Genomic DNA, 55,404 nt, shown 5'->3' with positions numbered 1-55,404 from the left:
TCCTGGCCCTCCTGGAGCTCTACCGGGAGAAGGCCGTCGCCCTCGACCAGGAGACCGCCCTCGGGGACCTCACCGTGTCCTGGACGGGCGGCGAGACGGGCACGGCGGCCGCCGCCGTCACCGACGAATTCGATCAGGAGGACGCCCCGTGAGCGATCTCAAGCCCGCCCTCGAAGCCGTCCTCATGGTCGTCGACGAGCCCGTCACCGAGGAGCGGCTCGCCAAGGCCCTCGACCGCACACCGCGCGAGGTCGCGCTCGCGCTGCGCGAGCTCGCCGACGAGTACGCCGTCCAGGGCCGCGGCTTCGAGCTGCGCGTGGTCGCCGGCGGCTGGCGCTACTACACCCGCGCCGAGCACGCCGCCGCCGTCGAGGCCTTCGTCCTGGACGGGCAGCAGGCCCGGCTCACCCAGGCGGCCCTGGAGACCCTGGCGGTCGTCGCGTACCGCCAGCCGGTCAGCCGTTCCCGGGTCTCGGCGGTGCGCGGGGTGAACTGCGACGGGGTCATGCGCACCCTGCTCCAGCGCGGTCTGGTGGAGGAGGCGGGCGCGGAACCCGAAACAGGTGCGATCCTGTACAGGACGACGAACTACTTCCTGGAGCGGATGGGCCTGCGCGGCCTGGACGAGCTCCCGGAGCTCGCGCCCTTCCTCCCCGAGGCGGAAGCGGTCGAGGCGGACTCCCTGGAAGGCGTCCCGTCGTTCGACCCCGACGCAGACGACGGCGCCGGGCACGCAGACGAGACAACGGAAGTTTGATGCGAAGCAGCAGCGGCAGGAACAGCGGAAACAACGGCGGGAGCCGTGGTGCCAAGAGCGGCGGCCGCGGCAACTACCGGGGCGCGGGCAACAACCGCGACGAGCGCGGCGGCCAGGGCCGTCCGAGCGGCCAGGGCGGCGGTCAGGGCCGTCCGAGCGGCCAGGGCGGCGGCCAGGGCGGCGGTCAGGGCGCCGGCCGTCCGCGCCGGCCCCGCCCCGAGGACCGCCAGTACGACGTGGACATGCCCTCGTCCGGCGGCGGCGCCCCGAAGCGCGGGCGCGGCGACGCGGCCCGCGGCGGCGCCAAGGGCGGCCCCAAGCAGTCCCCGAAGCGCGGCGGCGGCCGCACGGCGCCGGCCCGCTCGCGCGAGTACGAGGCCCGCGCGGAGGAGCGCAACCGCGAGCGGTACGCGAACAAGCCCCAGATCAAGACCCCGAAGACCTTCCCGGGCGCCGAGCAGGAGGGCGAGCGGCTGCAGAAGGTCCTCGCCCGCGCCGGCTACGGCTCGCGGCGCGCCTGCGAGGAGCTGATCGAGCAGGCCCGCGTCGAGGTCAACGGCGAGATCGTCCTGGAGCAGGGCCTCCGGGTGAAGGACTCCGACGAGATCCGGGTCGACGGCCTGACGGTGGCGACGCAGTCGTACCAGTTCTTCGCGCTGAACAAGCCGGAGGGCGTCGTCTCCACGATGGAGGACCCCGACGGCCGCCAGTGCCTCGGCGACTACGTCACCAACCGCGAGACCCGGCTCTTCCACGTCGGCCGGCTCGACACGGAGACGGAGGGCATCATCCTGCTCACCAACCACGGTGAGCTGGCCCACCGTCTCACCCACCCCAAGTACGGCGTGAAGAAGACCTACCTGGCCGCCATCACCGGCCCGCTGCCCCGCGAGGTCGGCAAGCGGCTCAAGGACGGCATCGAGCTGGAGGACGGCTACGCGCGCGCCGACCACTTCCGGGTGGTCGAGCAGACCGGCAAGAACTACCTGGTCGAGGTCGTGCTGCACGAGGGCCGCAAGCACATCGTGCGCCGGATGCTCGCCGAGGCGGGCTTCCCGGTCGAGAAGCTGGTGCGCACCGCCTTCGGCCCGATCACCCTGGGCGACCAGAAGTCGGGCTGGCTGCGCCGGCTCAGCAACACCGAGGTCGGCATGCTGATGAAGGAAGTCGGCCTGTAGCCGTACCCGTCCCGTAGGACACGAGAGGCCCGTGACCGCCCGCAAGGCGGTCACGGGCCCTTTGCCGTTCGCCTGCGCCCCCCGTTTTCGCACTTGTGGTCGAGCCCCGCCGCCATTTATAGTCAGGATGACTCTTAAATCTTGGGGGAGGCGGGTATGAGTCTCGCGAACGTCCTGGAACCGTTGCAGCAGCCGCTGTTCACGCTGCTCGACACCCCGGTCAGCTGGACCGAGGTCCTCGGCTTCGGCAGCGGCGCGCTCTGCGTCTGGCTCGTCGCCCGCCAGCACCTCGCGAACTGGCCGATCGGCATCGCCAACAACCTCTTCTTCGTCCTGCTCTTCACCCAGAGCGGGCTCTACGCCGATGCCGGCCTCCAGTTCGTCTTCATCGCCCTCGCCGCGTACGGCTGGTGGACCTGGACCCACGGGGGTGGCCCGGGCTCCGACACCCTGCCGGTACGGCGCACCAGCCGCACCGAATGGATCTGGCTGCTCGCGGCGGGGGCGGTGGGGACCCTCGCCCTCACCCTGCTCCTCGACCGGGCCACGGACTCGACCGTCCCCTTCTGGGACGCGCTCACCACCGCCCTGTCCCTGACGGCCACCTACGGGCAGTGCCGAAAGCGTCTGGAGTCCTGGTGGCTCTGGATCGCCGCGGATGTGGTGTACGTGCCGCTGTACGCGTACAAGGGGCTCTACCTGACCTCGCTGCTGTACGTCGGCTTCATGGCCCTGTGCGTCATCGGCCTGCGCGGCTGGACCCGCGACCTGGCGGGCACCGCCTCCGGCTCCCGGCGCGTGGTGGGGGTGGAAGCATGAAGCGCTACGGCCACGGGCTCGTCCTCGGCAAGTTCTATCCGCCGCACGCCGGCCACCACCACCTCGTGCGCACCGCGCGCGAGCGCTGCGAGCGCCTCACCGTCCTCGTCTGCGCCTCCTCCGTCGAGTCCGTGCCGCTCGCCGACCGGGTCGCCTGGATGCGCGAGGTCCACCCCGACGCGCTCGTCGTCGGCGCCGTCGACGACGTCCCCGTCGACCTGCACGACCCCGACGTGTGGGACGCCCACATGAAGATCTTCCGGGCCGCCGTGCCCGAGCCCGTCGACGCGGTCTTCACCTCCGAGCCGTACGGGGAGGAGCTCGGCCGCCGCTTCGGCGCCGCGTCCGTCCTCGTCGACCCCGAGCGGCGCACCCACCCGGTCTCCGGCACCGCCGTCCGCGCCGACCCGGCCGGCTGCTGGGACCACCTCGCCGCGCCCGTACGGGCCGCCCTCACCCGGCGGGTCGTCGTCCTCGGCGCAGAGTCCACCGGCACCACCACCATGGCCCGCGCCCTCGCCGACCACTACCGGCGGCGCGGCGGGGTCTGGGCCCGCACCCGCTGGGTGCCCGAGTACGGGCGCGCGTACAGCGAGCTCAAGCTCGCCGAACTGCGCGCCGAACGCCCCGGCGCCGACTGGTCCGACGTCGCCTTCCACTCCGCCGACTTCCCCGTCATCGCGCTCCGCCAGGCCGAACTGGAGGAGGAGGCCGCCCGCGACGGCTCACCCGTCCTCTTCTGCGACACCGACGCCTTCGCCACCACCATCTGGCACGAGCGCTACATGGGCACGAGCAGCCCCGGCACCGGCGAGATCGCCGCCCGCGGCCGCCAGCACCTGTGGCTGCTCACCGACCACCGCGGCGTCGCCTTCGAGGACGACGGCCTGCGCGACGGCGAGCATCTGCGGCCCTGGATGACCGCGCGCTTCCTCGCCCAGCTCGCCCACACCGGCCGCCGCACCGTCGTCCTCACCGGCCCGCACGAGGAACGCCTCGCGACCGCCGTCGCCGCCGTCGACGCGCTGCTCGCCGAGGGCTGGCACCTCACCGACCCCCTGCCGGAGCGCCGATGACCACCGCACACCAGGGCGACCTGGCGGGCTACGACAAGCACGCCTTCGAGCCCTTCGCCCTCACCGCCGACCTCGCCGTCCTCACCGTGCGCGAGGGCCGGCTGCACGTCCTCCTCGTCGAACGCGGCCAGGAGCCGTACGCCGGCGCCTGGGCGCTGCCCGGCGGCTTCGTGCTGCCCGACGAGTCGGCCGAGCAGGCCGCGCGCCGCGAACTCGCCGAGGAGACCGGCCTGTCCGGTGCCACCGCCGCCCGGCTCCACCTCGAACAGCTCCGCACCTACAGCGACCCGGACCGCGACCCCCGGATGCGGGTGGTCTCCGTCGCGTACACCGCGCTCGTGCCCGACCTGCCCGAACCGCGCGGCGGCGGCGACGCCGCCCAGGCCCGCTGGCAGCCGTACGACACCGTCCGCGACCTGGCCTTCGACCACGACCGGATCCTCGCCGACGCCCGCGAACGGGTCGGCGCCAAACTCGAGTACACCTGTCTCGCCACCGCCTTCTGCCCGCCCGAGTTCACCCTCGGCGAGCTGCGGCAGGTCTACGAGACCGTCTGGGGCGTCGCACTCGACCGCCCCAACTTCCGGCGCAAGGTCCTCGCCACCCCCGGCTTCGTCCGGCCGGTGGAGGGCCCCCCGCGCCTCACGGGAGGCCGCGGCAAACCGGCCGCCCTCTATCGGGCGGGCGAGGCGACCGCCTTGCACCCGCCGCTGCTGCGACCCGAAGGACGATCCGCATGACGAAGAAGGCCGCGACCGGGGCGATGGTGGGGCTGGCGCTGGGGGACGCGCTGGGATTTCCGACGGAGTTCAACGACGTCCCGCAGATCCTCGGGAAGTTCGGCCCCTGGCGCGCCATGGAACTTCCGGTGCGGCGGGGTACGGCGTACATCACCGACGACACTCAGATGACGCTCGCCTTCGCGCGGGGCATCCGGACCGCCATGGAGCGCGGGCCGCTCACGCCGCGGCGGCTGGTCCGGCCGCTGCGCGAGGAGTACGTGGACTGGTACCACTCGCCGGAGAACAACCGCGCGCCCGGGCGCACCTGCATGGTCGCCTGTCGCCTCCTCGACAGCGACCGCGCCTGGCAGGACGCCAGCCAGATCGACTCCAAGGGCTGCGGCGCCAACATGCGGGTCGTGCCCATCGGGCTCGTGCCCGGACTCACCGACGAGCAGCGGTCCGGCGCCGCCCAGCTCCAGGCCGCGCTCACCCACGGCCACCCCACCGGCCTCGCCGCCTCCGACCTCACCGCGCGGGCCGTGTGGCTGCTCGCCCAGGGGGCCGACCCGACCGGGCTCGTCGGACAGCTCCGCTCGTACGCGTACGAGAACCGCTCCCGCTACCACGAGAGCTGGCTCGGCGACCTGTGGACCCGCTCCCAGGACCCGGACGCCACGCACTTCATCCGGCGCGGCTGGGACGAGTGTCTGGCCGTCCTGGAACGCCTGGACGCCGTCCAGCGGACCGCCGACCCCGAGATCGACCCCTGCGAGTACACCGGCGACGGCTGGATCGCCGAGGAGGCCCTCGCCACCGGCCTGCTCTGCTTCCTGCTCTTCCCCGACGAACCGCTGACCGCCCTCCGCCGCGCCGCCTGCACCCGCGGCGACTCCGACTCCATCGCCGCCCTCGCCGGCGCCTTCGCCGGCGCCCACCTGGGCGCGGACGCCTGGCCGGCGGAGTGGGTGGCGGCGGTGGAGCACCGGGACGAGCTGCTGGCGTTCGGCGCGCTCTGGGACGCGTGACCATGACGACGACCTCAGCACCCGATGTCGACCTGACCGCCGTCGTCGCCGAGCAGCCCGACCCTCTGCTGTTCGCCACCGTCTCCGGCGCGCACCTCTACGGCTTCCCGTCCCGCGACTCCGACGTGGACCTGCGCGGAGTGCACCTGCTGCCCGTCCACGCCCTGCTCGGGCTGCGAGAGCCCGAGGAGACCCGGACCCGCATGTGGGACCGCGACGGGACCGAGATGGACCTCGTGACGCACGACCTGCGGAAGTTCGTGCGCCTCATGCTGCGGCGCAACGGCTACGTCCTCGAACAGCTCACCTCGCCGCTGGTCGTCCACACCACGGACGCGCACGCCGAGCTCCGCTCCCTCGTCCCGGACGTGCTCACCTCACACCACGCGCACCACTACCGGGGATTCGCGGGCACTCAGTGGCGCCTCTACGAGAAGAGCGGCGAACTGAAGCCGCTGCTCTACACCTATCGGGCCCTGCTGACCGGCATCCACCTCATGCGCTCGGGCGAGATCCAGGCCCATCTGCCCACGCTCGCCGCCGCCGTCCCCGAGGCACCCGCCCGCCTCGCTGGGCTCATCGCCGCCAAGGCCGCAGCCGAGCACGGCGCTGCCGAGGCGCCCGGCGAGGAGGTACGGGTGGAGGTGGAGCGGCTGCACGGGATTCTCGACGCGGCACAGGCCGCCTCAGCGCTGCCCGGCGAGCCCACCGGCTTCGCGGCCCTCGACGACCTCGTCGTCCGCGCACGAAGGGAGCTCGCGCAGGACTGACGCGCGGCGCGCGCGGGTGAGGAAGTCCTCGATGCGGGGGCGGTCCGGGGCGGCCGGGAGGGGGCTGGTGGTGTGGGCGGTGTCGGCTTCGGTCTGGAGGCGGTTCATCCAGGTCTCGACGTCCGCCCAGGACACCTCGCCGCGCTTGACCGCGAGCAGGCGGTCCCGCTCCTCGCTCACGTCGATCCGCAGCTCGCCGCTGCGCAGCAGGTCCCGGCAGCTGGTGAGCAGGCGCAGCAGGTGCATCGCGTGCTTCCAGCGGGGTGCGCCGTACTGCCGTACGTCCGCCTCCAGCTTGCGGCGCTGACCGCCCGCGTACCGGACGAAGGTCTCGTGCGCGCGCCGCGACAGGAACGCGCCGCGCAGTTCGAGCAGTTCGCGGCCGGTGGCGTCGGCGTACTCGACGAGCGGGGAGTGGAGGCACTCCAGGACGTTCGGGTTGTTGCGGAGCGCCAGCTCGCAGAAGCGCTCCAGCTCCCAGCTGAACTGCTCCTCCGCCGGCCCCTCCACATGCGCCGGCGGCTTGTCGAAGCGCCAGAACAGCGGCGTCGGCGCGAGGTACACCCCGCGTCGGTCGGTGTCGCTGTCCTCGGTCGCCAGACCGAACGCGCGCGACCCCATGACACAGGAGTAGATCGTGTGGTCGCGCACCAGTTCCTCAGGACTCATGCGCGCCAGGTTAGGTGAGCGTGATCGTCCCCGCCGACACATTAATCTCCTCGGCCGGGAGCGCCCGCGGCGCCGGACCCGCGGCCACCGAACCGTCCGCGATCCGGTACTTCGAGCCGTGGCACGGGCAGTCGATCGTGCCGTTCTCGACCTTGGCGACCGTGCACCCCTGGTGCGTGCAGATCGCCGAGAAGGCCTTGAACTCCCCGGCCACCGGCTGCGTGACCACCACCTTCTCGTCCTTGAAGACGGTGCCGCCGCCGACCGGGATGTCCGCGGTCCGCGCCAGCGCGCTCGGTGCCGCGGCGGGAGTCGAAGCGGCCGCAGGAGTCGAAGCGGCCGCAGGAGTCGAAGGGGGCGCACTCTCCGTCGTACCGCCCGGGTCGTCGTCCGAGCCGCAGCCGGAGACAAGGACCGTCGCGGCGGCGGAGCCCGCGCCGGCGCGCAGGACGGTACGGCGGGGCATCGCGATCGCGTCAGAAGTCATGCCGCCCAGCTTGGGCGCGGAGCGTGCCGAGCGGCCCGCAACACGCCTACGCCCGGGGCGCCAGCTCCCTCGCCCGGCCGTCCGCGTCCCGCCGCACCTCCAGGACCGCCGTGACCGCGGACCGCTCGATCGGCCCGTACACATGCGGGAAGAGCACGTCCCCCGCGCCCTCCCAACGGACCTCCCCGCCGAGCCGCGACTCGTCGATCACCAGGACGAGCAGCGTCCCCGGCACGTCCCGGTAGTGGCCGTCCGCGATGGTCAGGGCGGCCCGCTCGTCGGGTGAGCAGTGGACGAAGCCCTCCGCGGCGAGGGACGGCGGGGCGTAGGGGAGACCGGGGTCGGCGGACCAGTCGTCCACCGGTACGACGTGCAGCAGCATCCGACAGTTGTACCGCGCCCCGCCGCCCACGCTGGGTGGCGGGGTGGAGCGGTTCGGGTGACATTGGCCGTGTTCGGTACCTCTCAGGAAGAGAAGAAAGGCACGGTCATGGCAGGAAACGATCTCGGCGGTCTGCTCGGCGGCCTCCTCGGCGGAGGCCAGCAGGGCGGCGCCGCCGGCGGTGGCGGCGCGAACATCCTCGGCGCCCTGCTCGGCGCGCTCATGAGCAAGGGCGGCGGGGGCGGCAACCCGCTGGGCGGGCTGCTCGACGGCCTCACCAAGGCGGGCCTCGCCGACCAGGCCCAGTCCTGGGTGGGCACCGGCGCCAACCAGCCCGTCAGCGGGGCGCAGATCGCCCAGGCCCTCCCCGACGACACCCTGCAGAAGGTCGCCGCCGAGGCCGGCGTCACCCCCGACCAGGCCGCCGACGAGATCGCCGAGCAGCTGCCGCAGGTCGTCGACAAGCTGACCCCGCAGGGACAGGTGCCCAGCGGCTCCCTGGAGGACCTCATCCGCCGGCAGAATCTCTGAACCTCTGACGCCGTCTCGGAGAGCGGGCGCCGCCACGGCCGCTCCGGCCCGCTGACTAGGCTGGCCGGAGCACCGACGCAGGCGACGAAGGAGTGACGAGGGTGGCAGTACGAGCGGTCCGCGGCGCGGTCCAGCTGGAGCGGGACGACGCCGGGCACATGCACGAGCAGGTCGAGGAGCTGCTCACCGCCGTGCTCGAACGCAACGGACTGACCGCCGACGACCTCATCAGCATCTGGTTCACGGCCACGCCCGATCTGCACAGCGACTTCCCGGCCGCGGCCGCCCGCCGCATCGGGATCGTGGACGTTCCGCTGATCTGCGCCCAGGAGCTCGACATCGAGGGTGCGATGCCGAGGGTCGTACGGCTCCTCGCGCACGTCGAGTCGGAACTGCCCAAGTCCCGGATCGCGCACGTCTACCTCGGTGCCGCGGCCGCCCTGCGCAAGGACATCGCCCAGTGAGAACCGCGCTCGTCATCGGAACCGGCCTGATCGGCACCTCGGCCGCCCTCGCGCTCGCCGGGCGCGGGATCACCGTCCACCTGCGCGACCACGACCCGGCCCGGGCCCGTACCGCCGCCGCGCTCGGCGCCGGCACCGACGAGGCGCCTGCCGGGCCGGTCGACCTCGTGATCGTCGCCGTACCGCCCGCACACGTCGCCGGCACCCTCGCCGCGGCCATCCGGGACGGCCTCGGCCGCGGCTACCTCGACGTCGCCAGCGTCAAGGGCGGCCCCAAGCGCGAGCTGCAGGACCTGGGCCTCGACCTCACCGCGTACATCGGCACCCACCCCATGTCCGGCAAGGAGCGCTCCGGCCCGCTCGCCGCCACCGCCGACCTCTTCGAGGGCCGGCCCTGGGTGCTCACCCCCACCCGCGACACCGACACCGAGGTGCTCAACCTCGCCCTGGAGCTGGTCGCGCTGTGCCGGGCCGTGCCGGTCGTCATGGACGCCGACGCCCACGACCGGGCCGTCGCCCTCGTCTCGCACACCCCGCAGCTCGTCTCCTCGATGGTCGCGGCCCGCCTGGAGAGCGCGGACGAGACGGCGGTCCGGCTCTGCGGCCAGGGCATCCGCGACGTCACCCGGATCGCCGCCTCCGACCCGCGCATGTGGGTCGAGATCCTCTCCGCCAACCCCGGGCCGGTCGCCGACGTGCTCGCGGGCGTCGCCGCCGACCTCGACGAGACGGTACGGGCGCTGCGCTCGCTCGAGTCCGAGGACGACGCCAAGCGCCGGGCCGGCGCCTCCGGCGTCGAGGACGTCCTGCGCCGCGGCAACGCCGGCCGCGCCCGCGTCCCCGGCAAGCACGGCGCCGCCCCCACCGCGTACGAGACGGTCGCCGTCCTCATCAGCGACAGCCCCGGCGAACTCGCCCGCATCTTCGCCGACGCCGGCCGCGCCGGCGTCAACATCGAGGACGTCCGCATCGAACACGCGACGGGCCAGCAGGCGGGCCTGGTCCAGCTCATGGTCGAGCCGACGGCGGTCCCGGTCCTGGAGACGGCCCTGAAGGAGCGGGGCTGGGCCCTGCGGACGAGCTGAGGGGGGCCACCGGGGCCGCTCCGCGCGGCCCCGCGGGGCATTGGGCCGAACGGGTGCGGGGGACTCGGTAACCTTGGGGGAGGTCCCCGCGCGTCCGCCGGGACCTCACGCTCACCCAGGAAGGCGTTCCCCACCGTGGAAACCGTGATCGTCGCCATCGACGGCCCCTCCGGCACGGGCAAGTCGAGCACCTCGAAGGCGGTTGCCGCCAAGCTGGGGCTGAGCTACCTCGACACCGGGGCCCAGTACCGGGCCATCACCTGGTGGATGATCAGCAACGGCATCGACGTCGACGACGCCGAAGCGGTCGCCGACGCCGCCGGCAAGCCCGTCATCGTCTCCGGCACCGACCCGGCCCGCCCCACCATCACGGTGGACGGCGTCGACGCCTCCGGCCCCATCCGCACCGAGGAGGTCACCTCCCGGGTCAGCGCCGTCAGCGCCGTCCCCGAGGTGCGCGCCCTCATCACGGAGCTGCAGCGGACCATCGCCCGGAGCGCCGAGGGCGGCATCGTCGTCGAGGGCCGGGACATCGGTACCACCGTGCTGCCCGACGCCGACCTCAAGATCTTCCTCACCGCCTCGCCCGAGGCCCGCGCCGCCCGCCGCTCCGGCGAGCTCAAGGGCGCCGACGTGGCCGCCACCCGGCAGGCCCTGATCAAGCGGGACGCGGCCGACTCCAGCCGCAAGACCTCCCCGCTCGCCAAGGCCGGCGACGCCGTCGAGGTCGACACCACCGAGCTCACCCTCGACCAGGTCATCGAGTGCGTCGTCACCCTGGTGGAGGAGAAGCGGACCGGCACCAAGTGACCCAGCCCACCGGGCGGCCCTCCGGAAAGGGTGCCGCCGTCGGCCGGCGCATCGGCATCGGGCTGATGTACGGCTTCTGGAAGCCGCGCGTCCTCGGCGCCTGGCGGGTCCCGGCGGCCGGCCCCGTCATCCTCGCCGTCAACCACGCGCACAACATCGACGGCCCCATGCTCATGGGCACCGCCCCGCGCCCCGTGCACTTCCTGATCAAGAAGGAAGCGTTCGTGGGGCCGCTCGGCAGCTTCCTGGAGGGCATCGGGCAGCTCAAGGTCGACCGCGACTCGACCGACCGCACCGCGATAGGCAACGCCCTCGGCGTCCTGGAGCAGGGCGGCGTCCTCGGGATCTTCCCCGAGGGCACCCGCGGCGAGGGCGACTTCGCCTCGCTGCGGGCCGGCCTCGCCTACTTCGCGGTCCGCAGCGGCGCGCCGATCGTCCCGGTGGCCGTCCTGGGCAGCACCGACACGCCCGGACGCCTGGTCAAGGCGCTGCCGCGGCTGCGCAGCCGCGTCGACGTCGTCTTCGGCGACCCGTTCGACGCGGGCGACGGCAGCGGCCGGCGCACCCGCAAGGCGCTGGACGAGGCGACCTTCCGCATCCAGGAACGCCTCACCGACCACCTCAAAAACGCCAGGCGCCTCACCGGGCGCTGAGCGACACTCTCAGTAGTGGGCCACGGAGCTCAAGGCCGCCGAGGACCCACCGACCACGAATGATCAAGGAACGGACTTCATGAACGACCAGCACGACCACGGGGCACTTGGCGACGCCGAGTACGCGGAGTTCATGGAGCTCGCCGCGGAAGAGGGATTCGACGCCGAGGACGTCGAGGGCGCGATCGAGGAGGCCGGGCACGGCCCGCTGCCCGTCCTCGCCGTCGTCGGCCGTCCCAATGTCGGCAAGTCGACCCTGGTGAACCGGATCATCGGCCGCCGCGAGGCCGTCGTCGAGGACCGCCCGGGCGTCACCCGCGACCGCGTCACCTACGAGGCCGAGTGGGCCGGCCGCCGCTTCAAGATCGTCGACACCGGCGGCTGGGAGCAGGACGTCCTCGGCATCGACGCCTCCGTCGCCGCCCAGGCCGAGTTCGCCATCGAGGCCGCCGACGCCTGCCTGTTCGTCGTGGACGCCACCGTCGGCGCCACCGACACCGACGAGGCCGTCGTCAAGCTGCTGCGCCGCGCGGGCAAGCCGGTCGTCCTCGCCGCCAACAAGGTCGACGGCCAGTCCGGCGAGGCCGACGCCGCCATGCTGTGGTCCCTCGGCCTCGGCGAGCCGTTCCCCGTCTCCTCGCTGCACGGCCGCGGCACCGGCGACCTCCTCGACGAGGTCCTCAAGGCCCTCCCCGAGGCCCCCGAGCAGCGCTTCGGCAGCCCCCTCGGAGGCCCGCGCCGCATCGCGCTCATCGGGCGTCCGAACGTCGGCAAGTCCTCCCTGCTCAACAAGGTGGCCGGCGAGGAGCGGGTCGTCGTCAACGAGCTGGCCGGCACCACCCGCGACCCGGTCGACGAGCTCATCGAGCTCGGCGGCGTCACCTGGAAGTTCGTCGACACCGCCGGCATCCGCAAGAAGGTGCACCTCCAGGAGGGCGCGGACTACTACGCCTCCCTGCGCACCGCCGCCGCCGTCGAGAAGGCGGAGGTGGCCGTCATCCTCATCGACACCACCGACCACATCTCGGTCCAGGACCAGCGCATCATCACGATGGCCGTCGAGTCCGGCCGCGCCATCGTCATCGCCTACAACAAGTGGGACGAGCTGGACGAGGAGCGCCGCTACTACCTGGAGCGCGAGATCGAGACCGAGATGCAGCAGGTCTCCTGGGCGCCCCGGGTCAACGTCTCCGCGAAGACCGGCCGCCACATGGAGAAGCTGGTCCCGGCCATCGAGACCGCGCTCGCCGGCTGGGAGACCCGCGTCCCCACCGGCCGGCTGAACGCCTTCCTCGGCGAGCTGGTCGCGGCCCACCCGCACCCGATCCGCGGCGGCAAGCAGCCCCGCATCCTCTTCGGCACGCAGGCCGGCACCAAGCCGCCGCGCTTCGTGCTCTTCGCCTCCGGCTTCCTGGAGGCCGGCTACCGCCGCTTCGTCGAGCGCCGGCTGCGCGAGGAGTTCGGCTTCGAGGGCACCCCGATCCACATCTCGGTGCGGGTGCGCGAGAAGCGCGGCAAGAAGAAGTAGGACCTGCGGATGACGGCGGGGGGCCGGGGCGACGATCGCCCCGGCCCCCCGCCGTTTCCCGCCCTGACGGCTACGGACCGGTCCGCCGGCCCGGCGGCAGCGCGTACGCGGACCAGCCGCCGCCCTGATGGGCGTACAGGCCGCTCTGCCCGGGCAGCCGATGCGTGCCGAAGCCCCGGAAGCCCAGGTCCTCCTCGCCGCTGCGGTCGCCCGGCAGCGAGCGGAACGACCGGCGGTACTCGGAGTACAGGGCGTCGTAGATCGGAGTCGCCGAGAAGCCCGTGGCGGTCGCCATGAAGCCCGTCGAACCGGCCGTACCGTCCTGCGTCGGGCGCATCGACGGGATCGGACTCGCGACCGGGCCGGCGAGCGGACTCGGTACGGGGCTGGGGACCGTGCCCGGCACCGCTGACGGGACCGGGCTCGGGTACTGCTGGCGGGAAGGGTCGTATGCGTGCACGTAGGTGCCAACGACCCCGCCGTCCGCGAGATGCGGGCGGCGCGCCTCGGAAAGCGGCGCCCGCGGGCGCGGCACGGTCGGCGCCTCCGGCCCGCGGACCGGCTCCAGCGGCCCCCATGGCCCCAGCCGCCCGAGTGGCCCGGTGCCACGTCCGGGTCGCGGGTCCTCCGTCACGTGCCGGCCAGCGGCATCGCGGCGGCCACCAGACGCCCGTTGGCCGCGGCCTTCTCCAGGGCCTCGCGCAGCAGGTCCTCGCGCGGCTGCTGCCCGATCGAACCGACCGGCGCGGCGAACACGAGCACCGTGTGCGACTTGTTCGCCGCGGCCCGCCAGCCGTCGGTGACCTGCAGCGGCTGGTGCGCCTGCCACCAGGCGGCCTGGCCCGCGCCGCCCGGACCCGGCTGCAGCACCGAGTGCAGCTGGCCCATCGCGACCAGGACCGACCAGCCCGGCAGCGGGGCCGGCTTCTGGTTGACGTTGGCGACCGGCTGGAAGCCCTGCTCGACGAGGAGCGACAGGAACTCGTCGGTGAGCCCGTCCGAACCGGGACGGGCGACCGGCGCGGTCGGCTCCACCACGAGCGCCGGGTGCAGCTCGCCCTCGATGAGCACCAGGCCGCTGGTCACCCCGAGCACCGCCTGCTCGGGGTTGGCGGCGGCGAGGGAGTCGGCGGCGTCGGCCGCCGTGATGGAGGCGACGGCGCCCTGCAGCTGCTCCTCGGCGACCCGGACGACCTGGGACGGGATGCAGCTGGCGTGGGCGAAGGCGAGAACGGCGGTCTCCTCGCCGACGAACAGCACGGTGCTGGTGCGCTCCTGCTCCGAGTCGCCCGGAGTCCGGCAGGAGGTGCAGTCGTAGCTGCCCGGGGCGTTGTCGCCGGCGAGCAGCCGGTCGGCTTCTTCGTCGCCGATCTCGGCGCGTACGTCCTCGCTGACGTCGAGCATGCGCGGCACGGGGGGCTCCCTGGGACTTGTTGCGGGCGACGCCGGGCGGTTCCCGGCCGTCTCATGCCGAGTTCAACGGGCAAGACTCGCCGGGGGTCACGCGTTGAGGACCGACAACTTGTTTGACCGGGACCGGCGGGTGCCGTGCCGCCGACCGGGTGGCATGTGAACGCTGTTCCGCGCGGCACGGGTCCGGCGTCCGGGACCGCTGCCTAGCCTGCCCCGATGTCGATGATCCGATATTGGACGGCCGGCGCCGTGCTGGCCGCCGCCACCGCCCTGCTCTCCCCGGCGCAGGCCCGCGCCGAGGAGGCCGGCGCGGCCGCCCCCACGCCCGTCGAGGCCTGTGTGAAGGACCAGTGGCCGTGGGGCTGCGTCGCCGCCTGCGAGAGCAGCGGGGACTGGCACGCCAACACCGGCAACGGCTTCTACGGCGGGCTGCAGTTCTGGCAGCCCACCTGGGACGAGTTCGGCGGCCGCCGCTACGCCCGGCGCGCCGACCTCGCCACCCGCGCGCAGCAGATCACGGTCGCCGAGGCCGTGCTGCGCGTCCAGGGCTGGGGCGCCTGGCCGGTCTGCTCGAAGCGCTACGGGCTGAGCGGCCGCGCCCATGTCGTACAGCGCGGCGACACCCTCAGCGCGATCGCCCGCCGCTTCGCGACCAAGGGCGGCTGGCAGGCGCTGTACGCGGCGAACCGCTCGGTGATCGGCGCGGATCCGAACCGGCTGATGGTCGGCACCATGCTGCGCCTGCCGTGATCAGGTGATCTCCCGGGCGTCGGCGAGGGAGCCGCGGCGCAGTTCGTACGCGAGGGAGCCGGGCGGCAGCCCGGCCGGGACGCGCTGCTCGGCGAGGACGACGGCCGCGCGGGCGGGCGGGCCGGCGAGGGCGGCGAGGAGCTCGTACGTACGGGAGGCCACCGTCGCCGACAGGCCGAGCGACGGCTCGTCGACGAGCACGACCCGGGCGGCGGAGCACACGGCGCGGGCCAGCGCGAGCATGCGGCGCTCGCCGCCCGACAGCGTCGCGGCCCGGTGGCCGAGCAGCCGCGCGAGCTCCGGGTACGCGGCGAGGGCGTCGTCCTGGCGGCCCGGCGCGGCGAGGTCCAGGTTCTCGGCGACCGTGAGCGTCGCGTGCACCGCCCGCAGATCCGGTACGAAGCACAGCCCGCGGCGCGCCCGGACATGGGCCGGCACCCGTGTCACGTCCGCGCCCCGCCACTCCACCCGCCCGCCGCTCAGCGGCACCGTCCCGGCGAGCGCCCGCAGCGCGGTGGACCGGCCGGAGCCGTTGCGGCCGAGCAGCACGGTGACGGTGCCGGCGGGCAGCGCCAGGTCGAGGCCGTGCAGGGCCTCCAGCGGGCCGTAGCGGACCCGGGCGGCGCGCAGGGCGATCTCGACGCTCATACGAAGCGGCCGCCTTCCATCGTGTGGACGGTACGGGCGATGCCGGCGACGAGGTCCGGGTCGTGCTCGACCACGAGCACGGCGAGGCCGTCGGCGGCGAGCGCGGCGAGGATCCGGGCGAGCGCCGCCGCCTCCGCCGCGTCGAGCCCGGCGGCCGGTTCGTCGAGCAGCAGCGTGTGCGGCCGCCCCGCGAGCGCCCGCGCGAGCTCCACCCGCCGCAGCGTCCCGGTCGGCAGCCCGGCCGCCGCCCGGTGCCGCACCGCCCCGTCGAGCCCGAACAGCCGCAGCGCCTGCTCGGCCCCCGGCCCGCCGACCCGTACGTTCTCCTCGACGCTCAGCGACGGAAACACGGCCAACTGCTGGAACGTCCGCCCCACCCCGAGCCGCTGCCGCGCGTGCGCCGCCTTCCCGGTGACATCCACCCCGTCGAGCACCACCCGCCCCGCCGTCGGCCGCACGGCCCCCGCCAGACAGTCGAACAACGTGCTCTTCCCGGCCCCGTTCACCCCCACGACGGCGGTCACCGCCCCCACCGGCACCGCGATGTCCACCCCGTCCAACGCGACCGTCCCCCCGTGATGCACGAGCCGCACCCCTTCGGCGACCAGCCGCGCCGCGCCTCGGGAGCGGCGGCTGGGGGGCGCTGCGTCGCCGGCGCCGGCGACGGGGCCGTCCGGGCGCCCCGAGAGCCCGCTGGCCCCGGCCCGCGGCACCGCCGGGGTCCGGTCCGGCCCGTGGCCCGTACCGACCGCCCTGCTCCGGGCCGCCCGGCTTCCGGGCGCGGGCGCGGACCCCCGAGCTGCCGCCTGCTCGCTCACTCTCCCTGCCCGCAGCAGCCACGGCAGCAGCGGCGGCACCCGCCCCGTCAGGGCCGCGAGGAGGCCGATCAGGGCCACCGCGACGCCCGCGTGGGTGCCGGCGTCCAGGGTGACGAGGAGGGTGGCGGCGAGGAGGGGGGCGAGGAGGGTGTCGGCGCCGAGGGTGAGGACGGCGGCGAACCAGAGGAGGCCGCGGACCGGGTCGAAGGCGTCGGGGTCGAAGGCGCGGACGGACATGGCGAGGAGGGCGCCGCCGAGGGCGGCGAGGGCGGAGCCGAGGGTGAAGGCGAGGAGTTTGAGGGCGGCGACGGGGACGCCGGCGGCCTCCGCGCCCGGTTCGTGGTCGCGCAGGGCGGCGAGCGCGCGGCCGGTGCGGCCGCGGCGCAGGGCGGCGACCAGGAGCAGACAGCCGGCGAGGAGCAGCAGCTCCAGGACGTAGTAGGCGCGGTCGTGGGAGAAGCCGGCCGGGCGGGAGACGGTGACGCCGGCCGTGGCGTACGGCTGGGCGAAGACGAAACGGCTCACCGCCACCCCGACGGCCAGCGTCGCCAGGGCGAGCGCGAGCCCGTGGCGGCGGATCGCGGGCCACCCGGTCAGCAGGCCGAGCGGCGCCACGCACAGGACGGCCACGCCGAGGGCGACGAGCTCCGGCAGGCCCGCCGCCGCGAGCAGGGCGGTGAAGAGCGCGCCGAGGCCCGCGTACGCGGCCTGGCCCAGGGCGATCTGGCCGCCCCGGCCGGCCACCACGACCAGCGAGAGCAGGATCACCGCGAGCGCCGGGACCTGCACGGCGGTCGTCAGGTCCTCGCCCGCGAAGCCCAGCGGCAGCAGGAGCAGCACCGCGGTCACCAGCCACACCGGCACCGGCACCCGGGGCGCGGCCCGGGGCGGCGGCAGCGCGTCCGTGTCGCCGACGCCCGGCAGCACGAGGGCGGCGACGAGCAGCGCGATCACGAACAGGTTCGCCCCGGCGGCCTGGAGCAGTTCGCCCGCCACGCCCCCGGGGTGCAGCCGGGTGAGCTGGGCCTGCGCCACGCCGAGCGCGAGCGCGGTCAGCACCGCCACCGGCAGGCTCCGCATCCGGGCCACCACCGCGACCGCGATGACCTCGACGACCAGCAGCGGCATCCCGTACGGGTCGAGGCGCACGTACGGCGCGAGGAGCACGCCCGTCAGCCCGGCCGTGAAGGAGCCGAAGGCCCAGCCCGCCGCCGCCACCCGGTCCGCGGGGATGCCGGAGAGGACGGCGAGCGGCCGGTTGTCGACCACCGCCCGCAGCTCCCGCCCGAACCGCGTCCACCGGGTCACCGCGCCCACCATGCAGGCCAGCGCCACCGCCGCCGCGAGCTGCGCCCACGGGTCGTCGCCGAGCAGCACCGGCGCGTCGTCACGGGCCCCGTCGCCCCACACCAGCGCCGCCGCGCCGACCAGCAGCACGAACACGCCGATCGAGGCCACCAGGGTCTGCGCCGGGCCCGCACCGGCCACCGCGAGCGGTCGGAACACCAGCCGGTCCAGGACGAGCCCGAGGCCCGGCGCCACCACGAGCAGCGTCACGAGCGCTCCGAGCGGCAGCGGCCAGTGCCAGACCACCACCAGCTGGCGCAGCACGTACGCGCAGACCATCGCGATCGCGCCGTGCGCCAGGTTCAGCACGCCGGTGGCCCGGTAGGTGACGATCAGACCGATGCCGGTGAGCGCCGCCGCGCTGCCGACGGCGAGGCCGGCGAGCGTGAGGTCGTACGTCAGCGAGGCCACGGCTCACACACCGGGCACGGGTCGAGGTCGGCGTCCCCCACGGGTTCCGCCTCGGGGCGGCCCGCCACCAGGGGGCAGTCCGGGCGGTGCGCGAGCGTCCCGCCGGGGACCCGCAGCGGCGGCTCCTCCGACGAGGGCGCGGCCGAGGACGCGGCCGGCGGCTCCTCCTCCGTCCCCTCCGCGGCGTGCTCCCCGGGCCCGCCCGGCCCCGGCCCCGACGCCGGCGCGAGCAGCGCCGCCCCGACGAGCAGCACCGCGCCGGCGACGATCAGCGCCGCCCCGGGCACGGTGCAGGAGGCCAGATAGGGCAGCTGGCGTTCGGCGAAGCGCTCGCCGGAGATCCCGTACCAGCCGACGACACACAGCACCGCCCCGCCGGCGGCCGCCACGAGCCCGCCCCACCACAGGAGCCGCGACAGCGGGCGAGGAACCGACGGCACCGACGGCACGGACGGCACGGAAACCTCCTCCTGGACGGCCCCGATCGGGCCACCTCACCCTTTATGTTCTCTTTAATTCTCTTCCTTGCGCTATGCCCGGGATCGGCCCACCCTGGAATCGACAGGGTGGTGAGCCAGATGCTCCTCAAGCGACGCGCGGCGGCCTTCGGCGCCGCGGCGGTACTCGTCCTCGCGCCGGTCGTCTCGGGCTGCTCGGACGACAACGGTTCCTCGAACCAGGTCACGCCGACCACCTCACCCGCCATGACGGACCAGCCACTGGACCCCGCCGCCGCCAAGGCGGAGATCACCGAGAACTTCACCGCCTTCTTCGACCCGAAGACGCCGACCGCCGAGCGGATCAAGCTCCTGGAGAACGGCGAGGCCATGGCACCGGTCCTCGGCGCCTTCGCCGGCGACAAGAACGCCGCCCAGACCTCCGTGAAGGTCAAGGAGATCGACTTCACCTCGCCCACCGGCGCGAACGTCACCTACGACCTGCTCGTCGCGGGCAACACCGCGCTGCCCGACGCCAAGGGCACCTCCGTGCTCCAGAACGACACCTGGAAGGTCTCCGTGCAGACGCTCTGCGGCCTGGTCCAGGTCAGTGGTGCGACCGTTCCGGGCTGCTGAGCCGGCCCTGGCGCAGCCCCTGGTGCTGCTCCTCGCCGGACTGCTCGCCGCGGTCACCGCGTTCGTCGCGGGCTGCGGCAGCCGGCTCCCGGAGCGCGCCTTCGAGACGCGGCCCACCGCCAACCCCTCCGGCGGTGAGCCGCTCCGCATCGGCATCATCACCAGCGCCACCAGCCCGGTCGGCGGCGAGGCCTTCACCGGCCCGCGCGACGGCGCCCTCGCCTACTTCGCCGCCCTGAACGCCCGCGGCGGCCTCGACGGACGCCGGATCGAGGTGCTGACCTGCGACGACGGCGGCAGCGGCGTCGGCAACAACGCCTGCGTGCACCGGCTCGTCGACGAACGCAAGGTCTTCGCCCTGGTCGCCACCACCGCCCTCGACTACGCGGGCGCCCCCCGGGTCTCCGCGGCCGGCGTCCCCGACATCGGCGGGCAGCCGCTCACCCCCGCCTACGACACGTACCCCCACCTCTACGGGATCTACGGCAGCTCCGCCCCGCGCACCGGCAAGGCGCCCGGCTGGAACGGCGTGCTGTACGGCGGGACCGAGGTCTACCGCTGGTTCAAGGCCCATCTCGGCGCCCGCACCGCCGCCGTCGTCTCCTACAACCAGGCCGCCTCCGCCGCGTACGCCCGGCTGATCGCCGACGGACTGCGCGCCGAGGGCTACCGGGTGGTCGACGAGCAGGTCGACTTCGTGCTGCCCAACTTCCGTGCGGTGGCGGCCGATCTGCGGGCGCAGCAGGTCGACGTCGTCTTCGACGCGATGGACACCCACGGCAACGCCCGGCTGTGCGAGGCGATGCAGGCCTCGGGGGTGCGGGTCGCCGCCAAGGTGACGAACGTGCAGAACTGGGCCTCCACGGTGCCGCGCGACTACGCGGGCTCGCCGGGCTGCCGGTCCGTGCTCTACGCGACCGGCTCCAGCCGCAACTACGACGACCAGGACTTCCCGGCGGTACGGGAGTTCCGCGACGCCATGCGACGGCAGGGGCAGGGCCAGGGGCAACGGGCGCTCTCCCAGTGGCAGTTGGAGGGCTGGGCGGCGGCCATGTGGTTCACGGACGCCGCGAAGTCCTGCCTCGGCGAGGCAGGCGGGCCGACCCGGGCCTGCGTCGAGCGCTACCTCAACCGGGCGGAGCCGTACACCGCCCGCGGGTTGCTCCTGCCCGTCCGCTTCGAGCACCTCGCCGAGCCGCCGAAGTCCCGTGACACCTGTCTGTCCGTGGCCCGTTGGCGCGACGGCCGCGGCTGGGTTGAACAGGGCGACATGAACACGAACTGTGCCACCGTCCCCCAGCTCGGATACCGGCCGTGACAGCCAGCCATGAACAACCGGCCGTGAACCACGGTCGGTCGGGGCAGTACAGTCACCCCCGACCACGCACCACCTGACCGGGGGGAACCGGCGGCACGATGCGCATCTCTTTCCTGCTCCACAACGGCTACCACATCGGCGGCACCATCCGGGCGACCTTCACGCTCGCCGCGGAACTGGCGGACCGCCACGAGGTGGAGATCGTCTCGGTGTTCCGCCACCGCGACGAGCCGATCCTCGGGGTCCCGGCCGGGGTGACCCTGCGTCACCTCGTCGACCTGCGCAAGAAGAGCCCGGGCTACGACGGGGAGCACCCCGACTTCCACCGCCCCGCCCGGGTGTTCCCGCGCGGCGACGGGCGCTGGAAGCAGTACAGCGCGCTCACCGACGCGCGGATCGGCGCGCATCTGGCCTCCGTCGAGGCGGACGTGGTGATCGCCACCCGCCCCGGGCTCAACGTCCAGCTCGCCCGGCAGGCCCCGCGCGGCCCGGTCCTCGTCGGCCAGGAGCATCTGACCCTGGACGGGCACGCGTACCGGCTGCGGCGCGACATCCGCCACGAGTACGCGCTCCTGGACGCCGTCACCACCGTCACCGAGGCCGACGCCCGCGCCTACCGGGCGCTCGCGCTGCCCGGCGTACGGATCGACGCGGTGCCCAACAGCGTGCCCGCGCCGACCGTGCCGCCCGCCGACCCCGCCGCGAAGGTCGTCGTCGCGGCCGGCCGGCTCACCCCGGTCAAGCGGTACGACCTGCTGATCGACGCCTTCGCGGACGTGGCCGCCGCCCGGCCCGACTGGAAGCTGCGGATCTACGGCACCGGCGACGCCGCCGACAACCTGAAGAAGGCCCTGGCCCGGCAGATCGACCGGCTCGGGCTCGGCGAGCACGTCTTCCTCATGGGCACCGCCCACCCCATGGAGCCGGAGTGGGCCAAGGGCTCGCTCGCCGCCGTCACCTCGCGCCGCGAGTCCTTCGGGATGACCATCGTCGAGGCGATGCGCTGCGGACTGCCGGTGGTCTCCACCGACTGCCCGCACGGCCCCGGCGAGATCATCGAGGACGGCGTGGACGGCCGGCTCGTCCCGGTCGACGACACGGCGGCGGTGGCCGCCGCGCTGCTCGCCCTGATCAACGACGACGACGCCCGCGCCCGCGCCGCGAAGGCGGCCCTCGCCGCCTCCGAACGCTTCGACCCGGCCCGTACCGCCGTCACCCACGAGACGATCTGGTCCACCCTCGCCACCTCCGCCACCACCCGCCCCCGCACCCACGGCCCACTGCGGTCCGCCGTCCACCGCACGGTCGGCACGGCGATCGACACGGTGTACGCGGCGAAGGCGAAGGCGGGGGCCTTGGTGCGCCGCTTCCGCTGACGCGACGCAGGGTGCCGCCCCGCCCGAGCCGGCCGAGCGGGTGCGGACGCTCAGGGACCGTCTGTCCCGGGCCCTGGACCGGCCGGCCCCCGACCGGCCGGCCCCCGCCCCGCCGGCGACCGGCCCGTGAGCCGCATCCGCTCGTGGGCCGCGAACTCGGGGTGGTGCAGGTCGAACGCGGGCGACTCGGAACGGATCCGCGGCACCGAGTCGAAGTTGTGCCGCGGCGGCGGGCAGGAGGTCGCCCACTCCAGGGAGCGGCCGTAGCCCCACGGGTCGTCCGTCTCGACCTTCTCGCCGTACCGCCAGGTGTGCCACACGTTGTACAGGAAGGGCAGCGTGGAGATGCCGAGCAGGAAGGCGCCGATCGTCGACACCGTGTTGAGCGCGGTGAAGCCGTCGGCGTACAGATAGTCGGCGTACCGCCGCGGCATGCCCTCCGCGCCCAGCCAGTGCTGGACGAGGAAGGTGGTGTGGAAGCCGACGAACAGCGTCCAGAAGTGGATCTTGCCGAGCCGTTCGTCCAGCATCCGCCCGGTGAACTTGGGCCACCAGAAGTAGAAGCCGGCGAAGGTCGCGAAGGCGACCGTGCCGAAGACCGTGTAGTGGAAGTGGGCCACCACGAAGTACGAGTCGGTGACCTGGAAGTCCATCGGCGGCGAGGCCAGGATCACCCCGGTCAGCCCGCCGAACAGGAAGGACACCAGGAAGCCGACCGACCACAGCATCGGCGTCTCGAAGGACAGCGAGCCGTTCAGCATCGTGCCCGTCCAGTTGAAGAACTTCACCCCGGTCGGCACGGCGATGAGGAAGGACAGCATCGAGAAGAAGGGCAGCAGCACCGCCCCGGTCACGAACATGTGGTGCGCCCACACCACCACCGACAGGCCGGTGATCGCCATGGTGGCGGCGACCAGGGTCACGTAGCCGAAGATCGGCTTGCGGGCGAAGACCGGGATGATCTCGCTGACGATGCCGAAGAACGGCAGCGCGATGATGTAGACCTCGGGGTGCCCGAAGAACCAGAACAGGTGCTGCCACAGCAGCGCCCCGCCGTTCTGCGGCTGGAAGACCACCGAGCCCAGCCGCCGGTCGGACTCCAGGACGAGCAGGGCCGCCGCGAGCACCGGGAAGGCCATCAGGACCAGGATCGTGGTGAAGAGCACGTTCCAGGTGAAGATCGGCATCCGGAACATCGTCATGCCCGGGGCCCGCATCCCGATGATCGTCGCCAGGAAGTTCACCGAGGTGAGGATGGTGCCGAAGCCGGAGAAGGCGAGTCCGACGATCCACAGGTCGACGCCGACGCCGGGGGCCCGCAGCAGGCTGTTCAGCGGGGCGTACGCGGTCCAGCCGAAGGCGGGGGGCCCGTCCGGGGTGAGGAAGGAGCCGGCCACCATCAGGCCGCCGAAGAGGAACAGCCAGTACGAGAACATGTTGAGCCGCGGGAAGGCCACGTCGGGGGAGCCGATCTGCAGCGGCACCAGCTCGTTCGCGAACCCGGCGAAGGTGGGCGTCGCGAAGAGCAGCAGCATGATCGTGCCGTGCAGGGTGAAGGCCTGGTTGTACTCCAGATTGCTCACCAGCTGGAGCCCCGGCCGGGCCAGCTCGGCCCGCATCAGCATCGCCAGGACCCCGGCGAACAGGAAGAAGAGGAACGAGGTCACCAGATAGAGGTGGCCGATCTTCTTGTGGTCGGTCGTGGTGACCCAGTCGATCAGCACCCGGCCGTGCCGGTGCCGCGGTGGTTCCTCGACGGCCGCGGTCTCGATCTCGGTACCCATCCCCGGATGATGGCCCCGGCCGGGCGGGCAGCGGGGGAGGCGGACCGGCGGGTCGTCCGGTCGGCGGACGGTGTGGACGGCATGTAGGGAAAACGTGAATGCCGCACGGGCGGCCCGGTCCGGCCGGGGCGCGGTCCGGACCTCGGCCGAATTACCGGACGGGGGACAGGTGTACGGAATTCGGGAAGCGCTTTCCGGACGCGTGCGCGGCGCTCGGGGGAGAGCTCCGGATCCGGTCGGGAATTACCCGGGAAACGGCTGGAAACCGCCGTCGCGGATCAGCGCGGTCTCGCCAAACTTATGTCGAGAAGCTGTGACACAAGCGTGACCGGCGGGGTACTAACGTGAGCTGTATGACACCCGAACACACACCCGACCACGCCGACGAAACGTATCTGGGGCTCACCGAGGAGGAGGCCGAACGGCTGGCCAGGATCCGCGGTCACCGCGTCGTCCGCGCGCTTCCGCCGGGCTCGATCATCACCATGGAGTACCTGGAGGGGCGCATCAACTTCGAGGTCGAGGGCGGGGTCGTCACCCGCGTCTGGCACGGCTGAGGACGCGGGGCCACCAGGCGGGTGAGGGGGGTACGACGAAGGGCCCCGGCCGAGGAGATCGGCCGGGACCCTTCGTCGTAGCCGTGTACCCGTACGCGCGTCGCTGCGGCTCAGCCGCCGGTCGCAGGCCGCGAGTGCGGCGGGCGGCGGCTGCCGGCCGGACCGACCGGGCCCCGCTCCGCGCGCACCGCGTGATGGGCCGGGAGGTGCGTCTGGTGGGCCCGCGGCGCCGCGAGCGGCTGGCCCGCCCGGGGCGCGCCGCCCAGGGTGGCCGCGGCGCGGCCCGAGCCGGCCCCGACGGTCTCGCGGACCGGCTCCTCCGCCCCGGCCGGGCGCTGCGGGAACAGGCCCGGCAGCGGACCTCCGCTCGCCACCGGCAGCGAGGGCACCAGGCGCCGGCGGGACCGCAGCTGCTCGCGCAGCCGGTCGCGCAGGGCCAGGATCCAGGCCTCCGCCACCGCCAGGACCGGCTCGCACCAGGGCAGCGCGAGCAGGATGAGCAGGCCGGCGGCCCAGCCGAGCAGCACATCGCTCAGCCAGTGCGTCCCCAGGTACACGGTGGTGAGGCCGACGCCGAGCGCGACCACCGCCGAAAGGGCGGAGAGATAGCGGCGGGCCCTCGGCGTGGTCGCCAGATAGGCCAGGATGCCCCAGGTCACGACCGCGTTGGCGGTGTGCCCGGACGGGAATATGTCGCCGCCCGCGAAGAGCTCGGCGGAGCCGACCTGCGTCGCGTAGTGGGGGCCGAGCCGGCCGAGTCCGAGTTTGACCGCGCCGACGGTCGCGTTCAGCAACAGCAGCGCGGCGCCGAGGCAGAGCAGCGGTCGCAGCGTGTGCTGGCGCCAGGAGCGCCAGCCCAGCCACGCCGCCACCATGACGGCCGTGGGGCCGCGCTGGCCGAGGACGACGTAGTAGTCGAGGAAGGCGTGCAGCCCCTGCCACTGCTGGTAGGGGCGGAAGAGCATGATCTTCCAGTCGAGGGTGACCAGCCAGGTCGACAGCAGTACGGCGACGACGATGGCCAGATAGAACGCCAGCGTCCCGCCGAAGAGGGCGAGACGCGTGCGGGTCATCCGCGGGACCTCTATCTTCGGCGGTTCCGGCTCCCGGTCCAGCCGGGCAAAGATGTCGGTACGCACCCAATCGACGTTACAGGGAGTGAGTAGCGACCTTGGTCGTTCCGGTGCCTTCGTGATGACGATGTGATGTGGAGTTGCTCTCAGCCGGGCGTTTGTTCCCGTCACCCGTCGGAAAATCCGATGACCTCCGGCCCTATTGCCGGACCGTTTTTCCGGTAACCCTGTTCGAGGCCCCGGAAGAATTCCCCGAAGGGCCCGCCGGACGGAATTCGGCCCGGTCGAGGACGGGCCGGCGGGCCGGCCGGAGTGGCGTACGCCACACCGCGCGGCCCGCCGGGGTGAGAGCTGCACCACGCGCTCGGGCCTTGAACTCGCGTACGCTGACGGCTCACTCGCCCGTCGATGCCGGGCCGTCCCGGGGCCGCTCCCCGGCCGGTGCCCGCCGAGCGCGAGGGCTTCACTGGGAGGTACGTACATGGCGCGGACGAACACGGCCGGAGCACGTCTCCGCACCGCCGGCGGTGGTGCCAACCGCTGGGTCGTCCTCGTCGTCCTCTGCGTCAGTCTGCTGCTGGTCGCGCTCGACTCGACCGTGCTGCACGTCGCCGTCCCCTCCCTCACCGAGGACCTGCACCCCAGCTCCACCGCGCTGCTGTGGATCGTCGACGCCTATCCGCTGATCTGCGCCTCGCTCCTGATCCTCTTCGGCACCCTGGGTGACCGGGTCGGCCGGAGACGGGTGCTGCTGCTCGGTTACGGGCTGTTCGGCCTCGCCTCCGCGATCGCCGCGCTCGCCACCGCGCCCGAGGTGCTGATCGGCGCCCGCGCCCTGCTCGGCGTCGGCGGCGCGATGATCATGCCCGCCACGCTCTCGATCCTCCGCGCCGTCTTCCCCGACCGGCGCGAGCGGGCCACCGCCATCGGCATCTGGACGGCCACCGCCGCCATCGGCGCCGCCACCGGGCCGGTGCTCGGCGGCTTCCTCGTCGAGCACTTCTGGTGGGGCTCGGTCTTCCTCGTGAACATCCCGCTGATGGCGCTGATGCTGCCGCTCGGCCGGCTGCTGCTGCCCGAGTCCCGCGGCGAGACCGACGGGCCCTGGGACGTGCTCGGCGCGCTGATGGCCGCCGCCGGTGTGCTCGGCGTGGTCCTCGGCGTGAAGCGGCTCGGCGCCGGCGACCCGCCGCTCGCCCTCGGCACCCTCGGCCCGCTGCTGCTCGGCGCCGCGCTGCTCGTCCTCTTCGTACGGCGCCAGCGGCGGCGCCCGTACCCGCTGATCGACATGAAGCTGTTCGCCCGGCCGGCCTTCACCACCTCGGTGGGCTGTGTGGTGCTCGCCATGCTGGCCCTGGTCGGCCTCCAGCTGATCGCCGTCCAGTACCTCCAGCTGATCCTCGGCCTCAGCCCCGTCGAGACCGGCCTCCGGCTGCTCCCGCTGACCTTCGCCGCGATGGCGGCCGGCGCCACCGGCTCGTACACCCTGCGCCGGCTCGGCCCGCGCCGGATGGTCTGCTGGGGCTTCCTGCTCACCGCCGGCGCGGTGCTGCTGCTGGTCCTCATGGGCCAGCACGACCGGCCGCTGCTGCTCACCGTGGGCTTCATACTGCTCGGCTTCGGCCTGCAGACCACGCTCTTCTCGGCGTACGAGTCGATGCTCAGCGAGGCCCCGCCCGAGAGCGCGGGCGGGGCGGCGGCGATCGGCGAGACCTCGTACCAGCTCGGCGCCGGCATGGGCACCGCACTCCTCGGCAGCGTGATGAACGCGGCGTACGCGCCCGGTCTGAGCGGGGTGCCGGGCGTGCCGGACGGCGCGGGGAAGGCCGCCACCAATTCGCTCGGCGAGGCCTATCAGGTCGCCGCCCGGCTCGGCGGCGCGGCCGGTGACGCGCTGCACCACGCGGCCCGGCACGCCTTCGTGAACGGACTGCACGTGACGCTGTTCGTGAGCGCCGGGCTGCTCCTGACCGGCGCGCTGATGGCGGTGCGCCTGCCGCGGGTGATGGAGTGCCCGGCGGTCGACCCGCGCCTCGCGGACGCGGTGGACGCCGTGGACGTCAGGGCCGGCGTGGACGCCGGGGTGGTGCCGGCCCGGACGCTGCCGGGACCGGACGGTGAGCCGCGGACGGGGGGCGGGGCCGCGGATGCCGTACGGGTCCCCGCCACGCGGGGCCGGACCGAACCGGCCGGCTCGGCGACGCCGAGCCACTGACCGACCGGAGAGTCGTGCGGCCGGTCAGGACTGGTTGAAGAAGCCGCCCTGCGAACGGCCGCCGGACTCGCCGCTGACGATCTCCGTGTCGGCCGGGGTCAGCAGGAAGACCCGGGTCGCCACGCGCTCGATCGAGCCGCGCAGACCGAAGGCGAGACCGGCGGCGAAGTCGACCACGCGCTTGGCGTCGTTCGGCTCCATCGCGGTCAGGTTCACGATCACCGGGACGCCGTCCCGGAACAGCTCGCCGATGCCCCGGGCGTCCCGGAACCCGTCCGGGGAGACGGTCGCGATCCGACGGCCGTGGTCCTGCGCCGTGTCGCTCGCCACCCGCACCCGCGGGTCCGTCACCCAGGCGTCGTTGCTCTCGGCACCGTCGGCGTACTCGTCGTCGTAGTAACGCTCGTCGTTGTCCTCGACGAGTCCCAGCCAGGCACTGGCCTTGCGCACCGATCCCATGGACGCCTCCTTTCGCGCGGTCACTCGTGGTTCCGCAATCCCTATCGTCGTCCATGATGCGGATCGCGCGCCAAGTGGATAGTCGGCGCGCAGGGGATTCGTGACGGTACTGGTGCAGAACGTGAGGGTCGAAATCTGGCGATTCGTCAGGGATCTTGCGGTTTGCGGGGGCTGACGGAGGGTCGGATCGAGCCGGGCAACTAAAAATATGAACGTCGGGCCGGAAGGGTGACGACCGGGGCGTACGGGTGAACGGAACCGCTGGGTACGATGCCCGACGCAGTCGCGCGGAGCTCCGCGCCGGTCCACGGGGGAGTGTCTTGTTCGGAATCGTCAGGCCCTGCGCGCACCGTCTCACCGAGCATCTGAAGACCGAGTGGATGGCCCATCTCTGCGGCCTCTGCCTGGCACTCCGGGCCGACCACGGTCAGTTCGCCCGGGTGGTCACCAACTACGACGGCCTGATCGTCTCGGTGCTGACGGAGGCTCAGGCCGGGCGCACCGAGGCCGGCCGGCGCACCGCGGGCCCCTGCCCGCTGCGCGCCATGCGGACCGCGCCCGTCGCCCGCGGCGAGGGCGCCCGGCTCGCCGCCGCCGTCTCCCTGGTGCTCGCCTCCGCGAAGATCCGCGACCATGTCGCCGACCGGGACGGGCTGCTGGCCCGCCGCCCGGTCGCCGCCGCGGCCCGCCGGGTCGCCCGCTCCTGGGACCGGGCCGGCGCCCGCACCGGCCGCGAGCTCGGCTTCGACACCGCCGTCCTGGTCGACGCGGTCGACCGGCAGACCGGACTCGAGGCCCTCGCCGGGCCCGGCACCCCGCTGCTCACGGTCACCGAACCGACCGAGACCGCGACCGCGGCCGCCTTCGCGCACACCGCGGTGCTCGCCGGGCGCCCCGGCAACGCCGAACCGCTCGCCGAGGCCGGCCGGCTCTTCGGGCGGCTCGCCCACCTCCTGGACGCCGTCGAGGACCAGACCGCCGACGACGCCGCCGGCGCCTGGAACCCGCTCACCGCGACCGGCACCTCCCGAGAGGAGGCCCGCCGGCTCGCCGACGACGCCCTGCACGGCATCCGGCTCGCCCTGAAGGACGCCGAGTTCGCCGACGGGCACCTCGCCCATGTGCTCCTCGCCCATGAGCTGCGGGTCTCCGTCGACCGGGCCTTCGCCACGACGGGCGCCGGCTGTGCGACGCACGGCGCGCAGGGCGCGCACGGCACCCCCGGACCGGGGCAGCCGCACGTGCCGGTGCCCGGCAATCCGTACGCCGACCCCGGCGCCGGACCCTGGCACCCCGGCCCGGGCGGGCCCGGCGCCCCGCTGCCGCCGGAGCCGCCGAACCGCCGCGGCACGCTCGCCGGCTGCGCCGTCTGGCTCGGCCTGGCCTGCACCTGCCAGATGTGCTGCGGCAGCTACGAGGACCCGTGGAGCCGGCAGCGCCGCGAGGGCCTGTGCAACGACCCCTGTGACTGCTGCGACTGCTGCAGCAACTGCTCGGACTGCGGCGACTGCTGCGGTGACGGCTGTTGCTGTGACGGGTGCGACTGCGGCTGCGACTGCTGACGCGTCGCCGGAACCCTTCGGTCCCGGCGGCCCTCGGCCCCGGCTACTTCTTCGGGGCCGGGATCTCCGGCGGCGAGATCCGCGACTCCGGGATGCCGGAGGCCGTCACGCCCCACTTCCGCAGGATCCGGTCGTACGTCCCGTCCGCCTTCAGGCCGTTCACCGCGGCCCGGAAGGCGGGCGCCAGCGGGGTGCCCTTGGCGAAGGCGAAGCCGACGTCGAGCCGCCGGTACTCGTTGAGGAACTTCGTGCCCGGCTGCTGCGTCACCGCGTAGCGGATGCCGTTGATGGTGCTCATCACCACATCGCTGCGGCCCTGCTGGAGCGACATCCACACCGCGCCCGGCTCGCTGTACACGTTCACCTCGTACGCCGGTTTCCCGGCCGCCGCGCAGCGCCCCTTGTTCTGCTCCAGGGTGCGTTCGAAGGTGGTGCCGGCGCCGGTGGCGACCTTCAGGCCGCACAGCTGGACGAGGTCGGTCACCGCCGCGAGGCCGCTGTCGGCGCGGGCCGCGAAGCCCTGGCCGTCGTTGACGTACGTCACGAAGTCGAGGGTCTTGCGGCGCTCCTCGGTGACGCCGAAGTTGCCCGTGCCCACGTCGTACTTGCCGCTGCCGAGCGCCGGCAGGATCGCCTCGAAGCCGGCCACCTCACGCTTCACCGCCAGGCCGAGCGCCTTGGCGACGGCGTCGGCGAAGTCGGTGTCCAGGCCGACGACCGTGCGTCCGTCGGGCAGATAGGCCGAGCTGGGCGGGCTGCCGACGGAGACGGCGAGCGTGAAGCCGCCCCGCTGCCGCACGTCGGCGGGCAGCAGCCGCGCGGCTGCCTCGTTCTTCCGTACCCCCGCCACCACGTCCTCGGTCGGCAGCGCCGATGCGTGGGCCGCGCCGGCCGGTGCGGTGGTGGCCGGGGTTCCGGAGCCGCAGGCGGTGAGCGCGAGCGCGGCGGCGGTGATCAGTGCGAAGGCGACGGCATGGCGTCGGGTGTGCGAGGTGCTCATGGTCTCGGGGTCTCCAGGTCCAGAGGCTGGGCAGCGCGAGGGAAGGCGAGGGAAGGCGGGGGAAGGCGAGGGGAGGGGAGAATCCGGGCACGCACGACGGCGTGACCGCGGGTGAAGGCGCCACGGGAAACAGCACGCGGGCAGAGCTCAGCAGGGGGGTCGGCTCAACAGGAGGAGGACCACACTCGACCGAAGTCGATGTGGGAGCGCGTGACCAGCGACTGCTGCGGATGCATGGCCCAAGTGGAACAGGCATCCGTTTTCCCGTCAACCACGATGAGACGTACGGCTCACACTCCGGACAGCCTTGACAGCAGGGCGTGTTGAGCGCATAGCCTCGAAGAGCACGGACCGGGCTGAGGGGCCCGATCCGGGCGTTCCCGCGCGTGAAGGCGCACCCCGTGTTCGATCCGTCTCCGGCCCATCGGGCCGTCCTGGCATCCACGGAGCCTTCGCATGTCCGCGACCCTCGCCAAAACCCCGACCGAATCCGAAACCCCGGCCCCGCCCGAACCGGTGCTCCGCATCGTCCCCGCCCGCCGCGCCGGCCAGTGGACCGCCGCCGGCGCCGTCCTCGTCCTCGGCGCGCTCGGGCTGTACTCCGTCGTCACCAACCGCGCCTTCCAGTGGGACGTCGTCGGCGCCTACTTCACCTCCACCGCCGTGCTGCGCGGCCTCGGCCTCACCCTCTGGCTCACCGCCGCCGTGATGGCCGCCGGCTTCGCCCTGGGCACCCTGCTCGCCGTCCTGCGGCTCTCCGCCAACCCCGTGCTGCGCGCGGTGAGCTGGGCCTATGTGTGGTTCTTCCGGTCCACACCGATCCTGGTCCAGCTGCTGTTCTGGTTCAACATCGGCGCCCTCTACCCGACCGTCCTGGGCGTCCACACGGTCAACCTGCTCGGCCCGGTGTCCGTCGCCGTCCTCGGCCTCACCCTGCATGAGGCCGCCTACGCCGCCGAAGTGGTCCGCGGCGGCATCCTCTCCGTCGACCGCGGCCAGATCGAGGCCGCCCAGTCCCTCGGCCTCGGCCGCCGCCGCAGGTTCACCCGGATCGTGCTGCCGCAGGCCATGCGCTCCATCGTGCCGCCCGCCGGCAACATGCTGATCGGCACCCTCAAGGGCACCTCGATCGTCTCCGTCATCGCCGTGCAGGACCTGCTCTACTCGGTGCAGCTCGTCTATCACCGCACCTACCAGGTCATCCCGCTGCTTCTGGTCGCCACCGTCTGGTACGTCCTGGTCACCTCCGTGCTCAGCGTCGGCCAGCACTACGTCGAGCGGCACTACGCCCGCGGGACGGCGGGTGCCCGGTGACCGCCGTCCACCGTCCCTCCCTGGTGATCGTCGGCGCCGGACCGCGCGGCCTCGGCATCCTGGAGCGGCTCGCCGCCAACCTCCCCGAGCTGTACGGGGACCGGCCCCTGGACCTGCACCTCGTCGACCCGCACCCGCCCGGCCCCGGCCGGATCTGGCGCACCGCCCAGTCCCCGCTGCTCTGGATGAACTCCCGGGCCGAGGACGTCACCGTCTTCACCGACGAGACCGTCGCCCTCGACGGGCCGGTGCGCCCCGGCCCCACCCACGCCGACTGGGCCGGCACGGAAGGGGACGCCTTCCCCAGCCGCCGCCGGCAGGGCGCCTATCTGCGCTGGGCCTACCGACAGGCCCGTGCCGCCCTCCCGCCGACCGTCACCGTCCACGAACACCCCACCACCGCGCTGCGGGTCGCCGGGCCGCGCGACGGGCGGCAGCGGATCTGGCTCGACGGGTACGCGGCCCCGCTCGTCGCCGACCTCGTCGTCCTCACCCTCGGCCACCTCGACGCCCGGCCCGACGCCCGGCAGCGCGAACTCACCGCCTTCGCCGCCCGCCACGGACTCGTCCACCTGCCGCCCGGCTTCACCGCCGACACCGACCTCTCCGCGCTGCCCGCCGGAGCACCGGTCCTGGTCCGCGGCCTCGGACTCGCCTTCGTCGACCTCATGGTGCTGCTCACCGAGGGCCGCGGCGGCCGGTACGAGGAGGGGCCCGGCGGACGCCTCGTGTACGTGCCGTCCGGCCGCGAACCGGTGCTCCACGTCGGCTCGCGCCGGGGCGTCCCGTACCACTCCAAGATCGGTTACGAGCTCGCCGGCGAACGCCCGCCGCTGCCGCGCTTCTTCGGGCCCGCCGAGGTCGCCGCCCTGCGCGAGCGGCCGGGGCCGCCCGACTTCCGGCGCGACATCTGGCCGCACGTGGCCAAGGAACTCGGCTGGGCCCACTACCACCGTCTGTTCACCGCGCATCCCGGGCGGACCGCGCTGCCCTGGGCCGAGTTCGCCGAGGCGTACACGGTCGCCGAGCCGCTCGGCGCGGACCTCGACGCGCTGGTCGCCGCGGCCGTGCCCGACCCGGGCGACCGCTTCGACCCGGAGGCGATCGACCACCCGCTGGACGGGGTGCGGTTCGCCTCGGCCGAGGCCCTGCAGCACGGGCTCCGCCAGTACGTCACCGAGGACCTCCAGCGCCGGCACGACCCCGCGCACAGCCCCGACCTGGCCGTCTTCGGCGCGCTGGTCTCCGTCTACGGACAGCTCGCCCGGCTCCCCGACCCGGGCGACTCCGGCCACTGGTGGCACGGCTTCTTCAGCTTCCTCGCCTCCGGCCCGCCCGGGCCGCGCCTGGAGCAGCTGCTCGCGCTGTCCGAGGCCGGGATCGTGCGCTTCCTCGGCGCCGGACTCACCGTCGAGGCCGACGAGGAGCGCGGCGTGTTCCGGGCCTCCTCCGCCAGCCTGCCGGGGCAGTGGACCGAGGCCCGCGCCCTGGTCGAGGCCCGGCTGCCCGACCCGACCGTGCGGGACACCGCGAGCCCGCTGCTGCGCGCCCTGTACGAGGACGGGGCCCGGGCCACCGACGCCGGACTGCTCGCCGTCGACCCCGGCGACGGACGGCTCCTCGGGCGGGACGGCCGACCGCACCCGCGCCGCTTCGCGCTGGGCCCGCACACCACCACCCGGGCCGGCGGGGCCTTCACCCGGCCCCGTACCGGCGGTGTGGCCTTCGCGCAGAACGACCGCACCGCGCGCACCGCGCTCGCGCTGCTGCGGGAGGCCGCGCCCGCGCACTCCGCCGGACGCCACTACGCGAAGGGGAGCACCCGATGAGCTCCATGGTCGAATTCCGGTCCGTCCGCGAGAGCTTCGGCCCGCCGGAGGCGCTGCGACCGCCCGTCGTTCCCCCCGCCCCCCGACCGACCTGTGGAAGGCTGAACCACCATGAGCACGGATGACACCGCCAGGGGCGCGCTGGACGCCGACCCCCGGCAGGAGTGGCAGCACTGGCACGAGCAGCGGACGGCGGCGGTCGCCTCCTCGTACGGACCGCTCTCGCTGACCGGCACCTACTGGCTCTCGGACTTCCCGGAGGGGCGAATTCCGGCCGTTCCGGGGCTGTGGCGGGCGGACGGCGACGAGGTCGTCCTCACCGCGGGCGCCGAGGACGCGATCACGGTCGACGGGGCGCCGCTCATCGGCACGGTGCGGCTGGCCGCCGACCACGCCCCGATCCACGAGTCGCGGGCCGAGTCCGCCGGGCGGCGCCTGGTGGTGCTGCGCCGCGAGGGCGAGTGGGCGGTACGGGACTTCGACCCCGAGTCGGCGGCGCGGCGCGCCTTCCGGGGCATCGAGGCCACGCCGTACGACGAGAAGTGGGTGCGGCCGGGCGTGTTCCGTCCGTACGCCGAGTCGCGCAGCGTCCGGGTGGAGAACGCGGACGGCAAGGAGCGCGGCCTGGGGCTCGCCGGTGAGGTGGTCTTCGACCTGGACGGCACCGACCACAGCCTGCAGGTCGCGATCGAGGACGACGGCTCCCTGTGGGCGGTGTTCGCGGACACCAGCAGCGGCAAGGACAGCTACCGCTTCCGCTTCCTGCGGCCGGCCGCCCCGGCCGCGGACGGCTCGGTGACGGTGGACTTCAACCGGGCGCTGCTGCCGCCGTGCGCGTTCGCGGCGCATTTCATCTGCCCCTTCCCGCCGCCGGGGAACACCCTCGACACGGAGATCGCGGCGGGGGAGCGGCGGGTCGCCGAGGGCTGACCGAGCCTGATCGGGGCCTGATCGAGGCCTGATCGAGGCCTGAAAGGGACGGTCGCGGACGGCGCGGACCCACGGGGGTCCGCGCCGTCCGCACGCGTCCGCATCACCGGTCCCCGCGCGTAGACCGGATGCGCGGGCGGTCTTGTGCGTTCCTGTGCGACAGGCCAGTATCGCTCGCGGTGCATGTCAGGAACACGTCATCTGACAGTGCCTCATGGGCCCGCCACCCACGGGCCCCTCTCCGCCGTACCCCGAAGGAGAACAGTGAGGACCACGCGCATCCGCCTGCTCGCCGTCGCCGCCGCCGTCGCGGCCGCCACCGCCCTCGGACTCCCCGGAGCCCAGGCCGCACCCACCCCCGGACCCGCGAGCGCCCAGGCGCTCGCCCGTGCCGACGCCGCCGTCCTCGGAGCGGACGTCGGCGGCACCGCCTGGTACGTCGACAGAGCCGCCGGCCGGGTCGTCGTCACCGCCGACTCGACGGTCTCCGACGCCGGGATCGCCAAGATCCGCCGGGCCGCCGGGGCCGACGCCGCCGCGCTGCGCGTCGAGCGCGCCCCCGGCGTCTTCAAGCCGCTGCTCGCCGCCGGTGACGCCATCTACGGCAACGGCTACCGCTGTTCGCTCGGCTTCAACGTGCGCAGCGGCAGCACGTACTACTTCCTCACGGCCGGCCACTGCGGCAACGTCGTGAACACCTGGTACGCCAACTCGGCCCAGTCCACGCTGATCGGACCCACGGTCGGCTCCAGCTTCCCGGGCAACGACTACGCCCTGGTCCGCTACGACAACGCCTCGCTCAGCCACACCGGCGGCTTCACCGCGGCCGACGCCTACGTGGGCGAGTCCGTCAAGCGCTCCGGCTCCACCACCGGCACCCGCAGCGGCACCGTCACGGGCCTCGACGCGACCGTGCACTACTCCGGCGGCGGCACCGTGCGCGGCATGATCCAGACCAACGTCTGCGCCGAGCCCGGCGACTCGGGCGGTGCCCTCTACGACGGCACCAAGGCGCTCGGCATCACCTCCGGCGGCAGCGGCAACTGCTCGACCGGCGGCACCACGTTCTACCAGCCGGTGCCCGAGGCGCTCGCCAAGTACAAGGTCAGCCTGTACTGAGCAACTCCCTTTCCCGGATGGTTGGTTGAAGGCTGCACGGCCGAAAGCCGCCCTTGCGGCCCGAAGTCGCGCAGCCCGAGACTCCCCCACAGCGCAGGCCCCCCAAGGCCGCGCCTCACGGGCCCGTCACCCCACGGCGGACCCCCGATTCCCCTCTGGAGGAACGAGAAGTGAGGACCACGCGCACCACCCCCACGAGAACGATCCGGCTGCTCGCCGTCGCGACCGGTCTGGTCGCCGCGGCGGCGATCGCCGTTCCCGCCGCCAGCGCCGACTCCGCCGCGTCGGCCGGCACCTTCAGCGCCTCCCAGCTCTCGGCCGCGGGCGACGCCGTGCTCGCCGCCGACGTGCCGGGCACCGCCTGGAACCTCGACCCGGCGACCAACAAGATGGTCGTCACCGTCGACTCCACCGTCTCCCAGGCGGAGATCGCCAAGATCAAGCGCCAGGCCGGCGCCAACGCCGGAGCCCTGCGCATCGAGCGCACCAACGGCACCTTCAGGAAGCTGATCTCCGGCGGCGACGCCATCTACGCGAGCAGCTGGCGCTGCTCGCTCGGCTTCAACGTCAAGGACAGCGCCGGCAACTACTACTTCCTCACCGCCGGTCACTGCACCGACGGCGCGGGCACCTGGTGGTCCAACTCCTCCCACAGCACCGTGCTCGGCAGCACGGCCGGGTCGAGCTTCCCGACCAACGACTACGGCATCGTGCGCTACACCAACAGCACGGTGACCAAGTCCGGCACGGTCGGCAGCGTCGACATCACCAGCGCGGCCAACGCCACCGTCGGCATGTCCGTCACCCGCCGCGGCTCCACCACCGGCATCCACAGCGGCTCGGTCACCGGCCTCAACGCCACGGTGAACTACGGCGGCGGCGACATCGTCTACGGCATGATCCGCACCAACGTGTGCGCCGAGCCGGGCGACTCCGGCGGCCCGCTCTACTCCGGCAGCCGCGCCATCGGCCTCACCTCGGGCGGCAGCGGCAACTGCTCCTCGGGCGGCACCACCTTCTTCCAGCCCGTGACGGAGGCGCTGAGCGCGTACGGCGTGAACGTCTTCTGATCCCACGCACATGGGTGAGTGCCCCCGGCGGACGCGCCGGGGGCACTCATGTGCCCGGGGGCGCCTACGCGCCCGAGGGTGCTCCGGCGGTCTGCTCCGCCGCCGGCTGCCGCTTCAGTGCGGACATCGCCAGGGTGACGGCCGAGCCGACCACCGCCCAGGCGGAGAGCACCAGCATCGACGCGGTCATGTCGTTGCCCTTGAAGTACGCGATCGAGCGCGCCGCCCAGGTGCCCGCGCCCGGGGGCAGGGCCGGGCCGATCGCCTTCCAGAACGGCGGCAGCATCGGCAGCGGGAAGGCGCCGCCCGCGCTGGGGTTGCCCGCGACGACGATCAGCAGGATCGCCAGGCCGATGCCGACGATCCCGAAGACGGACTGCAGGGCGAGGGTCGCGGCGCCGACCGCGAAGACCACCAGGGCGCCCAGGCCCCACAGCGCGGCCACGCTGCCGGGCAGTGCGCCCAGGATCGGGCCGACGATGATCGCGCCGCCCAGGCCGCCGAGAATCGCGTAGAGCGCGAGCGCCCCGAGCCGGATGATCGCCCGGTGCGGGTTCGCGGGGCGGGAGCCGGCGCTGATCGCCAGGATCGCGGCGCAGATGTAGCCGCCGACGCACCAGCCGACCACCAGATAGAAGGCGGAGAGCCCGTCGAAGTCCTGCGGGGAGGCCGGGGCCACGTCGACGGTGCGGATCGTGCGCCGGTTGGCCGCCTCCACCTGGGTGAACGTCTTCTCCAGGGCGGAGGAGAGCACCGTGCCGCCGCCGGAGGCGACGAGCAGGGTGTCGGTGCGGCCCCGCGGGTCGACGATCAGGGCCCCGTCGATGTCCCGGTTCATGATCTGGTCCCGGGCCTCGGCCGCGTCGGTGACCGTCCGCGGGTCGAGCGGGTCGCCGGGCAGCTTCTCCAGCCGTTCCATGAGGACGGTGGAGACCTGCTGGGGGGCGACCACGCCGAAGGGCACGTCCGTCGGCTTCGGGTGGTGCAGGGCCCCCACGTACGAGGCGATGAACAGCAGCTGGAGGGCGAAGACGCCGACGACCAGCAGGGCTGCTCGGGGGGTGACGGCGCTCTTCAGTTCGTCGACGAGACTCATGCCCCCACGCTCGGGCGGTGCCGGTGTCTCCGCAGGTGGGAGGCGTCCGAACGGATGACGGACGGAGGGGGAGGAGAGACCCGTCCCGGTTATCGTACGCGCGTTCGAAAATGAGCTAGGGTGGGGATGAGGGGGTGGGAACGTACGTACGATTTTGCTGTGGGAGGTGGGACGGCGCATGCCGGGGTTCACACATCTGCACACCGCGTCGGGCTTCTCCCTGCGCTACGGCGCCTCCCACCCCGCCCGCCTCGCCGAGCGCGCCGCCGAGCGCGGCATGGACGCCCTCGCCCTGACCGACCGCGACACCGTCGCGGGCACGGTCCGCTTCGCCAAGGCCTGCGAGCAGGCCGGGATCCGCCCGCTCTTCGGCGTCGACCTCGGCTGCGAGCCCTTCCTCGTCCCGGTCCCGCACGACGCCCGGCCCGGGGAGCGGGCGGCCGGCGGCGGGGTCGGCTCCGCCCGCCGGGTGCCCGTGCGCGGCGGCGCCTTCGTCGACGAGTCCGCGCCGCGCGCCGTCTTCCTCGCCCGCTCCCGCACCGGCTGGGCCGAGCTCTGCGCGCTGGTCAGCGCCGCCCACGCCCACGCGGGGGAGGGGCGGCCCCTGCTGCCCCGGTCCGCGAACCACAAGGCAGGCGCCGGCGACGAGCTCTTCGTCCTGCTCGGCCCCGGCTCCGACGTCGGGCGCGCCCTCGCCGCCGGCCGGCCCGACCGGGCCGCGCGGCTCCTCGCCCCCTGGCGCGAGCGGTACGGCGACGCCCTGTGTCTGGAGGTCGTGCACCACGGGCGCACCGGCACCGGCCCCGGCTCGCTGCGGCTCGCCGCCCGCACCCTCGGCCTCGCCGCCGAGCAGGGCGTGCGGCCGGTGCTCGGCAACGAGGTGCGGTACGCCGACCCCGGCCAGGGCCCGGTCGCCGACGTGCTCGACGCCGCCCGCCGCCTGGTGCCCGTCGACCCGCGGGCCGGGCTCGACAGCGGCGAGGCCTGGCTCAAGGACGCCGGCGCCATGCTGGGCGTCGCCGAGCGGGTGGTGGAGGCCGCCGGCTTCCGCCGGGACGCCGCCCACCGGCTCCTGGAGCACACCGAGGGCGTCGCCGCGGCCTGCCTGGTCGACCCCGAGGACGACCTCGGCATGGGCTCGGCACACTTCCCGGAGCCGTACCTGGTCGGCGCCGCGCACCGCACCGCCCAGCGGGTGCTCGCCTCCCGGGCCGCCGCCGGCATGGTCCGCAAGGGGTACGAGAAGCGGCGTGACTACTGGGACCGGATGCACCGCGAGCTCGACGTCATCGCCCACCACGGCTTCGCCACCTACTTCCTGACGGTCGCCCAGGTCGTCGACGGCGTGCGCGGCATGGGCATCCGGGTGGCCGCCCGCGGCTCCGGCGCCGGCTCGCTGGTCAACCACCTCCTCGGCATCGCCCACGCCGACCCGGTCGAGCACGGCCTGCTGATGGAGCGCTTCCTGTCCAAGCGCCGCACCGCGCTGCCCGACATCGACATCGACGTGGAGTCCGCCCGCCGCCTGGAGGTCTACCGGGCGATCCTCGACCGCTTCGGCGCCGAGCGGGTCGCCGCCGTCGCCATGCCCGAGACCTACCGGGTCCGCCACGCGGTACGGGACGTGGGCGCCGCCCTGTCCATGGACCCGGCCGAGATCGACCGGATCGCCAAGGCCTTCCCGCACATCCGCGCCAGGGACGCCCGCGCCGCCCTCGACGAGCTGCCCGAACTGCGCGGACTCAAAGGAGAGTTGGAGCGCACGGCGGGCCACGGGCGGTTCTGGGAGCTGGTCGAGGCGCTCGACGCGCTGCCCCGCGGCATCGCCATGCACCCGTGCGGGGTGCTCCTCTCGGACGCCTCGCTGCTCGCCCGTACCCCCGTCGTCCCCACCGCCGGAGAGATCCCCGCGGGCCCCGGCGGCCCGGGACCCTCCCCGATGCCCATGGCGCAGTTCGACAAGGAGGACGTGGAGGACCTCGGACTGCTCAAGCTCGACGTCCTCGGCGTGCGGATGCAGTCCGCGATGGCGCACGCCGTCGCCGAGGTCGAGCGTGCCACCGGCACCCGGCCGGACGTCGACGCCATCCCGCCCGGCGACCCCGACACGTACCGGCTCATCCGCTCCACCGAGACCCTCGGCTGCTTCCAGATCGAGTCCCCGGGCCAGCGTGACCTGGTCGGTCGGCTCCAGCCCGAGAACTTCCACGACCTCGTCGTCGACATCTCGCTCTTCCGGCCGGGCCCGGTCGCCGCCGACATGGTCCGCCCCTTCATCGAGGCCCGGCACGGCCGCGCCCCGGTCCGCTACCCGCACCCCGACCTGGCGGACGCGCTGCGGGAGACCTACGGCGTCGTCGTCTTCCACGAACAGATCATCGAGATCGTGAGCATCATGACCGGCTGCGGCCGCGACGAGGCCGACCAGGTGCGCCGCGGACTCTCCCACCCCGAGTCGCAGGGCCGGATCAGGACCTGGTTCGCCGAGCGGGCGCGGCGGCAGGGGTACGCGGACGAGGTCGTCGCCCGCACCTGGGAGATCGTCGAGGCCTTCGGCTCGTACGGCTTCTGCAAGGCGCACGCGGTGGCCTTCGCCGTGCCCACCTACCAGTCGGCCTGGCTCAAGGCGCACCACCCGGCCGCCTTCTACGCCGGGCTGCTCACCCACGACCCCGGCATGTACCCCAAGCGGCTGCTGCTCGCGGACGCCCGGCGGCGCGGGGTGCCGGTGCTGCCGCTCGACGTGAACCGGTCGGCGGCCGCCCACCGTATCGAACTGGTGTCCGACGGTGGTGCGGAGCGCTGGGGCCTCCGGCTCGGGCTCGCCGACGTCCACGGCATCAGCGAGGCCGAGAGCGCCCGCATCGAGACCGGGCAGCCCTACGCCTCCCTGCTCGACTTCTGGGAACGGGCCCGCCCGCGCAAACCCGTCGCCGAACGCCTCGCCCAGGTCGGCGCCCTCGACGCCTTCGGCGCCAACCGCCGCGACCTGCTGCTCCACCTCACCGAACTGCACCGGACCCAGCGCGGCGCCGCCTCCTACGGCGGACAACTCCCGCTCGCCCAGGGCCGCAGGACCGCCCCCGTCGGCCTGCCCGACCTCGACGAGACCGAACGGCTCAGCGCCGAACTCGGCATCCTCGGCATGGACGCCTCCCGCCACCTCATGGGCGACCACCAGGCCTTCCTGCGCGAACTCGGCGTGGTCTCCGCCGAACGGCTGCGCTCCGCCCGGCACGGCCAGACCGTCCTGGTCGCCGGCGCCAAGGCGGCCACCCAGACCCCGCCGATCCGCTCCGGCAAGCGGGTCATCTTCACCACCCTCGACGACGGCACCGGCCTGGTCGACCTCGCCTTCTTCGACGACTCCCACGAACGCTGCGCCCACACCGTCTTCCACTCCTGGCTGCTGCTCGTCCGGGGCGTGGTGCAGCGGCGCGGACCGCGCAGCCTCAGCGTGGTCGGCGCCGCCGCCTGGAACCTCGCCGAGCTGGCCGAACTGCGGGAGAGCGGCGGCCTGGCGGCGGTGGGGGAGCGGCTCTCGGAGGAGCCCGTTCCCGCGGAGAGCGACCCCGATGGCCATGGTCATGCCGACGCCGACGGTGTCGAAAGCGGCCGCCGGATCACCCTGTCCACCGGCTACACGATGAACCCCTGGGCCGACCTCCAGCCGGCCGGGGAAGGCGCCGCGACACCGTCGCGGAAGCTGTGGCACAGCAGCCCCGGGAGCGCCGGATGATCCTCTGCGTACGGTTCCGCCTGGAGACGGCCGGGGAGGTGATGCTCCCCCGACTGCTCGACCTGCTCGGCGAGTTCACCCCGCTCGTCGAGGCGACCCCGCCCGACGGGGCGCTCGCCGACGTGCGCGGCGCACTGCGCTACTTCGGCTGGACCGCGGCCGAACTCGGCTCGGTGATCCGGGTCAGAGCACTCGCCCTGTACGGCGTCGACAGCGTCATCGGCGCGGGCCCCAACCCGATGCTGGCCCGGATGGCCGCCCGCGCGGCCCGGCCCGGCGCCACCCTGGTCGTCGAGGACCCGGCGGACTTCCTGCGCGACCGGCCGGTGGCCGCCCTCGACGGCGTCGGCCGCGCCACCGCCCGTACCCTCTGCGGCTACGGCCTGGACTCCGCCGGCCGGGTCGCCGACGCGCCGCTCGCCGTGCTCCAGCGGCTCATCGGCGCCAAGGCCGGCCGCGAGCTCTGGGAACGGGCCCGCGGCATCGACCGCACCCCCGTCGTCCCCGGCGAGGTCTCCCGCTCGATGGCCGCCGAACGGACCTTCCCGTACGACGAGCTGGACCCCGTCGAGCAGCGCAGGGCGCTGCTCTCGCTCACCGAGGAACTGGGCGCCCGGATGCGCACCGAGCGCCAGGTGTGCCGCTCCCTGACGGTGACCGTCCGCTACGCCGACCGCACCACGACGACCCGCACCCGCGCCCTGCGTGAACCCACCGCCCACTCGACGGAGCTCAGCACGCTCGCGTACGCGATCCACGCCTCCTTCGGCCTCCAGCGCGCCCGGGTCCGGGGCATCGCCCTGCGCGCCGAGGGCCTGGCCCCGGCCGAGTCCGCCGCCCATCAGCTCACCTTCGACCCGGCCGACGACAAGGCCCGCCGCATCGAGGCGGTGGCGGACCGGGCCCGCGCGAAGTACGGGCCGAGGGCGGTGCTGCCGGGCTCGCTCGCGGCATGAGCCCGACCGCGTGAGCCGACCGCGTGAGCGTGGTGGCGCAAGCACGAGGGTGTAGGCGACACGGGACTTTTTACCGACGCGTAACTTCCCACCGGGGCTACCCATCCGTAACTTGGCGGAAAGCGCACATCCCCACTTGTGGTCCGGACCGCAGGGCGTAGCACTCCCTCATTCCCCTTGAGCCGCAAGGAGATCGCCCGATGCTGCCCTGGAAACCGCCCTGGAAGCACATCGCCCGAGCGCTGTCCGTCCTGCTCCTGACCGCCGCCGCCACCCTCGTCCCCGGCGCCGCCGCACAGGCCGACGCCCCCAGTCGCGGCTGGAACGACTACACCTGCAAGCCGTCCGCCGCCCACCCCCGGCCCGTCGTCCTGGTGCACGGCACCTTCGGCAACTCCGTCGACAACTGGCTGGGTCTCGCCCCCTATCTGGTCAACCGGGGCTACTGCGTCTTCTCGCTCGACTACGGGCAGCTGCCAGGCGTGCCGTTCTTCAACGGACTCGGCCCGATCGACGCCTCCGCCGCCCAGCTCGACGCGTACGTCGACAAGGTCCTCGCCGCCACCGGCGCCGCCGAGGCCGACCTCGTCGGGCACTCGCAGGGCGGCATGATGCCGCGCTACTACCTGAAGTTCCTCGGCGGCGCCGACAAGGTGAACGCCCTCGTCGGCATCGCCCCCGACAACCACGGCACCACGCTCAGCGGCCTCACCCAGCTGCTGCCGTACTTCCCCGGCGCCCAGGACCTGCTGACCAGCGCGACCCCGGGACTCGCCGACCAGATCGCCGGCTCCGCGTTCATGACCAAGCTCAACGCGGGCGGCGACACCGTGCCCGGCGTGCGGTACACGGTGATCGCCACCAAGTACGACGAGGTCGTCACCCCGTACCAGTCCGGCTGGCTGTCCGGACCGAACGTCAGCAACGTGCTGCTCCAGGACCGGTGCGCGCTCGACCTGTCCGAGCACGTGGCCATCGGCACGGTGGACCGGATCGTCTTCCACGAGGTGAACAACGCCCTCGACCCGGCCCACGCGACCCCGACGACCTGCGCCTCGGTCTTCAGCTGACCCCTATCCGTGCCGGCGGCGCGCCGTGACGAACAGCACGGCCGCGCCGACCGCGAGAACGGCGGCGCCGCCCCCCGCCAGATACGGCGTGGCGGCGCCGCCCCCGGTCTCCGCCAGCTCCTCACCGGAACCCGAGCCGCCCTGGGGCGCGGGGGCGGGAGCGGCGGTCTGCGGCGCTTCGCTTGTCGGAGCGGCCGGGGCCTCGCTCGCCGGAGTGGTGGTCGTCGGCGTGGCCGGGTGCCCGGCGTGCTGCCCGTGCCCGGTGGCGGGCGCCGCCGTGGGCGCGCTCGGCGCCGGAGCCCGGGTGGGGGAGCTGTCCTTCCCGAACACCACGTCCGAGCAGGTGTAGAAGGCCTCGGGGGAGTCGGAGCGCTGCCAGATCGAGTAGATCAGGTGCCGCCCGGACTTCTCCGGGATCGTGCCCGTGAACACGTAGTCGCCGTTCCGCATCCCCGGGTCGACGACCGTCGCGAACGGCTCCGCCTCCAGGTCCGACCACTTCAGCGGCTTCGACGGGTCGTACCCGTCCTTCGTCACGTACAGCTCGAACGTCCCCCGGTGGGGCGCGGTCCCCTTGTAACGGAAGGTGTGCGGCCCGGAGTTCAGCGAGGTCGCCGGCCAGTCCGCCCGCGCCAGGTCGAGCCCCTTGAACTTCTCGTTCCCGGCGCTGCACAGCTCGCCGTCCGGGATGATCTCGCGGTGCTTCCCGGCCGCGTTCGCGATGTTCACCCCGTTCCAGTCGTACAGCGCCTGCGTCCCGCCCGCGGCCACCGCCGCCCTGCACGCCGCCGACTTCGGGCTCTCCGGCCCCTCCGCGTGACACCCGGCGACCCGGCTCACCGGATCGGTCATCGACCCGTGCGCGAACGCGGGGGCGACGGCGAGCCCGGACAGGGCGAGCACGGCGGTGGAGACGACGGCCGCGGCGGCCGAACGGCGTGAGGTCATGGGGGGACAACTCCTTCACGAGGGTGGGGGTGTGGGGGGTTGCCAAGGAAACTAGCCCTCGAAAGGCGCGGATCCGGGCCCCGGAAGCCGCACGGACCGATCCTTATGGTCGCGTTAAGGAGCGTCTAAGCGGGGGCACAGACAGGACCCGCACCCGTGCCGGCCGACGCCGTCAGCCCACCCGCCGGTAGCGCCGCTCGGGCCGGCCCGTACCGCCGTAGCGCAGGGTGATCTCGGCGCGGCCGGTCGCCGCGAAGTACTCCAGATAGCGGCGGGCGCTCACCCGGGACAGCGAACCGGCCTCCGCGCACTCGGTGGCCGACAGGCCCTCGGGATGCGCGCGCAGAATGGTGTCGACGAGATCGGCGGTCGGGGCCGCGAGCCCCTTCGGCAGCTCGCGGGAGCCGCGCGGGCGGGCCCCGAAGATCCGGTCGACGTCCTCCTGCCGGGCCTCCGCCTCCGCCAGGTCGTCGAGCCGCCCGTGCAGGGCCGCCACGTGCCGCAGCTGCTCCTGCAGCGCCGCCTGGTTGAACGGCTTGATCAGATAGTGCAGGGCCCCGGCGCGCAGCGCCGAGCGGATCGTGTCCGCGTCCCGCGCCGCCGTGATGAACAGCGCGTCCGTCGCGAGCCCCGCCGCCCGCAGCTCGCGCAGCACCGCGATCCCGTCCATGTCCGGCAGGAAGATGTCGAGCAGCAGCAGATCCGGCCGCAGCGCGTGCGCCGCGCGCAGCGCCTCGGCGCCGGTGTGCGCGACCCCGGCGACGGAGAAGCCCGGCACCGCCGACACATAGCGGCAGTGCAGCTTGGCCACCATGAAGTCGTCGTCGACCACCAGCACCTTCGTCACGCCGACAAGGTAGGACGCGACCACAAGGACCACAACGTCCGTTGGTTGCGGAAGAGAGACAGCTTCCTCACGCGCAGGCAACATGTGGGCCACCTCACATCCCCCGAGGCATCCCCCGAGACCTCCCCTCGGGCATCCCCCGTTCCCCTTCGAGAGGCGGCACCCGTGCGCCTGCGCACTCCCCTCGCCCTGCTCGGGGCGGCGCTGCTCGTGCTCGTCGGACCGCCGCTGCTCACCTCCGGCAGCGGCGCCGGCACCGGCACACAGATACCCGGCCTGCGCTTCATGGTCCCCAACACCCCCGGCGGCGGCTACGACATCACCGCCCGCACCGCGGCGAAGAACGCCGAGGACGCCGGACTCACCTCCGACATCGAGGTCTTCAACCTGCCCGGCGCCGGCGGCACCGTCGGCCTCACCCGGCTCGTCGGCGAGCACGGCAACGGCCGGCTCGCCATGTCCATGGGCCTCGGCGTCGTCGGCGCCGTCCACACCAACAAGACGCCGAAGACCCTCGCCGACACCACCCCGATCGCCCGGCTCACCATGGAGCAGGACATCGTCGTGGTCGGCAGGGACTCCCCGTACCAGACCATCCAGGAGCTGCTCGCCGCCTGGCGGAAGGACCCCGGCAGACTGCCCGTCGGCGGCGGCTCCTCGCCCGGCGGACCCGACCACCTCGCCCCCATGCTGATGGCCCGCGCCGCCGGCATCGCCCCGAAGGACGTCAACTACGTGCCCTTCGACGGCGGCGGCGAACTCCTCGCCTCCATCCTCGGCAACAAGGTCGCCTTCGGCGTCTCCGGCGTCGGCGAGTACCTCGACCAGATCAAGGCCGGCGAACTGCGCCTGCTCGCCGTCACCGGCGCCGAACGCGTCCCCGGCCTCGACGCGCCCACGCTGCGCGAGGCCGGCCTCGACACCGAGTTCATCAACTGGCGCGGCATCGTCGCCCCGCCCGGCCTGACCGACGCCGAACGCGACAAGCTCGTCGGCCTCGTCACCGAACTGCACGCCTCGAAGGAATGGCGGGAGTCCCTGAAGACCCACGGCTGGAACGACGCCTTCCTGCCCGGCGAGGAGTTCGGCACCTTCCTCACCGCCCAGGACAAGCAGGTCGGAACCGTCCTGAAGGAGCTCGGCCTGTGACCACGACCGGCAACACGACGCCAGAGACCACCCCGACCGCCGAAACCCCCACCGCCAGGAAGTCCTGGCTGCGCGAGCACTCCGAACTCGGCGTCAGCGCCCTGCTGTTCCTCCTCGGCGTCCTCGTCCTCACCGACGCCCTCACCATGACCGTGGACATCGGCCAGCGCGGCCCCGTCGGCCCCCGCACCGTCCCCCTCGTCGTCGGCGCCGGCCTGCTCGTCGTCGCCGTCCTCCTCGCCGTCGACGTCCTGCGCGGCGGACGCGGCGAGGCCGAGGGCGGCGAGGACATCGACCTGACCGAGCCGAGCGACTGGCGCACCGTCCTGCTCCTCGCCGGCGTCTTCCTCGGCTTCGCCGTCCTCATCGGCCCGCTCGGCTTCCCGGTCTCCGGCGCCCTGCTCTTCTGGGGCGCCGCCTACGCCCTCGGCAGCCGCCACCACCACCGCGACCCGCTGATCGCCGCCGCGCTCTCCCTGCTCACCTATGTCGTCTTCAACAACCTGCTCGGAGTCCCGCTGCCCGGCGGCCCGCTGATGGGAGTGCTCTGACCCATGGACTCGCTCACCTCCCTGCTCGACGGGTTCGGCACCGCGCTGACCCCGATGAACCTGCTGTGGGCCGCCGTCGGCGTCCTGCTCGGCACCGCCATCGGCGTGCTCCCCGGCATCGGCCCCGCCATGGCCGTCGCCCTGCTGCTCCCCGTCACCTACGGCCTGGAGCCGACCGGCGCCTTCATCATGTTCGCCGGCATCTACTACGGCGCCATGTTCGGCGGCTCCACCACCTCCATCCTGCTCAACACCCCCGGCGAGAGCGCGGCCGTGGTCGCCGCCATCGAAGGCAATCCGATGGCCAAGGCCGGGCGCGGCGCCCAGGCCCTCGCCGCCGCGGCCATCGGCCACTTCACCGGCGGCCTGGCCGGCACGATCCTGCTCGTCGCCCTCGCCCCTACGGTCGCCGCGCTCGCCGTCGACATCGGCGCCCCCGACTACTTCGCCATCATGGTCCTCGCGTTCATCGCGGTGACCTCCGTCCTCGGCTCCTCCCGGATCCGCGGCCTGGCCTCCCTCCTCATCGGACTCACCATCGGCCTGATCGGCCTCGACCAGATGACCGGCCAGCAGCGCCTCACCTTCGGTTCCCTCCAGCTCGCCGACGGCGTCGACGTCGTCATCGTCGCCGTCGGACTCTTCGCCATCGGCGAGGCCCTGTGGGTCGCCGCCCATCTGCGCCGCACCACCGGCGAGGCCATTCCGGTGGGCCGCCCCTGGCTCGGCCGCTCCGACGTGCGACGCACCTGGAAGGCCTGGCTGCGCGGACCGCTCATCGGCTTCCCGTTCGGCGCGATCCCGGCCGGCGGCGCGGAGATCCCCACCTTCCTGTCGTACGTGACGGAGAAGCGTCTCTCCCGGCACAAGGACGAGTTCGGCAAGGGCGCGATCGAGGGCGTCGCCGGCCCCGAGTCCGCCGCCTCCGCCTCCGCCGCCGGCACCCTGGTCTCCATGCTCACCCTCGGGCTGCCGACCACCGCCGTCGCCGCCGTGATGCTCGCCGCCTTCCAGCAGTACGGCATCCAGCCGGGCCCGCTCCTCTTCGAACGCGAACCCGACCTGGTCTGGGGCCTGATCGCCTCGCTGTTCGTCGGCATGGTGCTGCTGCTCGCGCTCAACCTGCCGCTCGCGCCGGTCTGGGCGAAACTGCTGCGCATCCCCCGCCCGTACCTCTACGCCGGCATCCTGTTCTTCGCCGCCGTCGGCGCGTACGCGGTCGGCGGCGCCGCCCTCGACCTGGCGATCCTGCTCGCCATCGGGCTCGTCGGCTTCGGCATGCGGCGCTACGGACTGCCCGTCCTGCCCGCCGTCATCGGCGTCATCCTCGGCCCGGCCGCCGAACAGCAGCTGCGCCGCGCCCTCCAGATCAGCGACGGCTCGCCGGCCGGGCTCGTCGACACCCCGTTCTCGGTCACCGTGTACGCGGTCGTGCTGATCCTGCTGGCCTGGCCGCTGCTGCGGAAGCTGATCGGACGGCGCCGCGAGGCCACCGCCCGCGCGTGACCGGGGCGGGGTTGAGGGTGGGGGCGCGGGGCGGGAGCGTCGTACGACCGTACGCACATCGGGAAATTCCTCAACGCGCCCCCGAAGGGGTGAGTTTCGGACAGTCGGCGGCCTGATCCGGTATCCCTGGCGGGCAGCGTCCCACCCCCACCCCGAAGGGATTCCCCACGATGCGTGCTCGCCTCGTCCTCGCCGGCGCCCTGCTCGCCACCGCCGCGGCCACCGCCCCCACCGCCTACGCCGGCCCCGCCGACGGAGTCTCCGTCGACCCGCGGGGCACGGTCGCCGCGGACGGCACGGTCACCCTCTCCGGCACCTACCGCTGTGTCGACGACAGCGCGGGACCGGTCTTCGTCAGCTCCCGGCTGATCCAGGGGGACCGCTCCACCGGGATCGGCGGCACCCAGGCCGTCTGCGACGGCCTGGTGCACCCCTGGACCAACACCGCCGTCGTCAAGGAGCCCGCCTACCGCGCCGGTACGGCCCAGGTGGAGGCCACCCTGATGCAGCTCACCGCCACCGGCCCGATGGGCCTGCCGATGCCCGGCTTCCTCGCCACCCAGGACGCGGACGTCACGCTCGGCTGAGCAGCCGGACCAGTCCGTCCCGGCCTCGGGCCTGTCCAGCAGATCATGGCCGGGTCCGCGACGCCTGGCACGGCACCTCGCCGTGTTGCCGAAGCGCCCCGATAGCTCCGCTATCGCGACGCTCCGGCGCCTTGCGATGCACCGCACCAGACGCCGCGGCCTACCCGACCCCAATCTGCCGGATAGGCCCGAGCGCCGCCAGCTCGTCGAGGGCGCGTACGGCACGCTCGGCCGCCGCCGGGTCGGCGGCGGCGAGCCCGCTCGCCGCGAACTCGTCCTCGTCGAGCCGCAGCACCTCGCGCCCGTCGGCCGACACCCACAGGTCGAGGTCCAGGTCCTCGACCACCACCTCCGTGCCGTCCGCGGCCACCACGGCCGGCCGGGTCACGTCGCAGTACCAGCCCTTGAGCGTGCCGTCGCCTGCCCGGACCTCCTTCACCGCGTACCACCGGTCCCGCCAGTAGTGCTCGGTGAAGACGTCGCCCGGCTCGAAGCGCACGAAGCCGAAGTCCCGGACGCCGTCGGCGGCCCACGGCGCGCGGACCGTCAGCCGCGTCCCGTCGTCGGCGAGCAGCTCGGCCGGATAGCGGATCTTGGTCCGCCCGGCCTTCATCAGGACGATCTCGACCTTGACCTCGCTCTTGCTCTCGATCTCGCTGTCGACATCAACCGAGGCGGCGGACATGACGGGTCTCCTTCGCGCGGATCTCGTAGCCGAACCATCGGTTGACGGCCAGCATGGGGGCGTTCCCGGCGTCGTTGCCGGTGAACGCCTCCGTACAGCCGGCCGCCCGGGCCAGATGCAGCGAGGCGTTCTTCACCAGCTTGGCCAGGCCCCGGCCCCGGAAGTCCGGGGCGGTGCCGGTCATCCCCGAGCCGTAGCGCCCCTCGCCGTCGGTGCGGGCGGCGCTGAAGGCGACCGGGCGCCCGTCGACCACCGCGACCGTGGTCAGCTCCCTGTCGAGCAGCGGGTGCTCCCAGGTGGTGGCCAGCCAGTGCGCGTAGTCGTCGAGTTCGGCCGCCACGTCGCCCGGCTCGTCGGCCGTGGTCAGCGCGTCCAGCTCGAACAGCGGGCGCGGGTCGGCGGCGAAGTCCGCCGCCGTGCGCAGCTCCACCCCGGCCGGCGCCTCCTGCAGCGGCGGCAGGGCGGCCGTCGTCAGGTCGAGGCGCAGGAAATAGGCCGAGCGGCTGCCGACATAGCCGTGGCGCCCGGCGAAGGCGAGGTTCGCCGGCTCGTCGAGCACCCAGCTGTAGAGGGTGTCCGCCCCGGCACACGCCAGATGCTCCTCGGCGGCGCGCAGCAGCAGCGCCCCGGCGCCCCGGCGGCGGTGCGCGGGGTCGACGTAGACATTGACGTCACCGATGCCCGGCTCGGGCGACTCGTGGGCCAGCGACACCTCGGCGGTGCCGATCACCTGCCCGTCGGCCTCGGCGAGCAGCGGCCTCGCGTGGGCGTCGGGATGGGCGTGCGCCCAGTCGTGGGCGACCTGCCGGCCGGTCGCGAGCATGCAGGGCAGCGCGGCACGCCGCACCCGGGCGAAGGCCTCGGCGTCCTCGGGGACCGAGGGCCGTACATCGCGGACGATCACAGTCATGTCACCGCACGGTATGCGCCGGGCCGCGCCGCCCGCCTCCCATTTTCCGGCGGGCCGGGTGCAGAATCAGGCGGGTGACGCTTCGAATCAGCGTGGATCCCCGTTCCACCACCGCTCCGTACGAACAACTGCGCGCCCATATCTCGGAGAGGGCCCGCTCGGGCGAGCTGCCCGTCGGCTACAAGCTTCCGACGGTGCGCGGTCTCGCGGAGGACCTGGGCCTCGCGGCGAACACCGTCGCCAAGGCGTACAAGGCCCTTGAGGCGGACGGTGTGATCGAGACCCGCGGCCGCAACGGCACCTTCGTCGCCGCCGCCTCCGACGCGGCCTCCCGGCTCGCCGCCACGGCCGCCGCGGCCTATGCCACGGAGGCCCACCGCCTGGGCCTCAGCCACGACGCGGCGAGCGCCGCGGTGCGGGACGCGCTGCGGGCCGCGTACGAGGAGTAGGCCGGACAGGGGGTACGAGCGGGAGGGGCGCGGAAGGTCCGCGCACCCCTCCCGCTCGTACCCCTCCTCGCGGTACTTCGTGACGGTTCGTCGACTGGCTTGAATCCATTGGTTCCTGAAGAGGTTTCAACGCGCGTCCACCACCAGTTTTGACATGAACACTTCCGGTGGGCGGGATCCGCTGCTACTACCTGGTAACGCAGAGATCCTGCTACAGGGAGGTTCCATGAAACTGTCCCGTTTTACGGCCTTCTCGTCCTCGCTGCTCCTCGGCGCCGTCCTCGCCCTCACCGGGGCCGGGGTCGCACAGGCCGCCGAGACCGCCGCGGTGGACTACGTGGCCCTGGGCGACTCGTACTCCTCCGGTGTCGGAGCCGGGAGTTACGACAGCGCCAGCGGCGACTGCAAGCGCTCCACCAAGGCCTATCCGGTCCTCTGGAAGAACGCCCACGCGCCGTCCTCCTTCGCCTTCACCGCCTGCTCGGGCGCCCGAACGGGTGATGTCACGGCGAATCAGCTCGGACCCCTCAACACCGGCACCGACCTGGTCTCCCTCACGATCGGCGGCAACGACGCCGGTTTCGCCGACGTCATGACGACCTGTGTCCTGCAGTCCGAGGCGACCTGTATCAACCGAGTGAATCAAGCCAAGGCCTATGTCGACACGACCCTGCCCGGCAAGCTCGACTCGGTCTACAACGCCATCCGCAACAAGGCACCCAACGCCCGCGTCGTGGTGCTCGGTTACCCGCGCTTCTACCAGCTCAACGGCACCTGCGTGGCCGGCCTGAGCGAGAACGAGCGCCGCGCCATCAACGACGCCTCCGACTACCTCAACGCCGCCACCGCGAAGCGCGCCGCGAACCACGGCTTCCCCTTCGCCAGTGTCGTCCCCGCCTTCACCGGACACGAGATCTGCTCCGGCTCGTCCTGGCTCCACAGCCTCAACTGGCTCAACATCGGCGAGTCGTACCACCCGACCGCCGCCGGACAGTCCGGCGGCTACCTGCCGACCTTCAGCGGCGCGGCATAGCCGCGGCCGTCCCCGCACCACCGCCCGGCGCACCGCCGGGAGCACCGCCCGGGGAGGCGGTCCCGCCCGAAGGAGTCGCCGTCGTCGCGGGCGGCGACGACGGCGGCGGGGCCGTCTCCTCGCACGTCACCGAGAAATCCACCCAGTTCGACTCGCGGGCCACCGGATCCCGCACCTCAAGGCGGATCCGGTCGCTCACCTGCGCCCCCGCCGGATAGTCCGCCTGCGTCCGGGGCAGCCGCTGCTCGGTCGGCCCGCCCTCGGGGAAGTCCAGGGTCCGCCAGGCCGCGTCCTGCTTCTCGCCGCTCTCCGTCGCCCAGCGGTACGACACGGTCGCCGGCGTCCGGTCCACCGTCACCGCCGCCGCGAACTGCGGCGCCGCGTCGAGCGGCGGCGGACACGCGCCCTCGTACGTGTCGCGCACCGCCCGCACGCTCACGATCACCGACACCGGGGGAGTGGTCGTCGCGCTCGGCGAGGTGGTGCCCGTCTCCGCCGACGTGGACGGCGAGGCGGTGCTCGGCGCCGTCGTCGGCGCGCTCGTCGTCACCGGCGGCACCGGCGAACCGCCGTCGTCCGCACCCGAGTCGCGCAGCGCCGCGTACGTCAGCCCGCCCGCCACCAGGAGCAGCGCCGCGATCCCGGCCACCAGACCCCACCGCCGGCGCGGACGGCCGGACTCCTCCGGGCCGGGGCCGGGCACCGGGGCCGGTACGGGCATCGGGGCGGTCGGCCCGGTGCCGCCGGTGCCGCCGGGCCCGCCCGGACCTCCCGTTGGGAGCGGCGCGTACGCCCCCGCCGGCGGCGGCTCCGTGCGCGGCGCGCCGCCCGCGCCGACCAGACGCAGCTGATCCTCCGCCACCCGCGCGGAGAGCCGCTGCTCCGGGTCCTTGCGCAGCAGCCCCTCGATCACCGGCGCCAGCGGGCCCGCGTGCGCGGGCGGCAGCGGCTCCTCGTCCACCACCGTGCGCAGGGTGTCCAGCGGCGTCTCCCGCCGGAACGGCGACACGCCCTCCACCGCCGCGTACAGCAGCACGCCGAGCGACCACAGGTCGGCCGCGGGCCCCGGCGTGTGCCCCAGGGCCCGCTCGGGCGCCAGGTATTCGGGCGAGCCGATCAGCTCGCCGGTCATGGTCAGCGGGGAGACGCCCTCCACGGCGGCGATCCCGAAGTCGGTGAGCACCACCCGCCCGTCGTTGGCGAGCAGCACGTTCGCCGGCTTCACGTCCCGGTGCAGCACCCCCGCCTCGTGCGCCGCGCGCAGCGCCGCGCACACCTCGGCGCCCACGTGCGCCGCCCGGCGCGGCGGCAGCGGCCCCTCGGCCTCCAGGGTCTCCGCCAGGGTGAGCCCGCGGACCAGCTCCATCACGATCCAGGGGCGGTCGTCGTCCAGGGCCACGTCGTAGACGGTGACGACATTGCGATGGGTGATCCGCGCGGCGGACCGGGCCTCCCGCTCCAGGCGGGCGAAGAGGCGCTCGCGGTCGGCGTCCGGCAGACCGGCCGGGGCGCGTACCTCCTTGACCGCCACCTCGCGCCCCAGGACCTCGTCCCGGGCGCGCCAGACGGTGCCCATCCCGCCCTCGCCGAGCACGTCGAGCAGCCGGTAACGCCCCGCGATGACCGTCATCTCTCCACGGTAGCGGAGGGTCGCCGCTTTTGGTGGCGGAGATCACACCCTGTTGCGGGGCCGCGGGTGGGGGCCGGGCGTGCAGGATGGTTCGTGACGGTTCGACAGGTGTTCGATCGCTGTCCAACTCACCCTGGAATCAGACGGATTCGGACAGTGATCGTCAACCCCCGTACACAAGCGGTGAATCCTGCGGCCGGAATACACGGGTGTCGTAGCGGAGCGATAGGGTTAACCTGCCCGGGCCGGGTGCCCTCGTACGGGTGGGGAGTGACATGGAACAGATAGCAATGCGCAGCAGGCCGCGAGTGCCTGCCATCACCTGCGGGAGCAGCGCGACGAGTTCGCGACTCGACCGCCATCTCGCGGTGCTCGGCGGTCCCGCCATACCGCAGCGCGAGGCGGCCGAGGCGACCCTGCTCATGCGGGAACTGACGACGCGTACGCGTGAGGTGCCGATGCAGGGCCACCGCAGCCGCAGCTCGCGGGTCTCGCTCTTCGCCCCGCTCCGCCGGCTCCGCCGCTCGCTCTTCGGCAGCCACCACTGACCCTCGACGCCCCCCGCTGACAGGCCGTCCGGGCCGGGCTCCCGCGTACCCCGACGCAGCGCTCCCGCCCGCCCCCGCTCGGCCCACGACCCGCTTCCGACCCGCCGCCGGACGTGTCCCCGCCCGTCCGGCGCCCTCTCCCCACCGGCTGCGCCCGGCCCCGCCCGGCCCCCGGCACCGGTCGCCGTCCCGGCTCACCCCCGTGCGCAGCGCCTGACCGCCGCCGGGACACACAGCGCGAGCAGCGCCAGCGACCAGAGCAGCGCCCCGGCCACCGGGTGCGTCACCGGCCAGGCGGCCTCGCCCGGTGCCGGCACCGGCGCGTTCCCGAACAGCTCCCGGACGGCCGTCGTCACCGCCGAGATCGGATTCCACTCCGCGACCGTGCGCAGCCAGCCCGGCATGCCGTCGGTCGGCAGATACGCGTTCGACAGCAGCGGCAGCATGAAGGTGGCGCTGCCCAGCTGACCGGCCGCCTCCTCGCTCTTCGACGCGAGCCCGAGCAGGATGCCCGCCCAGGTCGCCGCGAACCGGAAGAGCAGCAGCAGCCCGAGCGCGCCCGCCGCCTCGACGGCCGTGCCCTCGATCCGCCAGCCCATCGCGAGCCCGACGAGCAGCAGCGGCACCGTGCCCACCGCGGTGGTGACGAGATCGGCGAGCGCCTGCCCCAGCGGC

55 protein-coding genes (2 of these 55 running past the window's edge) are annotated in these 55,404 nt (G+C 73.7%); 36 read left to right on the top strand and 19 right to left on the bottom strand.

Going from position 1 to position 55,404, the window contains the following annotated elements; all coding sequences use genetic code 11:
- From KV205_RS19270 to KV205_RS19235, 8 genes are all read left to right on the top strand, one after another.
- On the top strand, positions 1-152 hold the final stretch of the coding sequence (locus KV205_RS19270) for a ScpA family protein (protein WP_265865657.1). The gene continues 877 nt to the left of window position 1, outside the view; the window shows 152 of its 1,029 coding nt (coding positions 878-1,029); its start codon lies beyond the left edge, outside the window; its stop codon occupies positions 150-152.
- Between the two features lie 32 nt (positions 153-184).
- A complete protein-coding gene (gene scpB / locus KV205_RS19265) occupies positions 185-757 on the top strand; it encodes an SMC-Scp complex subunit ScpB (RefSeq protein ID WP_265865694.1) in 573 nt (190 codons plus the stop codon).
- A complete protein-coding gene (locus KV205_RS19260) occupies positions 757-1,935 on the top strand; it encodes a pseudouridine synthase (protein ID WP_265865656.1) in 1,179 nt (392 codons plus the stop codon). Before scpB ends, KV205_RS19260 begins: the two co-directional genes overlap by 1 nt.
- Before the next feature lie 156 nt (positions 1,936-2,091).
- Positions 2,092-2,754, top strand: coding sequence for a nicotinamide riboside transporter PnuC (gene pnuC, locus KV205_RS19255; protein WP_265865655.1), 663 nt, complete (start codon positions 2,092-2,094; stop codon positions 2,752-2,754).
- Positions 2,751-3,830 (top strand): AAA family ATPase, encoded by a 1,080-nt coding sequence (locus tag KV205_RS19250; protein WP_265865654.1) that lies wholly within the window; start codon positions 2,751-2,753, stop codon positions 3,828-3,830. Before pnuC ends, KV205_RS19250 begins: the two co-directional genes overlap by 4 nt.
- Positions 3,827-4,570, top strand: coding sequence for an NUDIX domain-containing protein (locus tag KV205_RS19245; RefSeq protein ID WP_265865653.1), 744 nt, complete (start codon positions 3,827-3,829; stop codon positions 4,568-4,570). Before KV205_RS19250 ends, KV205_RS19245 begins: the two co-directional genes overlap by 4 nt.
- Entirely contained in the window at positions 4,567-5,580 is a 1,014-nt protein-coding gene (locus tag KV205_RS19240; protein ID WP_265865652.1) for an ADP-ribosylglycohydrolase family protein, read from the top strand. The genes KV205_RS19245 and KV205_RS19240 overlap by 4 nt, the downstream gene beginning before the upstream one ends.
- Before the next feature lie 2 nt (positions 5,581-5,582).
- Entirely contained in the window at positions 5,583-6,350 is a 768-nt protein-coding gene (locus tag KV205_RS19235) for a DNA polymerase beta superfamily protein (protein ID WP_265865651.1), read from the top strand.
- Here the strand turns inward: KV205_RS19235 and KV205_RS19230 are convergent.
- The 3 genes from KV205_RS19230 to KV205_RS19220 are packed head-to-tail and all read right to left on the bottom strand — an operon-like array spanning position 6,267 to position 7,888.
- Positions 6,267-7,019, bottom strand: coding sequence for a DNA polymerase beta superfamily protein (locus KV205_RS19230; protein ID WP_265865650.1), 753 nt, complete (start codon positions 7,017-7,019; stop codon positions 6,267-6,269). The two genes, KV205_RS19235 and KV205_RS19230, sit on opposite strands and share 84 nt — an antisense overlap.
- Before the next feature lie 10 nt (positions 7,020-7,029).
- The gene (locus tag KV205_RS19225) at positions 7,030-7,506 is read right to left on the bottom strand and encodes a Rieske (2Fe-2S) protein (RefSeq protein ID WP_265865649.1); all 477 of its coding nucleotides are present in this window, start codon (positions 7,504-7,506) and stop codon (positions 7,030-7,032) included.
- A gap of 46 nt (positions 7,507-7,552) precedes the next feature.
- The gene (locus KV205_RS19220) at positions 7,553-7,888 is read right to left on the bottom strand and encodes a DUF952 domain-containing protein (RefSeq protein WP_265865648.1); all 336 of its coding nucleotides are present in this window, start codon (positions 7,886-7,888) and stop codon (positions 7,553-7,555) included.
- 108 nt (positions 7,889-7,996) lie between these two features.
- Here KV205_RS19220 and KV205_RS19215 point away from each other — a divergent pair, with 108 nt between their 5' ends.
- The 6 genes from KV205_RS19215 to der all read left to right on the top strand — a co-directional run bounded on the left by KV205_RS19215 (position 7,997) and on the right by der (position 12,959).
- Positions 7,997-8,419: a YidB family protein gene (locus KV205_RS19215; protein WP_265865647.1), complete on the top strand. Its 423-nt coding sequence runs from the start codon at positions 7,997-7,999 to the stop codon at positions 8,417-8,419.
- Positions 8,420-8,520: 101 nt separating this feature from the next.
- Positions 8,521-8,883 (top strand): chorismate mutase, encoded by a 363-nt coding sequence (gene aroH / locus KV205_RS19210; RefSeq protein WP_265865646.1) that lies wholly within the window; start codon positions 8,521-8,523, stop codon positions 8,881-8,883.
- Positions 8,880-9,968, top strand: coding sequence for a prephenate dehydrogenase (locus KV205_RS19205; protein ID WP_265865645.1), 1,089 nt, complete (start codon positions 8,880-8,882; stop codon positions 9,966-9,968). Before aroH ends, KV205_RS19205 begins: the two co-directional genes overlap by 4 nt.
- Before the next feature lie 144 nt (positions 9,969-10,112).
- Positions 10,113-10,778, top strand: a complete 666-nt coding sequence (gene cmk / locus KV205_RS19200) for a (d)CMP kinase (protein WP_265865644.1) — start codon at positions 10,113-10,115, stop codon at positions 10,776-10,778.
- A gap of 65 nt (positions 10,779-10,843) precedes the next feature.
- Positions 10,844-11,431: a 1-acyl-sn-glycerol-3-phosphate acyltransferase gene (locus KV205_RS19195; RefSeq protein ID WP_265865693.1), complete on the top strand. Its 588-nt coding sequence runs from the start codon at positions 10,844-10,846 to the stop codon at positions 11,429-11,431.
- Positions 11,432-11,510: 79 nt separating this feature from the next.
- Positions 11,511-12,959: a ribosome biogenesis GTPase Der gene (der, locus tag KV205_RS19190; RefSeq protein ID WP_265865643.1), complete on the top strand. Its 1,449-nt coding sequence runs from the start codon at positions 11,511-11,513 to the stop codon at positions 12,957-12,959.
- 70 nt (positions 12,960-13,029) lie between these two features.
- On the opposite strand, the gene KV205_RS19185 is transcribed toward der, so the two are convergent.
- Positions 13,030-13,296, bottom strand: a complete 267-nt coding sequence (locus KV205_RS19185) for a hypothetical protein (protein WP_265865642.1) — start codon at positions 13,294-13,296, stop codon at positions 13,030-13,032.
- A 293-nt stretch (positions 13,297-13,589) separates the two neighbouring features.
- The gene (locus KV205_RS19180) at positions 13,590-14,372 is read right to left on the bottom strand and encodes a hypothetical protein (protein ID WP_265865641.1); all 783 of its coding nucleotides are present in this window, start codon (positions 14,370-14,372) and stop codon (positions 13,590-13,592) included.
- Positions 14,373-14,588: 216 nt separating this feature from the next.
- Here KV205_RS19180 and KV205_RS19175 point away from each other — a divergent pair, with 216 nt between their 5' ends.
- Positions 14,589-15,122, top strand: a complete 534-nt coding sequence (locus KV205_RS19175) for a transglycosylase family protein (RefSeq protein ID WP_265865640.1) — start codon at positions 14,589-14,591, stop codon at positions 15,120-15,122.
- Here KV205_RS19175 and KV205_RS19170 read toward each other — a convergent pair whose 3' ends face one another.
- From KV205_RS19170 to KV205_RS19160, 3 genes are read right to left on the bottom strand one after another with little or no spacing between them, the layout of a single operon-like run.
- Complete coding sequence (locus KV205_RS19170; protein ID WP_265865639.1) at positions 15,123-15,770, bottom strand: ATP-binding cassette domain-containing protein; 648 nt, start codon at positions 15,768-15,770, stop codon at positions 15,123-15,125. It abuts the gene before it with no gap.
- Positions 15,767-18,346: an ATP-binding cassette domain-containing protein gene (locus tag KV205_RS19165; protein ID WP_265865638.1), complete on the bottom strand. Its 2,580-nt coding sequence runs from the start codon at positions 18,344-18,346 to the stop codon at positions 15,767-15,769. Before KV205_RS19165 ends, KV205_RS19170 begins: the two co-directional genes overlap by 4 nt.
- On the bottom strand, positions 18,334-18,804 hold the full coding sequence (locus KV205_RS19160; protein WP_265865637.1) for a hypothetical protein: 471 nt from the start codon (positions 18,802-18,804) through the stop codon (positions 18,334-18,336). The genes KV205_RS19165 and KV205_RS19160 overlap by 13 nt, the downstream gene beginning before the upstream one ends.
- A gap of 120 nt (positions 18,805-18,924) precedes the next feature.
- Between KV205_RS19160 and KV205_RS19155 the strand changes: the two genes are divergently transcribed.
- The 3 genes from KV205_RS19155 (at position 18,925) to KV205_RS19145 (ending at position 22,113) form a co-directional block, all read left to right on the top strand.
- Complete coding sequence (locus tag KV205_RS19155; protein WP_265865636.1) at positions 18,925-19,419, top strand: hypothetical protein; 495 nt, start codon at positions 18,925-18,927, stop codon at positions 19,417-19,419.
- Entirely contained in the window at positions 19,397-20,737 is a 1,341-nt protein-coding gene (locus tag KV205_RS19150; protein ID WP_265865634.1) for an ABC transporter substrate-binding protein, read from the top strand. The genes KV205_RS19155 and KV205_RS19150 overlap by 23 nt, the downstream gene beginning before the upstream one ends.
- 98 nt (positions 20,738-20,835) lie before the next feature.
- Entirely contained in the window at positions 20,836-22,113 is a 1,278-nt protein-coding gene (locus KV205_RS19145) for a glycosyltransferase (protein WP_265865633.1), read from the top strand.
- Positions 22,114-22,163: 50 nt separating this feature from the next.
- On the opposite strand, the gene ctaD is transcribed toward KV205_RS19145, so the two are convergent.
- Complete coding sequence (gene ctaD / locus KV205_RS19140; RefSeq protein WP_265865632.1) at positions 22,164-23,897, bottom strand: cytochrome c oxidase subunit I; 1,734 nt, start codon at positions 23,895-23,897, stop codon at positions 22,164-22,166.
- Between the two features lie 353 nt (positions 23,898-24,250).
- Here ctaD and KV205_RS19135 point away from each other — a divergent pair, with 353 nt between their 5' ends.
- Positions 24,251-24,454, top strand: coding sequence for an I78 family peptidase inhibitor (locus tag KV205_RS19135; RefSeq protein WP_265865631.1), 204 nt, complete (start codon positions 24,251-24,253; stop codon positions 24,452-24,454).
- A gap of 110 nt (positions 24,455-24,564) precedes the next feature.
- On the opposite strand, the gene KV205_RS19130 is transcribed toward KV205_RS19135, so the two are convergent.
- Positions 24,565-25,593, bottom strand: coding sequence for a phosphatase PAP2 family protein (locus tag KV205_RS19130; RefSeq protein WP_265865630.1), 1,029 nt, complete (start codon positions 25,591-25,593; stop codon positions 24,565-24,567).
- A 415-nt stretch (positions 25,594-26,008) separates the two neighbouring features.
- On the opposite strand from KV205_RS19130, the gene KV205_RS19125 reads away from it, so the two are divergent.
- Positions 26,009-27,742, top strand: a complete 1,734-nt coding sequence (locus KV205_RS19125) for an MFS transporter (RefSeq protein ID WP_265865629.1) — start codon at positions 26,009-26,011, stop codon at positions 27,740-27,742.
- A gap of 24 nt (positions 27,743-27,766) precedes the next feature.
- Here the strand turns inward: KV205_RS19125 and KV205_RS19120 are convergent, their stop codons facing one another.
- On the bottom strand, positions 27,767-28,201 hold the full coding sequence (locus tag KV205_RS19120) for a cell division protein SepF (RefSeq protein ID WP_265865628.1): 435 nt from the start codon (positions 28,199-28,201) through the stop codon (positions 27,767-27,769).
- 320 nt (positions 28,202-28,521) lie between these two features.
- Here KV205_RS19120 and KV205_RS19115 point away from each other — a divergent pair, with 320 nt between their 5' ends.
- Positions 28,522-29,763: a DUF5685 family protein gene (locus KV205_RS19115; protein WP_265865627.1), complete on the top strand. Its 1,242-nt coding sequence runs from the start codon at positions 28,522-28,524 to the stop codon at positions 29,761-29,763.
- Positions 29,764-29,806: 43 nt separating this feature from the next.
- On the opposite strand, the gene KV205_RS19110 is transcribed toward KV205_RS19115, so the two are convergent.
- Positions 29,807-30,763: an ABC transporter substrate-binding protein gene (locus KV205_RS19110; protein ID WP_265865626.1), complete on the bottom strand. Its 957-nt coding sequence runs from the start codon at positions 30,761-30,763 to the stop codon at positions 29,807-29,809.
- Between the two features lie 456 nt (positions 30,764-31,219).
- Here KV205_RS19110 and KV205_RS19105 point away from each other — a divergent pair, with 456 nt between their 5' ends.
- From KV205_RS19105 to KV205_RS19085, 5 genes are all read left to right on the top strand, one after another.
- Positions 31,220-32,077 (top strand): amino acid ABC transporter permease, encoded by an 858-nt coding sequence (locus KV205_RS19105; protein ID WP_265865625.1) that lies wholly within the window; start codon positions 31,220-31,222, stop codon positions 32,075-32,077.
- Positions 32,074-33,906: an FAD/NAD(P)-binding domain-containing protein gene (locus tag KV205_RS19100; protein WP_265865624.1), complete on the top strand. Its 1,833-nt coding sequence runs from the start codon at positions 32,074-32,076 to the stop codon at positions 33,904-33,906. The genes KV205_RS19105 and KV205_RS19100 overlap by 4 nt, the downstream gene beginning before the upstream one ends.
- Before the next feature lie 111 nt (positions 33,907-34,017).
- Positions 34,018-34,836: a DUF1684 domain-containing protein gene (locus KV205_RS19095; RefSeq protein ID WP_265865623.1), complete on the top strand. Its 819-nt coding sequence runs from the start codon at positions 34,018-34,020 to the stop codon at positions 34,834-34,836.
- Positions 34,837-35,100: 264 nt separating this feature from the next.
- On the top strand, positions 35,101-35,955 hold the full coding sequence (locus KV205_RS19090) for a S1 family peptidase (protein WP_265865622.1): 855 nt from the start codon (positions 35,101-35,103) through the stop codon (positions 35,953-35,955).
- Positions 35,956-36,125: 170 nt separating this feature from the next.
- Positions 36,126-37,025, top strand: a complete 900-nt coding sequence (locus KV205_RS19085; RefSeq protein ID WP_265865621.1) for a S1 family peptidase — start codon at positions 36,126-36,128, stop codon at positions 37,023-37,025.
- Positions 37,026-37,089: 64 nt separating this feature from the next.
- Here the strand turns inward: KV205_RS19085 and KV205_RS19080 are convergent, their stop codons facing one another.
- Entirely contained in the window at positions 37,090-38,121 is a 1,032-nt protein-coding gene (locus tag KV205_RS19080) for a DUF3533 domain-containing protein (protein ID WP_265865620.1), read from the bottom strand.
- Positions 38,122-38,299: 178 nt separating this feature from the next.
- On the opposite strand from KV205_RS19080, the gene KV205_RS19075 reads away from it, so the two are divergent.
- The 3 genes from KV205_RS19075 (at position 38,300) to KV205_RS19065 (ending at position 43,886) form a co-directional block, all read left to right on the top strand.
- Positions 38,300-41,860, top strand: a complete 3,561-nt coding sequence (locus KV205_RS19075; protein ID WP_265865619.1) for a DNA polymerase III subunit alpha — start codon at positions 38,300-38,302, stop codon at positions 41,858-41,860.
- Complete coding sequence (locus KV205_RS19070; protein ID WP_265865692.1) at positions 41,857-42,816, top strand: hypothetical protein; 960 nt, start codon at positions 41,857-41,859, stop codon at positions 42,814-42,816. The genes KV205_RS19075 and KV205_RS19070 overlap by 4 nt, the downstream gene beginning before the upstream one ends.
- A gap of 200 nt (positions 42,817-43,016) precedes the next feature.
- A complete protein-coding gene (locus tag KV205_RS19065; RefSeq protein ID WP_265865618.1) occupies positions 43,017-43,886 on the top strand; it encodes a triacylglycerol lipase in 870 nt (289 codons plus the stop codon).
- A gap of 3 nt (positions 43,887-43,889) precedes the next feature.
- Here KV205_RS19065 and KV205_RS19060 read toward each other — a convergent pair whose 3' ends face one another.
- Complete coding sequence (locus KV205_RS19060; RefSeq protein WP_265865617.1) at positions 43,890-44,834, bottom strand: lytic polysaccharide monooxygenase; 945 nt, start codon at positions 44,832-44,834, stop codon at positions 43,890-43,892.
- 172 nt (positions 44,835-45,006) lie between these two features.
- On the bottom strand, positions 45,007-45,681 hold the full coding sequence (locus tag KV205_RS19055; RefSeq protein ID WP_265865616.1) for a response regulator: 675 nt from the start codon (positions 45,679-45,681) through the stop codon (positions 45,007-45,009).
- 165 nt (positions 45,682-45,846) lie between these two features.
- On the opposite strand from KV205_RS19055, the gene KV205_RS19050 reads away from it, so the two are divergent.
- The 4 genes from KV205_RS19050 to KV205_RS19035 all read left to right on the top strand — a co-directional run bounded on the left by KV205_RS19050 (position 45,847) and on the right by KV205_RS19035 (position 49,474).
- Complete coding sequence (locus tag KV205_RS19050; RefSeq protein ID WP_265865615.1) at positions 45,847-46,830, top strand: tripartite tricarboxylate transporter substrate binding protein; 984 nt, start codon at positions 45,847-45,849, stop codon at positions 46,828-46,830.
- 68 nt (positions 46,831-46,898) lie between these two features.
- On the top strand, positions 46,899-47,381 hold the full coding sequence (locus KV205_RS19045; RefSeq protein ID WP_265865691.1) for a tripartite tricarboxylate transporter TctB family protein: 483 nt from the start codon (positions 46,899-46,901) through the stop codon (positions 47,379-47,381).
- 3 nt (positions 47,382-47,384) lie between these two features.
- A complete protein-coding gene (locus tag KV205_RS19040; protein WP_265865614.1) occupies positions 47,385-48,887 on the top strand; it encodes a tripartite tricarboxylate transporter permease in 1,503 nt (500 codons plus the stop codon).
- A gap of 170 nt (positions 48,888-49,057) precedes the next feature.
- Entirely contained in the window at positions 49,058-49,474 is a 417-nt protein-coding gene (locus tag KV205_RS19035; RefSeq protein WP_265865613.1) for a DUF6299 family protein, read from the top strand.
- 160 nt (positions 49,475-49,634) lie between these two features.
- Here KV205_RS19035 and KV205_RS19030 read toward each other — a convergent pair whose 3' ends face one another.
- Both KV205_RS19030 and KV205_RS19025 read right to left on the bottom strand, forming a co-directional pair.
- Positions 49,635-50,159: a DUF402 domain-containing protein gene (locus KV205_RS19030; protein ID WP_265865612.1), complete on the bottom strand. Its 525-nt coding sequence runs from the start codon at positions 50,157-50,159 to the stop codon at positions 49,635-49,637.
- Positions 50,140-51,069: a GNAT family N-acetyltransferase gene (locus KV205_RS19025; protein WP_265865611.1), complete on the bottom strand. Its 930-nt coding sequence runs from the start codon at positions 51,067-51,069 to the stop codon at positions 50,140-50,142. The genes KV205_RS19030 and KV205_RS19025 overlap by 20 nt, the downstream gene beginning before the upstream one ends.
- Positions 51,070-51,143: 74 nt before the next feature.
- Here KV205_RS19025 and KV205_RS19020 point away from each other — a divergent pair, with 74 nt between their 5' ends.
- Positions 51,144-51,518: a GntR family transcriptional regulator gene (locus tag KV205_RS19020; RefSeq protein ID WP_265865610.1), complete on the top strand. Its 375-nt coding sequence runs from the start codon at positions 51,144-51,146 to the stop codon at positions 51,516-51,518.
- A 226-nt stretch (positions 51,519-51,744) separates the two neighbouring features.
- Complete coding sequence (locus KV205_RS19015; protein ID WP_265865609.1) at positions 51,745-52,551, top strand: SGNH/GDSL hydrolase family protein; 807 nt, start codon at positions 51,745-51,747, stop codon at positions 52,549-52,551.
- Here the strand turns inward: KV205_RS19015 and KV205_RS19010 are convergent.
- Positions 52,535-54,181, bottom strand: a complete 1,647-nt coding sequence (locus KV205_RS19010) for a serine/threonine-protein kinase (protein ID WP_265865608.1) — start codon at positions 54,179-54,181, stop codon at positions 52,535-52,537. The genes KV205_RS19015 and KV205_RS19010 overlap by 17 nt on opposite strands.
- Positions 54,182-54,456: 275 nt before the next feature.
- Between KV205_RS19010 and KV205_RS19005 the strand changes: the two genes are divergently transcribed.
- A complete protein-coding gene (locus KV205_RS19005) occupies positions 54,457-54,729 on the top strand; it encodes a hypothetical protein (protein ID WP_265865607.1) in 273 nt (90 codons plus the stop codon).
- A gap of 194 nt (positions 54,730-54,923) precedes the next feature.
- Here the strand turns inward: KV205_RS19005 and KV205_RS19000 are convergent, their stop codons facing one another.
- Positions 54,924-55,404: the 3' portion of an ABC transporter permease gene (locus KV205_RS19000; protein WP_265865605.1), read on the bottom strand. The gene runs 308 nt beyond the window's last position; the window shows 481 of its 789 coding nt (coding positions 309-789); its start codon lies beyond the right edge, outside the window — the gene reads right to left on this strand; it ends in the stop codon at positions 54,924-54,926.

This window comes from Streptomyces sp. SKN60 (assembly GCF_026236535.1).
GTDB lineage: Bacteria > Actinomycetota > Actinomycetes > Streptomycetales > Streptomycetaceae > Streptomyces.
This window is presented reverse-complemented; position numbering and strand designations above follow the sequence as displayed.

What these genes read in the sequence shown, in the direction of transcription:
- KV205_RS19015 (WP_265865609.1), top strand. Translation starts at nt 51,745, where the DNA reads ATGAAACTGTCCCGTTTTACGGCCTTCTCGTCCTCGCTGCTCCTCGGC.
- KV205_RS19065 (WP_265865618.1), top strand. Translation starts at nt 43,017, where the DNA reads ATGCTGCCCTGGAAACCGCCCTGGAAGCACATCGCCCGAGCGCTGTCC.
- KV205_RS19120 (WP_265865628.1), bottom strand. Translation starts at nt 28,201, where the DNA reads ATGGGATCGGTGCGCAAGGCCAGTGCCTGGCTGGGACTCGTCGAGGAC.
- KV205_RS19125 (WP_265865629.1), top strand. Translation starts at nt 26,009, where the DNA reads ATGGCGCGGACGAACACGGCCGGAGCACGTCTCCGCACCGCCGGCGGT.
- KV205_RS19080 (WP_265865620.1), bottom strand. Translation starts at nt 38,121, where the DNA reads ATGAGTCTCGTCGACGAACTGAAGAGCGCCGTCACCCCCCGAGCAGCC.
- KV205_RS19260 (WP_265865656.1), top strand. Translation starts at nt 757, where the DNA reads ATGCGAAGCAGCAGCGGCAGGAACAGCGGAAACAACGGCGGGAGCCGT.
- KV205_RS19225 (WP_265865649.1), bottom strand. Translation starts at nt 7,506, where the DNA reads ATGACTTCTGACGCGATCGCGATGCCCCGCCGTACCGTCCTGCGCGCC.
- KV205_RS19105 (WP_265865625.1), top strand. Translation starts at nt 31,220, where the DNA reads ATGTCCGCGACCCTCGCCAAAACCCCGACCGAATCCGAAACCCCGGCC.
- KV205_RS19145 (WP_265865633.1), top strand. Translation starts at nt 20,836, where the DNA reads ATGCGCATCTCTTTCCTGCTCCACAACGGCTACCACATCGGCGGCACC.
- KV205_RS19215 (WP_265865647.1), top strand. Translation starts at nt 7,997, where the DNA reads ATGGCAGGAAACGATCTCGGCGGTCTGCTCGGCGGCCTCCTCGGCGGA.
- KV205_RS19185 (WP_265865642.1), bottom strand. Translation starts at nt 13,296, where the DNA reads ATGCGCCCGACGCAGGACGGTACGGCCGGTTCGACGGGCTTCATGGCG.
- KV205_RS19025 (WP_265865611.1), bottom strand. Translation starts at nt 51,069, where the DNA reads ATGACTGTGATCGTCCGCGATGTACGGCCCTCGGTCCCCGAGGACGCC.
- KV205_RS19220 (WP_265865648.1), bottom strand. Translation starts at nt 7,888, where the DNA reads ATGCTGCTGCACGTCGTACCGGTGGACGACTGGTCCGCCGACCCCGGT.
- KV205_RS19070 (WP_265865692.1), top strand. Translation starts at nt 41,857, where the DNA reads ATGATCCTCTGCGTACGGTTCCGCCTGGAGACGGCCGGGGAGGTGATG.
- KV205_RS19245 (WP_265865653.1), top strand. Translation starts at nt 3,827, where the DNA reads ATGACCACCGCACACCAGGGCGACCTGGCGGGCTACGACAAGCACGCC.
- KV205_RS19010 (WP_265865608.1), bottom strand. Translation starts at nt 54,181, where the DNA reads ATGACGGTCATCGCGGGGCGTTACCGGCTGCTCGACGTGCTCGGCGAG.
- KV205_RS19175 (WP_265865640.1), top strand. Translation starts at nt 14,589, where the DNA reads ATGTCGATGATCCGATATTGGACGGCCGGCGCCGTGCTGGCCGCCGCC.
- KV205_RS19155 (WP_265865636.1), top strand. Translation starts at nt 18,925, where the DNA reads ATGCTCCTCAAGCGACGCGCGGCGGCCTTCGGCGCCGCGGCGGTACTC.
- pnuC (WP_265865655.1), top strand. Translation starts at nt 2,092, where the DNA reads ATGAGTCTCGCGAACGTCCTGGAACCGTTGCAGCAGCCGCTGTTCACG.
- KV205_RS19060 (WP_265865617.1), bottom strand. Translation starts at nt 44,834, where the DNA reads ATGACCTCACGCCGTTCGGCCGCCGCGGCCGTCGTCTCCACCGCCGTG.
- ctaD (WP_265865632.1), bottom strand. Translation starts at nt 23,897, where the DNA reads ATGGGTACCGAGATCGAGACCGCGGCCGTCGAGGAACCACCGCGGCAC.
- KV205_RS19230 (WP_265865650.1), bottom strand. Translation starts at nt 7,019, where the DNA reads ATGAGTCCTGAGGAACTGGTGCGCGACCACACGATCTACTCCTGTGTC.
- KV205_RS19235 (WP_265865651.1), top strand. Translation starts at nt 5,583, where the DNA reads ATGACGACGACCTCAGCACCCGATGTCGACCTGACCGCCGTCGTCGCC.
- KV205_RS19240 (WP_265865652.1), top strand. Translation starts at nt 4,567, where the DNA reads ATGACGAAGAAGGCCGCGACCGGGGCGATGGTGGGGCTGGCGCTGGGG.
- KV205_RS19075 (WP_265865619.1), top strand. Translation starts at nt 38,300, where the DNA reads ATGCCGGGGTTCACACATCTGCACACCGCGTCGGGCTTCTCCCTGCGC.
- KV205_RS19030 (WP_265865612.1), bottom strand. Translation starts at nt 50,159, where the DNA reads ATGTCCGCCGCCTCGGTTGATGTCGACAGCGAGATCGAGAGCAAGAGC.
- scpB (WP_265865694.1), top strand. Translation starts at nt 185, where the DNA reads ATGGTCGTCGACGAGCCCGTCACCGAGGAGCGGCTCGCCAAGGCCCTC.
- KV205_RS19040 (WP_265865614.1), top strand. Translation starts at nt 47,385, where the DNA reads ATGGACTCGCTCACCTCCCTGCTCGACGGGTTCGGCACCGCGCTGACC.
- KV205_RS19035 (WP_265865613.1), top strand. Translation starts at nt 49,058, where the DNA reads ATGCGTGCTCGCCTCGTCCTCGCCGGCGCCCTGCTCGCCACCGCCGCG.
- KV205_RS19135 (WP_265865631.1), top strand. Translation starts at nt 24,251, where the DNA reads ATGACACCCGAACACACACCCGACCACGCCGACGAAACGTATCTGGGG.
- KV205_RS19095 (WP_265865623.1), top strand. Translation starts at nt 34,018, where the DNA reads ATGAGCACGGATGACACCGCCAGGGGCGCGCTGGACGCCGACCCCCGG.
- KV205_RS19195 (WP_265865693.1), top strand. Translation starts at nt 10,844, where the DNA reads ATGTACGGCTTCTGGAAGCCGCGCGTCCTCGGCGCCTGGCGGGTCCCG.
- KV205_RS19005 (WP_265865607.1), top strand. Translation starts at nt 54,457, where the DNA reads ATGGAACAGATAGCAATGCGCAGCAGGCCGCGAGTGCCTGCCATCACC.
- KV205_RS19170 (WP_265865639.1), bottom strand. Translation starts at nt 15,770, where the DNA reads ATGAGCGTCGAGATCGCCCTGCGCGCCGCCCGGGTCCGCTACGGCCCG.
- der (WP_265865643.1), top strand. Translation starts at nt 11,511, where the DNA reads ATGAACGACCAGCACGACCACGGGGCACTTGGCGACGCCGAGTACGCG.
- KV205_RS19110 (WP_265865626.1), bottom strand. Translation starts at nt 30,763, where the DNA reads ATGAGCACCTCGCACACCCGACGCCATGCCGTCGCCTTCGCACTGATC.
- KV205_RS19250 (WP_265865654.1), top strand. Translation starts at nt 2,751, where the DNA reads ATGAAGCGCTACGGCCACGGGCTCGTCCTCGGCAAGTTCTATCCGCCG.